We start from the raw sequence: 57,671 nt of genomic DNA on the forward strand, positions 1-57,671 counted from the left end.
AGTCTCCGTCAATACTAATGGTTTCGTAAATCTTCTCCAAATGTACTTCTTCATCAGAGGTTGCTTCTACTAAATACTTCACAAAATCATCCAATCTCCTACTGATAGTATTCTTGTAATGTTCTGAGTAAGTACAGGTGGACAAAAAAAACTTAATTTCTTCTTTTAAAATTTTCATAGGCCCCCCTTTAAACCAAATCATCTAAAAGGTTTTCAAAAGGGAATGGATAAAATTTCATCACCTCACCTTTTAAATCTTTTGGAAGTAGTTTTGTATACACAGCTGTTGTTTTAGGATCTTCATGACCGAGCATCTGCATTAGGTATTGTTCTTTTATCCCTTTTTTCAAACATTCAACTGCAAATGTATGGCGAAATGAGTGCACTGTAAAGTCCTTACTTAGTCCTATTTCATCAAACAAATTTCGTACGAGTAGCTGTACACTTCTATCTAAAATTTTTCTTTCCCTTTCTAACCCTTCATCTTGTGAGAATAGATACCCTGATAAGTCGGATCTCCATTGTTTGACTCCACTAATCTTCAAGTAATGTAATACTGCTAATTTAACTTCTTTAAACATCGGGATATATCTATCTTTATTTCCTTTTCCTTTACGTATGAAAATAAGTTCTTCCTTTATATCAAAGTCCTTTATCTTTAAGTTAGTTAGTTCACTCACTCGGCAGCCTGTTCCAAGAAGGAATAGTAGCATGGCCCTTTTACGGTACCCATATGATTTTTGAAGGGCTCCGTTAAGGACTTGTTCTATCTGCCCTTCATTTAAATATCTAGGTAAAGTAGAGCTAGTGTGTAGAGAGAATCTATACCTGAAATCTTTTTCAGTATACCCATTTTCGTATGCATACCTTAATAAGCTTCTAATAATCGCCATATATTTATTTACAGTATTCGTAGCCAACTTGTTATCTTTTCTAGGCACACTTTTTTTAAGAATATCAAGAATAACATCTTCATTTATGTCAGAAATATATAACCCGTCGTAATTCTTTACAACGAAGGAGCTTACTCTTTCTAAAAAATTTAGGTATGTGTTTACTGTAGTACTACTTCTACGATTCATCGCTTGTAATTTCTTTAGATATTCACAATACTCTCTCAAGATCTCTAAAAAAGAATGCTGATAAGAACTAGGTAGTTTCTTATCTTTGTTCTTCACTAGCTCTAATAATTCATCAACTGTAATTCCTAACTCTTTACATAGTGCGGTGTAATCAATAGTCGCTTGTCTCTTTATGGACATTTCTCTTCACCTCTACTTAACGGGCTCAGATTTAACGTATTTGATAATAGTCGCTTATTTGATCGTTGATAGTAATAGAAGGTTGACCTCCATTCTCTATGACCAATAGTTTTAGAAACTTTCTCAAATGGATGTTCTTCAAGTGCATTGGTAATGTAAGTATGTCTAAAAGCCTTTGCCGGATATAGAGATTTTCCAAAAGCTTTTAAGTTGTGTGAATAGAAAACATTATTGATATCTTCACTTGATATAGCTGAACCGTCACTATTAGAAAATAAATTCTCGGTCTTTGGATGATACTTATCGCGAATAGAAAGATAACTAACTATCACTTCCGCCACCTCTGTACTTACCTTTATCTTCCTTCTTTCTGTTTTAGCGCATGATAACGATAATGTTCGTTCCAATTCTTTAAAGTCATCTATTGTTAGATTTGCTACTTCTATGGGTCTACACCCTGTATCTACAATGATTAAAAAAATAGATAAGTCTCGTAGGACATGGTTAGATTGCTCATAGATAGTATTCATTAGCTGTATGATCTTTTCTTTAGGAACATATTGATTAGCTTGTTTCGCTCTTCCTCGTAATTGAATAGGAATGACATATTTCTTACTCACTTTACTTTTACTGTGTAAATATTTTAAAAATAATTGAATGGTTCTTAAATAACCAGTTACTGTAGCCAACTTGATCTCTTTATTATTTACTTTAGTTGTTAAAAATTTCTCATACTGATTAATTACTTCATATAAAAGTGTCTGTTTATCATCTTGAAGGAAGATATTGATGTCTTGCCCAATACTAGTAAGAAAACGATGAAACCGCATAATTCTTTTCTTATAATATTTGATTCCTTGATAGTTATGGTGGTCTAAATATGTTATAAATTCTTCTACAATGATAGGAAGTTTAACTTTTCCCTTTTTGACTCTTGGCTTTCTGATAGCAATACTTTTTACGTTTGGCTTTTGCTGTAACTGGAAGTTAATTAGATCCTTCTGATAAAGATATGAAATAAACTGTTTAATAAAGTCTATTTTGTTCTTGAGAGTTATCTCCGAAGCTTTTTTATAGTTCTGGACTCTTGTTAAGTAGTTAAAGAAATCTATACAGTGAGACTCTGATATGTCATTGAATTCTTTCCCAACGTACAAATAAAAACTCATAAGAGCATCTTTAATATAAACCCTGCGCTTACTATTAATCACAGTTATATAATCAAGGAATTCATCAACATAATTTTCGATGATTTCTAATTCATCGGAATTAATCCTTTGGTCATTGATAATTTCTGGTTTCAAAAAAGACACCTCCAAATTTTTCACCATTCACAACATTGCTATGTTAAAATTAAATTAACAATTATTGAGTGAATGTTTAAAAAAATCATTAGAAGGCAAAAAAATGCCTGGTTATAAAAATTATAACCAGACATTTCCAATTTTATTCGTAGAATCCCTTTTCTACGTTATTTTTCTTTATCTTACTACAGAGAATGAGGGAATTCAATTAGAATTTTCATTGTATTGGATACGAAATTTTAAAAAAGAAAGGGGTGTTGGTATGAAAACATTGAATTTTTTTATACTGTTGAAAAAGTTTAAAGCAAAGTCTTTTTCTTTAGCCGACCTGTTTCATCCAATACTTATTCTAAACCTATCGTACCCATAACAATGATTAAAAAAAACGTTGGACTTATCTAAGTCCAACGCAGAAATCCTTACCGAGTAAAGGTACGTTTATCTTGGTGATATAAATGAAAAAGCCAAGAACTCCTTTCGAAAAAGCTATAGATTTTATTGAGGGTAGAATTACAGAAAAAGAATATCTTTCAGAGAAGACAAGGGATAGTGCTGGACGAGAAATACTTGATAGACAGGATTTACCCCTTCTTAAAGAGGATATGAGCTTATTTAGAAAATATTTACTTACACTATCTCTTCAAGGACGATTTACGATTCTTTTAAGAAGAGAATTTTTAGGGATGCCTCAAACTAGTTTAGTCGACAAATATGGGATTAACAAAGATAAGATTCGAATTCTCAAAGGTCAACATCACCCTAGTAAAGTAAATAAAAAAGTTGCGATTAGACCTATTAACAGCAACCAAGACTTATCAAATGAACTTTTGGCTAATTTAGCAATCTTTTGGAGAGTCCCTATTTCCTGGATCCAACCGGGAACACCTGAACAGTCGTGGACAATAGATCATTTTAAATATCTCCCAGATCCTTTTTTTTCGGTAGAACAATTTCACGTATATTTAAATCAAACAGAAGAACTCGCTCTAAAAGAAAGGATTAAAATAAAACATACAAAACCAAATCATTGGGTTTATGATGTAAGAGGTGTTATTCTAAAAATTAGTGCGCATCAAAACATCTATCTTAGAGTTGCTATTTGGGAAAACGGCGGCTTCATAATTGAAATTTTTAGTATAAACAATGAATTAAACGATTTTGTAACATTAAAAGAAATATTACAGGGGTATGGTCCTCTTAAGGTGGGTTATTGCTATACTGTAATTAAAAATCGTATTAACATTGTGATCATTGCAAAAAGTCGTTCAGAAAATTTTACTATCCCTAATGAAGTTAGAGATTTTAATTAAATTATTTATGCAAAGACTTTATTAAGTCCAAACTTATTCTTTGCTTTAAAAGTGTTTAACCTCCTTAAAAAGGAGGTTTTTTTATGAGAAAAAGCACAGAGTTTTCGGAGAACAATACAGAAGATAAAAACAGAAGACGTTGCTTAGAAATAATAGACAAATGGTTGAGGGAACTTGAATCAGAAAATAGTCATACTAATAATACTGAAGGAGTCATAAATGAAAGATAAAGAAGAAGACTATCCCTTAATTCTAACAGCAAAAGAAATAAGTGAAATCCTAAAAATCTCAAAACCTACTGCATATGAAATGATGAATCAACCAACTTTTCCGTTAATAAGAATCGGACGTTGCAAAAGAGTGTTAAGAACTGATTTTTTCACATGGTTAAAAGGTTGAAATGTAAATAACCTTACTGAAATACAAACATTCCCTTCTTAGAATTTAAGGAAGGGAATGTTTGTATTTCAGTAGTATTCTTTTCAATAAAAGCACTTAATTGCGGAAGAAGGTTTGTGATCGGATAAAGCAAATTACTATCATATCAACAGAATTTACCATCTGTACCCTAGTTTATAATAACACTTGCTACCAAGTTCCCCACTTAACGTCAACACGTTTACCCATAGAAGAACATCAACAATTTAAGTGAAAAAGCCCTAATCCTCCTTATCTTTAACAAGTAATTAGGCTTTGGTCTTCCCCAATCGCGCCAATTGAAGTATATCAATTTCTATTGAATGGTATCGTTGTACTGCGCAGCAAAAGATCATTTGTAAATAATAGCTCTTGTTCAACTAAGGCAACCCGTTAGTAAAAAATCGTATTATCTCGTCATTTCATATTTATTTGCTACTTGTACTGCACGATTAAAAATGTCAGATAATAATAACACTATAAACGTCTAGTTATGCGCAACCGGAACTTCCTTAATCTAAAAGATCTTTAAACAACTTCATAATCACGCAGAAAAGCCGCTGAAAAGCGGCGTTATTTGCTTCTATTTTGTTTAGCGGATAGTAACAAAGTGTCGTTATTATCACACAAATCATTTGCTTTATTTTTGCTTTGAAATTGAAATTCCATAATACGATCATTCCATATCCTTATAACATTAACTTCTGTCAGGTACTGTAATGACTTCATTATTCTTGATGGTCTATACATATAAGTATCCGAAACAAATCGTGATATTTCAATGCTTCCTGCATGTATTTCACCTTTCAACAGCTTTTCTCCCTCGCTCTCTCCGTCTAAAAGTTTCATATAATTATCATATAAATCTTTTCTTTGAGCTAACAAAAGCGCTTCGACACTTGGATAGATATACTTATCAACAATCGACAGGGCAAAATATGGGGTTACGGTTCCGTCTTCCGGATTCACATAAATGTGATTAAAGAAATCTATATCAACAATACATCCGTGGATTTTCCCACTACCGCCAATTTTTTTAATACTATCAGATATGGATTTTAGTGCTTTATTGTAATCGCTAAATAACCCTTTGATGGCATCTGAATAATACGCCATTCTCTCAAAGTAATAATTGATGTCGTTAAGTTCTAAGTTATTAATCCTCCCGCCATTTAACAAATATATTTTTCCCTTATTCTGGTCTTCAAATATAAAACAATATACATTATTATTTTTAAGCATATGTATAGTTCCTGTTCTATTAAAAGTTACTTTAATCTCAACGCCTCGGTTAAAGTCCAAATATTGCTCTCTCGAAATAGAATAAATTCCGTCGGGATAATACTTAAAAATATCATAAACTCTTGGTAATTTAAAATGCTTTAAACCTATGCTTGTAGAAAAATACCCAATTTGATTGTCAGAATAGAAAGTTTTTTCCTCGTCACAACAGTAATCATTTCGATGAGTATGTCCATTCACATATATCCAGTTCCGATTGTAATCTTCGTTTGACCAGCTTTCTTTTGGCGTATGAGTTAAAATAATTACTTTATCATTGCCTAAAACACTTTTAACTTTATTGTAAATAAATTTAAATTGATTTGTCTGTTTAATGTCCTCATCTAAAGACATAATGGTTTGCCGATAAATTCCTTGTGTGGCGTTAAATTGTGAATTTAATCCGGTAAACCCTAATCCACCCAGTATTACAAAAGGATTTTTCAAGCAGATATGCTTCAGCTCGTCCTGATCAATGGATTTCAATTGTTTTTCTGAAATAATCATTCCGTTTGAAAGCAGCAAATCATTTTGTAAAAAGTATATGCCTAGACTTGAAAACAAGTCCCGGTATTGCTGAATAATTTCATCTAAAGTAATCAAGTTAGAATGTGCTACCCCGTGTCGATTATAATCCCATAATTCGTGATTTCCAAGCACTACTACTATTTTGCAATGACTCCAAAACCTAGATTTGATATATTCGACTAATTCTGTATAAAACAAAGTCGATATTTCAAAGTTAAAAGATATATCTCCTGCTATTAATAAGTAGTCGTTATTAGTTATATCTGTAGCAGTATCCATCATTTTTTTTACAAGCTGTCTGATATACATTATAACTTCCAATTCAGTTGCATTTGTTGGAAATACTTTTAAAAGCTTATGATTTAAGTGGATATCACTAATATAGTATATCTTGTGAGAAGTGTCGTTTAATGTGGGATCTAAAATCAAATCGATATCATGAAGAACAGAGATAGCCTCTACTACCTCATTTTCTTCAGAAATCATAAGCTCTGTTTTGCAATCATCATCTTTGACGTTGTCAGCGTAAAAAGAATCGTCATATAAGTGTTGTTCGACTAATACATCGCTATTAATATAGGCACCTTCAGTATTCAAATTGGCGAGACTGGCCTCTTTAAAATCATAATCATGCAGATTGGCATTTTTCAAATCACCATCTAAATGCTTATAAAAGTCAACAAATAAATCAAATTCTCTTACTTCATCCTCTTCTCTATAACATATTTTTTCTATCGTAATAAATCTATCTGTTTCTTTATCAAAGTATTTTCTCTTAAATTCCCTTACCTGTAATTGTCTTTCCAATCTGATAATTTGAATATCGTTGTTTATACTATCTGGCAAGCGGTTTGCTATCTCTCTTACACAAGAGCGGTCACTATACGATATCTCAGAAAGATCGTCGCATTCTCTTAATATCCGTTCAAATAATTCAAGGCAATTATTTAAAGTATACATACTCTCAGGTACATAGAGAAAAGCTTTCCAACTTGAATTTACCGCCGCATTGCACAACTCCGTCTTTTTATATCTGTTCGGTACATGTTCTAATGCCAATACATTATTATTAACAGCGGCATTACATAATTCTTTGCTTCGGTTTTTAATTGGCACATATTCCAAGGCCAATCCGTTTTGCTCAACTGCTAACATGAATAATTCTTTTGACAGAATATTCTTTGGAACAAATTTAAGCGCTAAACCATTTTGCGCAATAGCTATTCTGCAAAAACTTTCCGACTTATAATTATCGGGAACATATTCAAGGGCTTTGCCGTTTTGCTTTATTGCCTCAAGATAAAGCTTTTTTGTTCGAAACTCCTCAGGAATATAAGTGGAGTAGGCTATTATTGTTCCGTCATTTCTAACGGCTTCTATGCAAATATCAACGGTCATTATTTTTCTTGACACATATTTTATAGCTGAAGCATTTTGTTTAACAGCCTCAAGACACAAAGCTACAGAATGTAAATTTTTAGGGACAAATTGTAATATACGACCATTTTGCTTAACAGCTTCTAAGCATCTTTCAGGCGTTTTTTCTACCTTGTCAATGTACCAACCATTTTCTTTAATGGCTGTCATTATATCTCGATCACTTATGTTAATAATCTCAAATGGCTTATCGATGCTATCCACCTCCATTGAAAACACAATTGCCTAGATGTATAATACCATATTTTCTCATTTTTGTTTAATTCAAAAAATCCTCATATACCTCTTCCCCCTGTTTATTAGCTTTAGTACACTCTTTCACAAATCCCATTAAATATAAAGACCATTACTGCGCAGTATTTAGTCATATACGAAAAAGAGAAGATTACTTAATAAAGGTAATCTTCTCCGTAATTTTTCAACAGTATTGTTGTACTGTGTAGCTATTTAATTTGTTTCTTTATATAGATTAGTGATTTGTTCTTATCTCCTCTAATAATTCGTTCCAAGTCACAGAATCTATCCCGATGTCTTCAAAATAACAGAAATAATTAGATCGTATTGTAACAAGTATGGATCTCACACTATATTTTTTATCTGTATCACCACCGATAAAAGCAACCACGGAATCAATATGTTCTTCAACAGCATTCTGTCGATTCATCATTTTTTTAACTACCTCATCTTTTACTAATCTTCTTTTATCGCTGTATACCATCTCTCTAAATGAAGATGCTGGTTTAAAAAACTTAAGCTCGTACAATATCACTTCATTAGATATAGGATTTATTGCTAATACATCTATATCACCTAGGTTTTTACCATCTTTTTGCTTCAGAATGCTTTTCTTATTATTATAATTAAGAATAGTGTCTATCTCTGCTCGAACGATTTTCTTACCACTTTTAATCTCCGTAGGAACTATATATTTAGATTGCTTTAATACCTCAGTTAATTTAAATGCAAACAAACTACTCAATTTATTTTGTGCCTTTCTAATAACAGAAGATAATTTTACCCTCTCATCATACATCGTTAGAAAGTGCCCTGATATAATTAACTTTTCAAATATTGATATATTTTGGATCAAATCAATTTTGCCAAAAACAATAAAATCACCAACTTCATAAATGCTTCTTAATTCATAGTGACTGTCAACTGGATAAGAAATACGACTTGGGATTTTGTTTATTGAAAAGAGATTAATCACTTGCATAACATTATCAATATTAAACCCTTCTTTTAACAATTTTTCTTTTCTAATTATTTTTAAGGGAAGCTTATCATCAGTCTTTTCTAAAAACAGATCTTTTATATTGAAAATTTTATTCAGTTCGTCAAAACTTACTCCAAATTGCCTATTTACCTCTTTAGCTATAGATTCTTTAATTTGTGCATATGTTAGTCCTCTTTTGTTTAGATCATTAAATAAATCTTTGTCTTCGAAACGTAAATCCTCTGGTTTCTCGCCAGTTCCATCCTTCATGTATCTATTAAAGAAATCAGCCATTGTTTGATCCTCATGAAATTTAAAAGACATTTCCATCAAATCTTCAGTATGTTTCAAAATTTTATACTTCTCACAATTATCCCGTAATAAGACCAAAACTCGAGCATATACAATTGCTGTAATAAATCCATAATAACCTTGGTCCTTTTCCTCAATAGACGCTCCTAAAAACATTTCGTCATTAAACATCATAATCTCACGTTGTAATAGGATTGCCACCGAATATTCATTTTGGTAACTCCACAAATCTTCATCTTCTTTTAGGTCGAGCATTTTAATCCGACATGCTTCTTTAATTGATAAGGTTGCAGTTATTAAATCCTCTTTATGATAATACGATAACACTGTTTTTATTTCCTTTATGATTAAATGATCAAGTTCTTTAGCTTGCTCCAACAAACTCATTAAGGGGTGCTTTTCTTTAATGTCTTTAATGAGAATAGAAATTCTTTTTTTAACATTTGTCCATGTGAAGTTATCAACTGGATTTAAAAGTGATTGTAACCATTGCTCTAAACCTGATTCGCTTGCTCGCGCAAGGAAAGACCCTACCTCACACTGTTTGCAAACAAGCCCGTATTGTGAAGAATGAATCCTTTTTCCACAAAAGTAACACTGCATAACTCAAATACTCCCTCCCCTTTATATTTTTTGTTATTATTTATTATATTTAAACGCTATTTCGAAAGTAAGCCTTTAAGAAAACTACCTTTATCTGAAATGAAATACGCTTTTATAAAATCAACCACTGACATATCCCTTAAATCCCTTAACTTTAGAATACAATATTTTTGTTCCGCAGTATGTGTCAAATGGACAGAAACTTACTGAATCAAATACTTTTTATGTTGCTCTCGCTTTCGCTCATGAGTAATCTTTGCATATCTAAGTGTTGTATCTGGTGAACTATGTCCTAAGAGTTCTTGAATCGCAACTAATTCAGCACCATTATTTAAGGTTAAAGTAGCAAATGTGTGTCTTAAAACATGGGGACTTACTTTGTCTTTTAAACCTGCTTCTTGAGCGATTATATCTATATCTCTTTGAATTCCTCGTTTAGATAATCTTCTATAAGGTTTTCTCTCTGTAACCACTAAGGCTTCACAGTTATCATTTCTTCCTTTTATATACTTACCTAAATGATACATTGCTCTAATTGAAAAATAGACTTCCCTTTGTTTATCACCTTTACCAATAACTAATGTGCTCATATTTTGTAGATTAATATCAGCTTTATCTAATCCATGAACTTCAGATAATCTACAACCCGTTGCATACAATATTTCTAGAAAAGCACGCTGCCGGACTGTATCGCAGGATTCTCTTAACATTTCTAGTTCTTCGATTGATAGTGATTTTGGAAGTCGGTATTCATCTTTAGGAGCTTTTAATTTGGAAGTTGGATCACGCTTAATATATTCTTCTGAAGCTAACCAACTAAAAAAACTCTTTAAAACAGATAATTTCTTTCTAATTGTACTCATTTTTAAGGTCCCATCTTGACTTAAATACATTCTAACATCTGCTGTAGCGATGTCCTCATCCTTCTTTTTTACTATATCAGCAAACATACTTAATTCCATAAGGTAGTTTTCTAGAGTAATAGAACTTAAACCTTCGAGTTTTTTTGCCGAGATGAACAATTGTATTTTATCCTCAAGGTCAGGATGTACCTCACCTAACTCAACTCTTTGAAAATAATACTCTGATAGAACAGTAAAAAGAGACGATTACTTTTGGGGTAACCGTCTCATAATGGTTGTAAATAGCTAGTATCCTTGTACTGTGTAATATAATAAAATGTTAGTTTTTCGTAATTCTAATTTAATTATACGCGGAGAACAAAATTAAGGATGTGAGCTATTTGCAGCGATTTCTTCCCCTTCTAATACTAATTTATCTTTAGAGCTTTTTAAAATCTTGTAATACCATATTTAGAGCTAATCCTACTGTTAATCTATGTATGTTTACCTCAGTTTCCCTTTTATCACCAATATCTACAGTAAAATAGGCTTGTTCTGCATCAGTAATATTAGTTTCTAATGTTGTTAAGTTACGCTCCACATATGACTCAAATGATAACTTTTCTTCTTCATTCTCAAAATATAGAACAACTTCATCAAAATTTCTTTTTGCATACACTTCTTCCATGTCCTCATCATCCAAGAAGAACTGCTGCAGTTCATAGGCTATGCTATCCTTCAAATAATACTTGAATGAGTATTTGTGATTGATACCCCATTGATCACGGCCGACATAGCTCCACTGAGGTATCGGTGTTTTAAATCTCCCGCCGTCTAAAACTACTAATTGAAAACCTTCTAAAATGGTTTGGTTGCACATGACTTTTAAATCCTTATACATGAAGTCGGAGCTAGTCTGGGAATATACATAAAACTCCCCTGATCTTCTATAGTATTCATCATCGTCATATTCTTCTACAAGCTTAAACTCGGGTTTATAGGTATTATAGTGTGTTCCATTATTTTCAATCCATTCAGATTTGTTCCGTAATCTTATTACTATCTGATTTAATGGTGGTTGGGTTAAGCCAAGTCGTTTCTTCCATAACATTTCAATCTGTTGCATATTTGCATTTTGACTGATCGGAGTATTCTTATCTCCAATTCTTGTGTATATGTAACCCTCTTTTATATTACTGTACCTTTTGCTTTTTTTCTTTAAGTAAAAAGGTACAGAATAAGAGTTGTAAATGGTAAGAATATCAATTTCCTTACCCTCAATTTTAATGGTCTCTACACTTACCTCCGGAGTATTATCACCTGCAAAAACTGTGTTGGAGAGTAAATCTAATATTGCTACTTGCTTAACTCTGTGTTCATCACTAAGCCCAATAATCTCTCCATCATCAGAAACTCCAATAATTATATAGCAATCCTTATCGTGTACGGTATTTGCAAAACAAAGAATGTCATGTAGCAGCCTTTCATTATCTTTATGCCACTCTTGTTTAAAATCCCAATATTCACCTTCAGTGTTTCTGCTAATTAACTTATAAATTATCTCCTCAAAGTTGCCTTGCATAATTAACCCCTTTTTTAAACAGTGTACTAAAAAAGTCGTTTCCAATCATCATCGTAACGATCCATGGACATCGGCATTATTATTTCATCAGAATCCTTGTCTTTTCTTTTACGTAGTTCTTCCAGATGAACCGCCATAGACAACAAAATGATCCCTTCTCGTACATAAGCAAGTAACCTTATAGCTGCATCTTTAAATTCATCAACTGTTATCGAATAAGCCAATGGATCATCTCTATTCTCCCAAGATTCTGTTGTTATGGGATACAAAACACTGTCGTGAACTTTTAAATAACGATGCTCCAGATGGTGGCGAATTTTCGATATATGTTCAATTGCAGGTTCTATATAGTGGTGTTCTATCTTTTGCTTCCCTATGTCTTTACATAACCAGTAAAGACCGATTAATGGAAGGTTAAACGTTTCCTCACCTGTCATCCTCGACTTTAAATTAACTTTTAAGTTATATGAATTTTTTCCTTTTCTAATTTTATCCTGCCATATCGATCGGTAGGAAACATCCCTTTCCTTAATCCCAATTTCGAAATACTCATTCACAAAAAATGCAATCCGATCAATTAAGGAATATAAACTTCTATAGGAATATTTCATTTTTTCTATTGAAATACCGTAAACTGGATAATCTAATGTATTAACAAGGTGCACATCTTTATCTGAGAAATGGGCTCCTTCAGAAGACAAGGCATCATGTACCATATATCTAGCAGATACAAATTCCTGTTTTATCTGGTTAAACAAACCGTGAAACTTTGGTCCTTCATCTATTTTAGCAACAATGTTAGGTAAATGAAGAATATCAGTTGCAGAAACGGAATAAGGGAAAGCATCATTTAACGTATTAAGAAAAAAGGTATTTTCAAGACACCACTTTCGATATCCTACTTCTTCCTTAGAGTCCCCCAATGAATAGTCTTCAAATTCATACGGTTCCTTTAAAAATTCAATTGGATAAAACCGTTCTAATTTAGCAACTAAGCCCTCATAGTGTTTATAGGCATACTGTTCTATATTTTCAAAATCCAACACTGCTTTTAATAATTGATAAGACTCATTAGCAAAAACAGATTGATGCCCTTTGTCATAATCAAATGTAGCATAGTCCATTAAAAACCCAGCAAAGTTCCCAATGGCAATCGGAAAGTCTCTTCCTACACCAACCTTCAAGTAAGAAAGAGCCTTCATAAGTCTGCCGCATTTTTGTAGCAAGTTAGCATAGTTAGTGTATGCCATTAATAGATATGTAGAAAAATACTGACTTTCTTCTGAGCCTTCATTCAAATCTGCTTCCTCTTGATACGCAGTTAAATTTTCTAAAGATAATCGAAACAATAATAAACACATCTCAAAATCATTTTCGTTATTCATATCATCGGAATAACGTAATGCACCTTTGTATTTAAGATGTATATAGTTGCTGTAGGAGGTCGCACCATGATAAGCAAGAATCCCTTTCTCAAGAAGAGTGTACTCTCCAGATTTGACCCATTCCAAACAATCATGAGCTATTTTTTGTAAGGTGTCTGTATCTTTATCATCAAAAGCTCTATCGGCAAATATCCCAACAGTATGCACATTTTCATTAACCATGAATTTTACTCCTCATCATCTATATCTAAATTTTAAATATTAATAAACAACATTGATATTCTTAGTTAACTTATTTAATGCGAAGTATGAATCAAATACGAAAAACACAATCACATTGAATGCAATCGTTTCTAAGATTGTTGACGTCCAATTTCGTTATACTTGGTAATAATAGTTAAACCGCAATGATAGTCTAAAAAAACCAAAAGATTCTTTTATAACAGAAAAACGCCTTCCTCTATCTCGGTTATATTTTCAGGTGAAATACAAACCTCCCCCTGTAAGAAAACCATAAAGTTTTTATCTGGGTCCCAATAACTTGTGTTTTTGAATAAAACATACTCAATAGCCTTCAGAACATATTCTAAAGGTTCAAAATAATCAACATCCTCGAAGTTTACAAGCAGGGATAGTTTCATCGGTTTAGCACTTTTCTTCCATTTGCCAACTAATTCGGGCATTTTAATAAGATTGCTAATATCCCATATAAACTCAGGACATTCTCTAATATGCCTTACATTTGAATTATTTTCAGCATCTTCCTTTATCAAGAATCCGTTTATACATTTATCTTTGTTAAAACGATGAAAAAGCATATCATCCGTAAACTCCTGACCTTTAAATTTAATTATTGGTGGTGAATTTACCTCATAATTAATCTGAATTCCGAATTCAGCAAAGAAAGCTGATAAAATATCATTTTTAATTATAGATTCTAAATTCAATACTCCATTTTGTCGGAAACTACCATCACCTATTCCAGTTGTAAGATGAAACATAAATAATTTATCAGGATAAATTTCCTGTAATTGTAAATTAAAATGACTTAGTACATCATCGATATAGAGATTATCATAACGCCAACATTTATCTTTATTAATTATTCGGTATTTATTACTATTAATAAATGAATTTATACTCTTTTCGTCAGTTTTAAGTAAATCAGAAAGGGATTTTATTGTTGTTTCAACAGTTGAGCAGTCTAATATACGCAATTTATGTCACCTTCAACAGAATTTAATAATATCAATAATATTACTTTCGATAATAAGCTATTAAGAAATACAAATGACCAAGTGTAAATATTATTCTTTATTCCACAACTCTTTTTTCTTAATTTTAACATAGCTTCTTTATACTAAATACTTCTCTAGTTTAACTTTAATTTCCTTTTTGTTAATATAGAAAAAGCGCTCCTCTCTTATTCCAGGAGCGCTACTCTAGTTGATGTACAAATTTCACAAGCGTATTTAAAAGACAAAATTTCTTTTGAACAAATTATCTACTGACTAACTTAATTTAGTATGTATAAACCCCATACCATAACTAAAATAATTTTTTACTTTAAATAGATACTTGCATATTTTTAAGTAAATTAGCCCTCCTTGAATGGTTTTCAACATTTACTAACATATTAAAACTTGCATGGTTCTTATTTAAATAGATTGAATTTAATTCAGGCTTCAGATCGTATATTAGACCAGCCTCTATATTACTTAATAGGTTTTTGGCATCCTCAAATGGTTGTATAAATTCTAAAGGCATGTATTTTTTCTCATGATCTAAAAAGACAACTGTACCAAAATAGATATGTTTGGAAAGCCCCTCATATACAGGTGCATGAAGTTTAAGTGTAGCACGATGACCGCCAGAGAAGCGATGTGTTTTTGAGGATGTTTTTCCAACGTAAACTAATCGTTCTTCGGTGCCATCACCAACCGATATAAAATAAAGTGGATAACAAGCAGTTGGAGGTGCTTTTAGTTTATATTCAATTTCATGAATAATTTCCCTATCAACATTCCTTAATTTCTCTGCTTCTTCAATTCCTAGTTCTTCATTATACTCATCAGTATAATTCTGAAGGATTAGCAACATAATCAATTACTTCATTCCAAGTACCTTCTAAGCTTTGAGCTTCCATCTCCAATACTTTATACAGTGGTAAACACACATCTAAACCTATAAAACAACCGTATTCCGAATTTATATCCTTAAATCTGTATCTATCAAGAATAGGTAAGTAGCCTATTTTCATGTAATAATTTAAAGAGCGATGAATAGTCAATTAATTAACCTCTATTTATTTTATATTTGGAAATGGGAAAAGTGTGAAAAGAAAACCACTGTTTAAGTTTAGCATATCTTTATCTTCAACTATCCTGCTGGTTAGTTTAATTGAACTAAAAAATCTCAGTAATCTCTCCATATAAACCACACCAGAAAATGACAAATAAGGTGTATAACAGTTTCTTAACTAGTTTATGAGCAGTTGCTTAATACTTCCTGCGCAGTATAGGTCTACTACGTATACAAGAGGTACCCCTGATCAGTAAAAGTACAGTGGTAAACTACCTGTCATTTTATTTGAGTTAGTTACGTAACTTCCTTAAATACCTGTAAAAGAACATATCGACAAAAGGTTTCATGTCGACCCTAATCTTTACTATCCTCTGACTCTCTTATCTCCTCAGCTATTCGTGGGTAGTCATCACTTACATGTCTCCTTAACTTATAACCACTATGCACAATGATTTGCCTTACTCGTTCCGGTGATACACCTTCCAACTCACCTATTAGTTTTAGAGTAACGTTTCTTTCCTCAATTGCTGCTAGATGCTTTTCTTTTAAAATTCGAGTAAACCGGGGACTTAAGCGACATGGCTCAAGATGAGACTCTGTTAAAAGCCACTTTTCAAATTCCACGTATTCATTCTCTAATGATCCTTTGTCATGATATGTGTGCCATCTTATTTGATTATCAAGTTTTCTCATTACCTTAGACATGTACTGGACAGTATTTGGACTAGCACCATCACATTCTATCAGTTCCGCTAGGTCCCTGGGTAAATCACCGTATGTCTTTATTCCTCGGGTAAGTAGACTAGTTATTACTCTACTACCTCTTATATAGTATACTTTTTCAATTCTTTGTTTTAGTAATGTGTCGCACAATTCGAATGATTCACCATTAAAGACAAATACATTAGAAAGTATTTCATTTGTCATGTAGTTTCACCACCATTAAATTAAAGTGTCTTAACTTTATACCACTATGAAGAAGGCTTGTTGTTATTATACTTCTACTTACCTTTCTTAACTTTAGTAGATATGATTTTTAGATACTACTCACTTCCCACTCTTCTGGAATTATTATCTATTGTCGATGATAATGATATGAGCTTAGATGTAATATTCTCTTCAGGAGCAAATTTTAAATTATATTTTAAGGACAAACACACGAAAAAACCCAATTTCTCAATTTTAATACTGAGGGATTGTGGTAATAAATATTGTAATATCCTTAACGTTTTTAATACGTATATCCCTGACGCTCCCTCGCAATCTCCCCCTAAGGGCGTGGCCATATTTTATAAGATAAATGGTTAAAAACACTATATTAAATCTAATAAAAATAGAGGTATGAATAAATATCTGCCTTGATAAAGGAACTTATATTAGAAAAAAATTTTATTATATATAAATTATGGCCATAAATACTAATGACCCACGCTTATTCTTTGTTGTATGTATGCACAGATTACTAATGGAGGTTTGTCAATTTGAAAGGATATTATGTTAAAAGAGGTTCAACTTGGTCATACCGATTAGACATCGGAAAGGACCCGAATACAGGAAAACGTCGCCAAAAATCGAAGAGTGGTTTTCGTACTAAAAAAGAAGCACAAATTGCTTGTCATAAGGTGATGACCGAAGTGAATGAAGGTATTTATCAAGAGGTAAGCACTGAAAATTTTAGTGACTATTTTACGAGATGGTTTAATTTACATTATCGGAGAGAAGTGTCAGAAACAACATATGAAAGTCGCAAATATACAGTACTTAAACACCTTTTACCTTATTTCGAAAAGAAAGAGATATCTTCCTTTACCACCTTTGATATTGACTGCTTTTACTCGGAGAAAATAGACGAAGGTTATAGTCCACAGTTTATAAGACAAATGCACTCTTTACTTCGTCGTTCCTTTGAACAAGCAGTTAAATAGAGCCTACTTAAACAAAACCCTGTACTTAATGCAACACCACCTAAAATAAAAGGAAAAGAAGTCACTACATGGACTATTGAACAAGCAAAGCATTTTCTAGAAATTACAGAAAAAGAAAAAATGCATATCCCATACCTAATTGCAATTTTCTGTGGACTTAGACGTGGAGAAGTTCTTGGGCTTAAGTGGGAAGATATTGATTTAGGTAAAGGGAAGTTAAGGGTTCGACGTAGTCTAACAAGAATTAATGGTCGCTTAAGTTTTAAAGAACCCAAGACTTTAAAATCGAAAAGACAAATATCAATATCTCCATTTGTGATTACAAAACTAAAGGAACATAAAAACAAACAAGAAGTGTTAATGACAAGGTTTGCTCAAGTTTATCAAAACAATGATTTGATTATCTGTACAGAAGTCGGTAAACCTAAAGAGCCTCGAAATCTTTTACGTGAATTTTATAGGCTAACTGAGAAAGCAAATATCCCTAGAATTAGCTTTCATGACCTGCGCCACACCCATGCTACTCATATGTTAGAGATTGGAGAGAATCCTAAAATTGTAGCTGAGCGCTTAGGCCATACTCGAGTTGCTATTACATTAGACACTTACTCTCATGTAAACCAAGATATGCAAGATCGAGCTGCCGATAAATTTGAAAGTGCATATTTCTCTTCATAAAAAGACTTTAGTTAAGTAAAGGTGCACAAAAGGTGCACAAAGCGCTTAACCATTTAGTTTTCAAGCTCGCATGACTGATAGTAACATAAGAAAAACCCTTGCTACACAAGGGTTTCGCTTCTTAATTATTAATGACCCGTACTGGGCTCGAACCAGTGACCTCCACCCTGTCAAGGTGGAGGTACTAGTTCCCTTTAACCTTCTAACTCCCACGCCCCTAATGCCGTTGCTGTAATTGTCACTGTTACCGGTAAAGGGTCCTACCAATTGGCTATATTAAGAAGCCTTACGCTCCCATTTATTCTTCTCCTCTATTAAAGAAAGGCTATTTCTTGTCAGCACAATATACGAATGTTACTGGTGGCTTAATATAAGCTTTATGGTATGAGGCTGCATATACTATGGAACTTTTGAATTGAATGTAAAGGAGATCAAAGAAAAGATATAAACATACATCCGCAAACATAACCTTAACAGTGCGATCCATTCTTTTAACGTCATCCCATTGTTATTTCATCCCAACTGCTCTCGCTTGCTGTTGAAGATTACTATATGTCCCCCCGACATTTGCTGATAAACCTCCGTATCAGGTGCATTCATTCCACTTATGTTGATATTTTCTTTTATCTTAATCATCTAACCTCGGATAAAGTCTATTCTTCATTCATCAATTTTATAATTTCGTCTACTGCCTCTGTTCCCATTCTAATAAGAGCATCCTTAGTATTTGCTCCATTATGTGGGGTTCCGATAAAGTTTTTACACTTCAGTAGTGGATGATCTTTTGATACAGGTTCTTCGGCAAATGCATCGACAGCAGCACCGAATATTTTATTCAGCAATAATGCATCATAAAGATCTTTTTCATTAATTACTTTTCCTCTAGATGTATTAATCAGAATTCCATTTTCTTTCATAAGTGATAACTCACTTGCAGAAATTAAATTCTCTGTATCCGGAGTCAAGGGTACAGAAACACTAATTACATCACATTTTATCAATTATTTCTTAGTCATTTTAAATGTTCGCACTATAACAGCTTCAGCATTAGCGTAATCATTAATTTCAATATCTGTCCAATCTATTTTCATCTGACAAAATAAAACAAACCAGAAAATAACAAATTAGGTTTGAAAGAATTGCTTAGTAATTTTTTAGCAGGTTGTTTAATTACTTGCTGCGCAATAATAGTCTAATATGATAAAACGATCACATTTAATGCAATCGTCTCTTGAATGGTAGAACCATTAACAGTGTCCTAATCACACTCTTCTCCCTTAAAGTAGAAAATACGATCCTAAATGGACGGACACCTTTCAGTATACATTAGCGGCGATTTTCGTCGCTTCAATCACGATCTCCTCTGGTTCTTAAAGATTGCTATCAGCTAACCAGAAGTTTATGATTTCATAAAAGCAGCCTACCAAATCCATTCTATTTGTAAAACAAGAAAGAATTTGTTTATTTAGTTTTGTTTTGTATTACCTTGTTTAATTAATGGCTAACATTATCTACTAGAGTGTCTACCCAAAACGATTAAACGGCCTATGGAATATACAGCCGCTTAAATCTTTTTTATTATTTCCACTGTCTGCTTGACCTGGTTCAGTTCATTTTGATAGCGGTTTTTTTGTTCTTCTGCATCACTCCGATACTTCCATGGACGCCTGGATTTCCGGACTAATTTCCGTGTGAGGATAGTTAATTCTTTCATCAAATTCTACCCAGTCGAGATTTGCCATCATCAGCAGGTATCGTTTACCGCTAGCAGGGTCGCTGATAATGATATGGTCACGGCCAGCTGTTTCAATACGGCCTTGGTAAACCATTGCATTCCATTCGCTGTTCCCTTGGTAAGTAAAGTAGAATGTACCAACCTTGCCTTTGTTGTAGCGCAGAATATTTTCAATAAACGATTCTTCAACTCTGCCCATTAGCAGCTGCTGTCCTGTTCCCATTGGAACCACTGGCACAGAATACGCAGGACCAGAAGGCATCCCCGCCTGGAAGCCGGTAAATTGTTGCGGGGTATCGCCCCCCATCATAGTTGCTGGTTGAAAACCAGCCTGATTGCTCATTGGATAATTACTAGAGTTTCCATAATTCATGAGAAGTCCATCTCCTTTTTTTCATTTATCTATAAAACTCTGGGCAGTAGCCCGGTACACCGACATAGAAGCAATGATTCTTGTGTGCAAAATCGAACTGCGTCATAGGGGACCTTGGCATCGTGGGGGTACAAGGGTCTCGGTATGCTTGCCCCGGACTCGGATTAAAAAACCATAAATTCATTCGGGCTCGTGGATTCCGATGACCTTGCAACAAATTTCTAGCCCTCTGGAGGTCTTCTTCTGTGGGACGCTGTGTATACAAGGCTCCATTTAAAACAGGCTCGAAGTGAGGAATTCCCGTTCCCGGTATCGTTTGATAAATAGCATGACGGATATTACGTAAATTAGTGAAGTCCGGCTCACAGTCTGCCTCAACCCGATTGGCCACAACCGTTCCAACCATATCCATTCCTTCGACGCCTTCACCAATTGCCTCTGCCAGCATGAGCCTTGCTAAAGAATTCACATCATTTTCAGTATGTTTGATTCGCCTACCCATTTTCTCACCCCTTATACAGTAACTTATTGCTTGCAGCCTGTTTTCGTAGCTTGCCTTTCCGCCCAAACCTTGAAAATTGCATATAAAAAAAGTAAATGACTCATGTCATCTACCTAGATCTTGATACCAAATATAATTATTTGTCAGTTCGGTTGTGATGTAGAAAAACTAAATTCACAAAGGAAAAAACAGATTTAATCGCATAATTTCTTAAAACGGTAAATGCCTAATTGGCAACTAATAAGAAATTAACCTAGATAAATGACTAAACGACCTTTTTAATATAAAGGGCGGATAAGAATGTACCGTATATACCTAGTTTTTATCATGAATCAGGTGTACCTCAAGTAAAACATTGAACTTTTTATCATTTAACGAACCAAAACTTATCTTCGACCAACACAAGAAGTAGACCGCCTTTTTAGTTATCAGTTTGTCATTTAGGACTGCCTGAGCGGTTCATTCCGACTTCTATGTTTGCAAGATAGGTGTGGTAATAGAATTCAAATGCACCCCTTATTGCCACGGCTACAAGTACTGTTAAGGCTCATGCTAGATTTCATAAATGACATATTGGTTTCTTAATAAGCTATCTCTGCCGCTAAAGATTTTCATAAATTTCAATAAGAAACCCGTCAATATCTCTAAAATGAGCGACTTTAATTCCCCAATCCTCTTGCTCTTTAGGTTTCGTAACAAATTCAACTTTTTCTTTTAATTCGTTATAACTCTCTTCTACACTTTCTACTTTAAGAATTAATGCCACTCTATCGACCCGATGATCATCTGGAGAATAAGGAAACCCTACTGCTTCAGCCATTTGCTTTCGTTCAAATAATCCTACATTTACATTTCCTACTTTAAATTGACCATATAAAGAAAGTGCATCTCCCCAAGTGACTTCGAAACCTAATAAATCCCTGTAAAATAAAAAACTTTCTTTATAATTATCTACAAGCAAACGCACATGAGTTAAATCCAAGATGGATACCTCCTATAATTGGAATTTATAACTATTATACCATTTAATAGAATTAAAGTAGACATTCGATTGTGCGAGATTCTATTAATAATAAACGAGAGGGTGTCGCACGACTATAAAAGAAAAATCCTTGAATTTCTTTATTTGATATGAAGTCATAACTTATCCTTTCCTTTTACCAAAAAATAAAATTGTTTTGAGATATACAAAGGATTAATTGTAATTTATCAATAAGGTTTTACAGTCATCATTAGTTATTCAACAAACCTGATTCTTTACTTCAACAAGAAGAAGCGATTACCCTTTATTGAGCAATCGCTACCAGTTAGTTGAATAAAATATTAAATGAAACATAGAAGTTAAATTCAGTTACAAAGAAAAGTGTAATGGCAGTTGCCTTTCTTTTTTCGCGAAATTCAGTAATTCCAGTAACTAAAAGAATTAACGCTAAGAAAAACAATACATAAGGAATTATTGCTCCTGTTATGCCAGTTATCAAAGCATAAATTGATAAAGCAACAACAATAATTGCTAAAATAAGTCTAAGTATCTTCAACAATATGTCCTCCAAAAATAAAATTAAGTCCCTCACAAATTCCTGCTTAATCATATCAGTTAACACTATATATTGGGGTGAACTGCGATATTCCTTACTTATTGGACAATCTTGCTCCGTTACTTTAAGTACAATCCTTCACAATCTCTAATTACTTTAACATAATTATCCAATCTCAGTGCCGGTTGTTATTTAATTATATGGCCCTTTAAAGGAACAACTTATTGTCACTCAAAAGTTCCTTAATCGCTCATTCAATTCATATGTTCTTTTCCTTTTCACTATAAAAACACCCCTTTAGATAATCTAAAGGGGTAAAACAGTGCAACTTTTTTTTAACAGTACATCTTTTTTATAAACGGTACGGCTTTATTTCAAATCAACATTAGTATCAATCGCCATCTTTTTTCTCTCACCATTAAGGTAGTCTAATTATTTAATAAAATATAAAGATAGAAGTCCTCTTTATCTAGATCCTATCATTCTTTTCTTGTTGTTAATCGTGATTTATATAGGAGATAGGTAAAGTGATATCAACGGTTGTCCCTTTATCAATCTCACTTTCAATTAGTATTGTTCCTTGATGCTCTTTGATGATTTTATAACAAATCATGAGTCCTAAGCCTGTTCCTTTTTCTTTGAGAGTATAAAAAGGTTCTCCGAGGTATGGAATACGCTCTTGTGGGATCCCACACCCTTGATCGATAAAACGAATATTAACATGGTGATCATCCGCTTTATTGATTTGTACGATAATTTCTCCTCCCATTGGCATCGCTTCTATCGCGTTTTTTATGATATTGATAAATACTTGTTTCAATTGGTTCTCTTCGCATGGAATCAATGAAATGTCTGCTTCTGCCTGAATTATAATTTGTATATTGTTCATGATTGCTTCAGGAATAATCACGACGGAAACCTGTTCAATTAAAATTTTCAAATCTTGAAGTTGAATACTGGTGGCCTGCGGCTTAGCTACAGCCATAAATTGATTGGTAATGCACTCAATTCGATTCATCTCAGATACCATTACTTCCAAATACCGTTCGTTGTTCTTATCTATAGAAGATCTCAGCAAACTCAGAAATCCTTTGATAGAAGTCAAAGGGTTTCTGATCTCATGGGCAATTCCTGCTGATAATTGTCCGACTACCGCAAGCTTCTCTGATTTTATTAATAATTCTTCCGTTTTCTTCAGCTCTGTGATATCACGTCCAATGATTACAAGTCCTTTACGTTTACCATCAGGATAAAAAATTGGAACCTTTATCACATCGAAAATAATGGTTTTTCCATCAGGTAGAGGAAACATTTCTTCACTTCGAGTAATCCGGCCATTTTCCCAGGCTCTTTGATCGGATTGCTCACAAAAATTTAATGTTTCTCGAACGAACTCATTGTGGATAGCCAGTTCACGATTTGTTTTACCTTGATAAGGAATATTTTCAAACTGAAAACAAGTAAGCGTATGATCGTTCGCTTCGAGCCATCTACCCTCTCCATCTTTAAAGAGAATTACGTCAGGCATCGCATTAATTAAAGTTCGTAATCGTTTCTCACTTTCTTTCAAAGCTTCTTCCATTTTTTTGCGTTCTGAAATATCCCTTAAGATAGATACGAAAGCGGATACCTGTCCCTTAGCATTGACAATGGGCGAAACGAATTTAAAAACATCAATAAGACTCCCATCTTTATGCTGCCTAATCGTTTCAAACGATAATACATACCCGCTATTCAATATTTTCTTTAAGGTTTCGGTAAACTCTTCAACTAAATAATCAGGAATAATCGATAGCGGCCTTCCTATTACTTCGTGCTCAGTCCAACCAAATACTTTTTCAAAAGCTTCATTCACTTTTATGACGTTGCATTGTAAATCGAAAATAACAATGGAATCTACAGTATTTTTAAGAAACAAGTCCAATTGTTGTTTCGTTAATTGTAAATCTTCTTCCATTTCCTTATTTTTAGTAATATCATTTACAACTCCATAGATTCCAACGATCTCATTGTCTATAAAAATAGGGGAATTTCTTATTTTAATGTCAATTCGGTATCCTTTTTTGTGCTTAACGGCAACCTCATATTCCTGAGGTATTCCTTTCATTGCTTTTGCAAAATGACCCAATACATTTTCTTGATATTCTGGAAGAACTAGCGATAAAAGAGTAATCTTTCGAAGCTCTTCCACACTATATCCAATCATTCTCTCCAAAGACGGATTCACATCTATTAAAGTCACTTGTAAATCAAAGAAAAAGATTCCGTCAGGATTATGATCAAAAACGGCTTTATAAAACTCTGTACCTTTACTCCATTTATTTATATTAGTTTTATCTTTATGATTAGAAATAGGGATTACATTCTTGCTATTTTTGGAAGACAAAGATAAACTTATGCCGTCCATTACACCAGCCAAGGCATTTTTAGTATCAAAGGATATGTCCTTACCTCTTGTTTGGAATGGAGGGATCACGTTAACAACGGCACCGATAGGGATACCTCCATATATATACGGGGTTAGCTCAAAACGCCAAATTCCCTTACAATGTTCCATTTCCCAATGTGTCTTTGACTTTAAAGATAACGATAGTGAAAGAGCATTTACAAAGAAATGGTTCGGACTTATTAAACCTTGTTCATATAAAAATGGAGATGCTTTAATCACCTTCCAACTGCGATCTAAAACAGCTATATAGGACTTTGACTGCTGAGAAATAATTTGACTTTGGTAATATTCGAGCAACTTAAAGTGTTCTAAATTTAATTGATTTCGCAGTAGTCTAGCTGCATCTTGTGCAGATGAGGTTACGACTGACAAAAAATAAGGATCGTTGACGGCCCATAAACCTGTCATGTCAATAACGCCCAATATTTCTTGGGTAGCTGGATCACGGATAGGAGCAGCTGAGCAGGTCCACTTTTGTACCTCATGGCAAAAATGTTCTCCTGCAAATACTTGAATCGGAGAACCCGTGGCAAGGGCTGTTCCAATGGCATTCGTTCCTGCATCAATTTCTGCCCATGATGAACCAGCGACAAAATTCATATCCTCAGCCTTTAGCATTAAAGACAAATCTCCATCTATAGAAACGATATCTCCGGAATTGTTACAAAACGTAATCAAATGTCCGGTGTCCATATACATATCTTTTAATTTTTCAAATACTGGTTTTATCGTACGAAATAGGGGATCGCTTGAGATATACTCCTTCACTTGATCTTCACTCAGGTTGATGGAAGTCTTACTTTGGAGCGGACTGATTCCAAATTCCAAACAACGTTGCCACGAATCATGCATTAACGATCGGATATTTGGAGATGAGTTCGTACCAATAATGAACTTTTCCCATTCACGTTCAAGTTTTTGTTTTTCTAATTTAGGGGAAGAAGACTTATCCAAGGCAATTAAGTTATTCATGACCATAGCGACCCTCCCAATATATAATGGTACTTGAAAATAATAATTACATAATTCCCTGCCGATTTAAATATCTGTATATTCAGAATATTAATTGTAGTAGTGTACTTCGACAAAACGGTAAGAAAATCCTGCATTTTTATCGTACATTTGATCAAATTCTTCTTCTTCAATTGCAAAAGCAATATGCGTGTATGAATGAGTTATTTCATTACGAGGTATTTTCTCTCTACATTGAGAGCAAGCCACATTCCAGCTAAATCAAAGTAAGCAGTGTTTCTACACTTAACTAACAATTTAGCATCAAATACTTTTTTATAAAATTCAATAGAACTTTCTAAATCAGAAACTGAAAACAGAAAATTATTAAGCCCGTTTATCGACATTTCTCACCTCAATAAATTATTAAGCTTTACAACACTCTGACAGAAATACCTTCTTAAGGGAACCTGCCTCGTTAGTTCAATATCTAATTTGTGCTTTGTGCAAAAATGTCTATATTTAATGTCTTTAAAACTTCAATAGCTTCAATCACTGGTATTTTGGGTAACGAAAACTCTTCTGATAGCACAGCTCTAATTTCCTCTGGCGATGATAATGTTTCAACACTTGTTTCACCATTTGAATAACGTATACCGAACTTATTATTTACTAAAGAAACACTTCTTTGTTTACGGGTCTGATATAGTTGGCATCTTAAAATTGTCATAAATGGGGCGTTAGGTTTATTAGATTTTTCTATAACATCATTAAAATCACTAACTTTAGCTACTTTTCGAGAATTAAAGTGCCATGTTTTTCCGCTTTGTTTACCATTAGTGTAGCGAACATATTTGTACCTATTTCTTTGTGGCTCTTCTGGTATTATATATACTTCATCTTTACCAAAAGGAGAGATATTCTCATAATTATTCTCAAAACGTACTGGCTTAAAAAAGGGAGCAGCAGCACCACAATCCACATAAAAACGTTCATTGTCAATCCTAACTATAATCCCCATATGCTCTTCCCCAAGCATAACATGATGACAATCAAACCCTATCTCCCGCAATAAAATCATTAGGTTAGAGTTTAAAGTGTAGCAAGTTCCTCCAAAGTTGTATTCGATATAATTCTTAGTAAATAATTCAAATGAAGGTATTTCAAAATTATTGTAATTATGATTTCTAAAAAACCGTAATTTGCTGATATTCTCAAAGGGAAAAATATTTAATTGTGCATGACAAATTTGTTCTAAATAATTATATGATGGCTTCTCTAAATCTAAATTAAGACAATCCAAATATTTAGTTGTACTATCAGTTATATTGGACAATCCAATTTACCTCCCAAAAATCCTTTTTGTCAATTCTATTTCCACCTAAACTAATCTGCCCCTTTAGTTTAACATTAATTTCCTTTTTGTTGATAAAGAAAAAAGAAACCCCTGTGGAAGGAATGCTCCCGTTAGTTGAAGAAGTTCATATCCATTTATTCAAAGTAGATTTCCTCTTCTTTAAATTCGGGTCCTTCAAACCACTTAATTAGTATTGGAAAATGATTATTAATAGTATATACTGCATCAAAAGCATTTCGATCCATTATTTTAATAGTATTATTCTCAAACTCAGACTCATTTATCTTTAGACTTATGCTATAAGTGAATGGATCCTTAAATAAAATCTCAATGTTAGTAATATCTTCGTTATCCCCAATATACTCAAGCGTAATATCTAGTTCTTCCCCCATAGCATATATAGCATCTTTAGAATGCTTGTGTACGATCATGGATCCACCCCAATATTCTCCTTGAGTTTGAAAATGCCTACTTTCACTTTCCTCAGAGCAACCGAAAAGAATAAGTGATCCTATACACATCCACAAACCTAAATACGTTTGATTCACTAAAAATCTCCCTTTTTTCTTTCCAAAACCAATAAACACTTAATTTCCTCCCCTCTTATTGACCGTGCTTTTATGCAATCCTGCCCGTTACTTAAATAAACGCTGTATTAATTTTAACATTAATTTCCTTTTACAAGTGCAAAAAATGCGTACCTGCTATATTGCAGAAACGCACCAGTTAATTCAAGAAAGCCCTAATCCTTTTTTTCCTTTATTTCTCTTAGAAGTGTTATTATTTCTATATTTTGTTTAACCTGTTCATCTGAATTTAACATGATGAGTCTAATCCATCTAATGACCAAAGCAACTAAAATAATAGGTATTAAATATAAAAATGTCCCTATACCAATTCCCAATTATGTATCCCCCTAATAAATCTTTTCCAATTATTATCATGTAGGTCTTTGTTCAAGTAACCTGCTCCGTTAATTAAAGTACATTTTTTCACAATCTCTTCCTAATTTTAGCATATTACATGTACCATGTTATTAATAGGGTATTGCGAAAAAGAAAAAATCCTGCATCAATACAGGATTTTTGATCGATACTTTTATAAATGATAGAACTTCATTTCAAAGCCACACACAATAATGTCCCTTCATCCTCATTCAATCACAATACTGATCTTCCCGTTCTTTTTGGAGTGACTAATCAAGAATGGTCGCCTTTCTTCTTCCCTAATAACCTTCTGTTTAGCTGGTCCCTCTAGCCAAATAAACTGATCTAATCCCTCCATCGTGGTTTAGGTAGTTCCTTCCCTTCTTTCAAATAATCACGCATAAGCACCTGAAAACTCTCTGAAAGCTCTGCATGAAATAAAGCAGCTCTCATAATTTGATTACGATCTAATGTAGTAGTATCAAAGACGTCATCTATATACTCCTTGTAGACGTCTGGGTATCGTACAGTAGGTCTATATATCTCAATCCCCTTCTTTCTCTACGATCTTAATTAGTTCCTGACGTCCGTTCTCGGTAAGATAGATGTCTGATCGATTCAAAAGCTTCATTGCTTGCTCTTTACTCATGTAATCACTCTCCTTAATGATTGACGTCTTGTTTTACGTATTAGTGAATGATATGTACAGGGACTTGTCCAATATGAGCACTTCTTTTATTGCTGTAGGATTTGTTTTGGTTACGCATTACTTCGATAAAGAAAAGATCCCTAAGAAATCGATTATTCCGGCCTCGCTATTAATGTTTACCCTTTTAATAATGGTAAACTACATAAAGGATTTATTATAACAACAACGAAAGAGCATGCGAATTCGTATGGTCTTTCGTTGTTGTAGTTCACCCTATGGTCTTAGTTTAAATTATAGTGTACTGCCATTGTTTCTAATTAAATTCACTTAGCCTGCTCCAGCGTCCCCATAGCTTTGCATAATTACCTTATACAGCCACTGCTCTTTTTTCCTTTTTACTCTTAATCGCTTCAAGTTTTAGCTTAAAGAATAAAGTAATTAATATTGCTACTAAACTAATTCCTATCGCTAAAAGAAGGCTTCCTATTTCACTTGTCACACTTAGATCGGTGAACAGTATTTTATATAATCCACTAGCCATATAAGTTGCCGGTAGCCAGTTACTAAGTTCTTGATAAAAATCCGTTAAGAATAACTGAGGTATTAAGGTTCCGGATGTAACCAGTTGGGCAGATAAAAGAAATATATTAACAGCCATTCCCAATTGGTTAAACATTATCAAGAACAATGCAGTTAACAACATAAAGGAAAATAAACCTACTGATTGGAAAAGCCACAAATTTAATAGATTAAAATCATTAATATTCAAATTACTGATTAGAATAATAAAACCTGACACTAAGCCTACTATTATAGCACTAAGGAGATTCACAATAAGCCATGAAATATACAGCTTCCATTTGCAGCAAGGCTTTGTTTTTAGTGCCATTACTGATTGGTTCATAAACATAGCCATAACCATGGTTCCCACAAATGAAGATAATACCACCATAAGAGGTATCATTTTTTCAGCATGCGTCTCAATTGGATTGATATTCTCTACTGTAGAATTCATTCCTGATGAAAGAACTGATAAAGCCTCCTGAGCCTGTTCTAAAGGAACGTCTAAAGCTGTTAACATTTCTCCAGTACTGTTTAACAAAATCATCTTATCAATTGATGCGGTTACCCCTAGCATTATAGGAGTAACAATACTTTCTACCATTAAAGAAGTTGCGTCGTTTGTATAATACTTAATACTAGGCATTTGATTCATTCTTAAGTTAGTTGCAAATTCCTCATCTAAATAGATAATTAGAAATATCTCGTTATTCTGTAAATCCGAAATAGCGCTTTCCAACTGATCGTAATATTGAACCTGAAAATCTATTTGATTTTCTAAGTCAATTAATTCTTTCAAAGCTTCATTTTCACTTAAAAAACCAACTGTTGCTAATTCTGTTCTTTGATGAACCTCACTATAGCTAGTAAGCCAAACGATACCGAATACTAACTGAAATAAGAGCAACGCGCCAATTGCTATAATACTAGTTCTTTGTTTGATGAGATCTACAAATACTTTCATTACTTCTCTCCACCTATGTTAAGACTTTTTTTGAGAATATAACATGGTAATCCTCAACTAACCTATGGTACTCTTGAACTCTTATATCCATAGAAACTGTATTTAAAAGATTAACATTTTCTCCAGAGTTAATAGCATTCTTTCCTAACCATACACTATTACCCAAAAGCTTTAGTGAAGATAGTGAATCTCTAGTTTCTAAAGAAATACGTTTCAATTGATCATCATATCTTTCCCACTTATACAACGCATCTAAATCTAATGGTTTATTACACAGCGCTTGGCAATTACCTACCTCTTCCCCAAAGAGTCTTAAAGCATGGCATGAGCGACTAATAGCTAATAATTGAGCATTTACTACCCCGCTGAGACTTAACCCTTTACTTTGATATATCTCTTTTGTTTTCTCAGCCAGAGTTATGGGGTTGATTTCAACTTCTTTTACATTAAATGAAGTTAATAAATCTATCATGTAATCTGATTCCAAACTACCTTCTTTACTTATCAACTTTATGTTGTCTAACTCATGATCTAAGCTCTTTTCACTCCATGGTGAGTTATGATGACTAAAGTTTAGTAGTTGACCAATTCTGATATCTAATAAGTTACTATCGTCTAACCTTTTCATTTCAAACAACGTACCAAAATCATTTATGATAAACGATGTAATGTTATGTTGATTAATAAATCCACTTATCTTCTCTAATAATTCCTCAGCATGCTTTTGAAAAACAACTGGGATTTCCATGACTAATTTAATATTATTAGTTATTGTATATTCAACCCAATATTCGATATCATCTTGCTGCATAAATTTATGATAGCAACCGGGGTTCCCGATTACGATTTCATCCCACTCTAATTGCAGAACTTCACTTGCTCTAATAGAGGTATCTGAAATTTTTAATTGTTTCTTTTGCAAGTTATCCACCACACTTAGACATATGAATTAGTAACAGGTGTATTTAAGTAAGAACACCTTTTCTTTTCGCAAAACCTTGGCTTCCACATCATATTCCACATCAGATCTTCTTGGTCTAGATCATTATAGATCTGTTTGCTAGTCCTACCCTTTTCAACTTCTGTTATCCAAGTTTTATATATTTGGCAAATCTTTGAAGTGGTTATAGGATTGGGTACTTCTCTTCCTATTAATTTGATATAATTAACACCTGCATCTATTAGCTCTGGAATACTACATAAACTACAATCAGTAGCACCATCTAATACTTGCCCGTTCTCTAAATCAACTCCACTAAATGAATCAGTCACTTTATATCCTGTTCTACACCCTTGCCCTATTTCATTCTCTGTAGGACATTCTTCTAGTCGGCAGTGTCCACATACATTTCCGCCACCAAAATTCCCTGTAACAATCAATTCTAAATTCGTCTTAGAAGAAATATCGTTTATCTCATCTAATGTCATTCCTTGAGGTATCCCTACTCTTTGCACACCCATGCTTTCTAAATAACGATAGTAACCAATATTAGTAGCGGCCATGAAAGTACCTACATCAATCGGGATATTAAAGTCAGCTTGGGATATCCAGTTTAATGTACTAAAGTTTGAAACAGTGATTCTATTCACTCCAGCTTCTACAGCTAATTTAATGTGAAAAAGATAATCTCTTTTCAAAGATTCAGGTACATACTTGCTATTAGCCATAAAGTTTACTTTTACCTTATTTTCCTTACCCATTGCGGTTATCTCATTTAATTCCTCTAAGCTTTCAACTTGAGTAGGTGTGCCATTGACAAATTGGTGCCTGCTGTCAAAAGACAAATTAATCAGTTGCAAGGGCTTTAAACCTAGATGTACTTCATCAACTTTTGCTTCTAACATTTGTTTCATCATAAAAACTGACCTTACTGGTGCGATAAGCTTTAAAGAATTCATGTAGTACTCCTTATATTTTTTGAGTAGATAACGACCTAAGCTGATTCACGACCTTAATGCATGTTTTCGCTGCATATTGTATTTCTTCAATTGAGGTCTGATATCCAAAGCTAAATCTGACAGAACTTTTTATAGTTTGGTCTTCTAAACCTAGTGAAGTTAATACATGAGACTGTTTTGGAGAAGAGCTGCTACAAGCAGAACCGATAGAGATAGAAATACCATGAAGATTTAACATCATCGCTAGGGCCTCTCCTCTTATATGATTAAAAGCAAGATTCAGAGTAGAAGGATAGGACAAATCTAAATTACCGTTTACCGTCCAACTATCAAGAGAGTTGAGATTCTTCAAGAATTCATACCTCAATCGATAAAAATGTTGTGTGATCTCAGCTTCCTTTTTGTGAACTAGTGAGGCCGCTTCCCCTAAACCTACTATTCCAGCTACGTTTTCCGTCCCTGATCTAAAATCAAATTCTTGACCGCCCCCATGGATAAGTGGGAACACACTATTTTTATCAGCAATAAATAGTGCTCCTATCCCTTTAGGACCACCAAATTTATGCGCGGATAAAGAAAGACTATCTAGCTTTAACTCTTTTACTTCAACAGGTAATTTCCCTATTGCTTGGACAGCATCACAATGAAAATGAATCCCTTTCTCTTCACAAACCTCCCCTATTTCTTTTATAGGTTGTAAACTGCCTAACTCATTGTTAATCATCATAATGCTTACCATTACTGTGTTTTCTTGCAAACTATTTTTCAAATCATATACACTAACTACTCCACTTGAATTTATAGGTAATAGAGTTACTTCATAAGCATGTTCTGATTTCAAATAATCACACGCTCTTAACACTGCTGGGTGTTCTATAGAGGAAACTATTATATGTCCTTGTTTTTTTTTCTTGCTTAAGCAATAGCCTTTAATGATTGTTGAGTTGGCTTCTGATCCGCCAGAAGTAAAAATAATTTGGTTTTCCTCTGCCCCTATCAAGGCAGCAACTTTTATTCTAGATGAGGTAATAGCCAATTTTGCTGTTTTACCTAGATTATATAAAGCTGAAGGATTCCCGTAGGAATCCTTTAAAAATGGCATCATTTTAGTTAGTACTGGTCCTCTAAGTGGCGTTGTTGCATTATTATCAAGATAAGCAGTTTTACTCAACCAACTCACCTTCTTCAACTAAGTAATCTGTATTAACCTTAATGTGTTTCCATGGCTCGGATGAATAACTTAGAATATTTACACCTATATCGATACAGTGCATTTGAGAAGGTTCTAATTCTCCTAAAACTTCAGCAACATACTCTTCAGTATAAGCACTAATTTCTTCAAGTGTGCTGCCTTTAATAATCTCAGATAATATACTCGCCGTTGCAATAGAACCTGTACAGCCATAAGCCTGAAATTTAATATCGATAACTTTTTTATTCTTCACGTCTAGATACAAATGAATAGTATCACCACATATAGGATTGCCGATTTCAACGACATAATCTGGTTTTTCCAAAACACCTATATTTCTAGGGTTCATGAAGTGATCACAAATTTTATCATTATACATGTTCTAGTTCACCAGCCATTTTCTTCATTCTTTCCTCATTTTCTTCAATATACTTTTCTAGATTGATTGCACAGCAGCCAACTTCAACACCTGGCAATCTAGAAATATAGTGAAGCATTTGACCAGAACGTCCACAAGTACATGACATATCAGTATGAATATAACCAACATCCTCAGTCAAAATAAAGCCAGGATATGAAGTCGATGTTGGGTCAAAAATAGCTATTACTCCTCTTTCACCAGGCTTCACTTCTTCTAAAACATTCTTTGGATTTCTTATAGAAATATGAACCCAAGGAGGCATATGTTTTTTGTGCTGATCACACTCAATAGCAAGCATGTTAGCTTCAACTAAACCATACATATCTCGTACATTACATTGCTTAACACCTAAGTACTCTTCACAACGATTATTAAACTCTTCTCTAGAAATTTGTTGTCCAGTAAACCTCTTCCAACCACCTAGCGTAACAATAAAACTCTTATTATCAAGCTTTAATTTGATGTTATTGTCCATCAAATATTTTAATAATCTATGAATCAGAAATGGTGGGCCAACAATATGACGAGTATGCATACCTTCCCAATTGTTTAAACGCTCTACAGCTTCTTGGGGATTGAAAGAAACCTTTTTAACAAGGTTTACACTTCCATCAAATAAACCTGCAAATACGTTTAATACTTTAACCATACCCATTTCTGGCATTTCTTCAGTAGGGGGGAATAAAAACAACCCCATTCCTCTAGATGCTTGGAAAAATTCTCTATACAACTTAATAATGCCATCACTAGCATTATCCATTGTTTTCACATCTCTCCTAGATACACTAGGAATTCCACTCGTTCCTGTACTTCTCATCTCAAATTCAATATCCGTCATGTTAGAGGTTAAGAGTAAGTGAGAGTCACACTGTTTAAAAGTCCCAACTGGAATTAATGGGATTTTATTTAAATCATCAAAGCCTTTCACATCTTCAGGAGTTACTCCTTTTTTTGTACATGCATCTCTATAAAAATCATTGTTCTCATAATGATGTTTAAAGTTTTCAGCTATTACTTGGCCTTTTAATTTACATGAAGTTTTATAGGGTAACTTATATAATTCACTAGCACTACCGATCAATGTGTTAACTGGGGATAGACCGGCTTCTCTAATTGCATTTACAAATTCCATTTTCATTCCTCCGTTAGTTTACAATTTTAGATTCTTTTATTGTGTCAACAATATGTTTAATCGTCTTGACTTCCTCAAAAATCGAGTCATCAATATTAATTCCAAATTGTTCCTCCGCTGTCATTACGAGCTCTAAGAGGTCAGCAGAATCTAATCCCAGCTCATCTGTTAAATGACTATCCATCTTAATATCTTCTGGTTTTAATGGTGTATAGCTTGTTATTATTGTTCTGATTTTTTCTAAGATAAACTCGTCGCTCATTTCATTCACCCCATAATTGTTGATAGATATTCAGCATCCTTGTTAACCCCAGTTAAAAGAGCGGACCCTCGTGTGTGCATCCAAGGAAGACCTAAGAAATAAAACCCTTTCTGTTTTGTGACACCACGTTTTTGAATAGGTATTCCTTTTGAGTCAATAACACCCCTTACTTCTAACCAAGGATAACTGTAAACAAAACCTGTAGCCCAGATAATGTTATTGACTGGTAAGTTATCTCCGTCCTCAAAAATTGCTACATTATGAGATCCAGATTTTAATCTTTTTTTCATTTTAATTTTCCCTGCTTTTATGTAGGGTTTGTGCTCTTTTCCGATTACTGGATCATTCTTTTTTAATATTTTTCCAACTGGATGTCTTTCGGTTACTTTGGAGAGTCCTAAAACGTCAAACCACCAAAAAATACTTTTATTAAGGATTTTATGAGGTAAATTCTTGTTCTTATTACCTTCAGCTAAGTAAATATTAAAATCATCACAAAGCTCTGTAGCAATTTGATAGCCCGAATTCCCTGCTCCTACTATCAAAGTAGTCCCATTCACTAACTGCGATTTATTGCGGTATTCATCAGAGTGCAGTTGATTCACACCATCTGAAAAGGACTTACTAAATGTTGGTGTAAATGGCTCTTGAAAAGGACCAGTAGCTACAACTATATTTCGGGTTATAAATTCGCCATTATCAGTTTTTACTTTATAAAGGTTTTCAGCTTCTTTTGAAACCAGTGTTACTGTGGTATCTAATTGAATAGGTATTTCAAATTTTTTGGCATACTCTTTTAAATATGCTGCTACCTCATCTTTAGATGGGTAACCATCTTGTGAACCTTCAAGTGATAGACCTGGAAGGGAACTATATCTTCTGGGAGTAAAGAGTGTTAACGAATCATATCTCCGCTTCCAAGAATCACCTACATTGCGATGTTTATCTAGTAAAATAAATTTTTTTTTATTTCTTTTTAAATAGTATCCAAGAGATAACCCAGCTTGACCTGCTCCAATCACTACAACATCTAGAATGCGCATCTTAACCACTTCCTTCACCTTTCTGTACAACATTAAATAATGTATTGGTCCCGGGTGGCGTTTGTGCAGCAGAAAGAAGTTGGTTTAAAACTTCATATCTAGTGTCATTATCAAAAGGCTCCCCACACGGGCGACCTAATCTAAAAGGAACTTGTAAGCTTCTAGGAATCTTTGCCTTTTCTGCAATGCCTGGAATTAATGTTATCATCACAGTAGCAACATGACTTTCTTCTAAAGCTTGAGCATACAGCCCAAGTACATTATGACACTCACCTCAACCAGGTACTAAAATCGCTAAATCTACTTGATCATTTTTAAGTATTTCAGCAACCTCTGGAGCAGTGATTTCTTCATGCGGCTTATGATTTAAGGTCCCACCATTTAGTCCAATGTTGTATTCAGATACAGTTTTGATTACTTTTCCTTCAAGCGACTTAAGTTGCTCTAAAGGGAAAACTATAGATACATCTGCTTTTGAATGCCGAGTATCATAATAAATATGAGTTACAGCTAAGTGGTCATGTTTAGTCTCTGAAGGGATGATACGATATGTGTGATCACCTTCTAATGTTTCAACATTAAAAGGTTCATCATTTGCTAAATGTACCCCTGCACTTGTTATTAATGCCACTTTCCACTCATTTATAGGTTTATTTAATATCGTTCCGGTGTAACTCTCCCTCTGCTTTGTATTGCTCAACGTAAACTTTCTATAAGATGAAGGCAATAGCTTTGACCATTGAATGGCTACAAAAGATCTTAATCTATAATAAAGCTTCAATTAATTAATCACCTCCATCACATTTACATTCGCATATAGAAATTGTTACGCAATTCAATGATGACTTTATTTTAGTTTTAATGTTCATAAGGCAAGTCATTTAGTGGTAAAGGTAGATCTGCTCCTAGTCCAAATGAATTAAGAGCAAGCACTAGTGCTAATGTAGCAATTGTAAAAAAGTATTTTTTTCTCATGTCTATCCTCCTATCCTTTTGTTAAAATCAGTATATATCAAATATAAAAATACTTATTTTCCTATATAATACAGACTGATGTCAATAAGTCATATACATATGAGGATTTCTTTATTTTTCTGCTTGCAATATGAAAATGTGCATATTGACTTTAGGAGGAACAAAATGAATGATTTTAATATAGGTTTAGCAATAAAAAATATTAGACAAAGATATGGTTTGACCCAACGTGAACTTGCAAATGATATATGTGATCAAACTCTTATTAGTAGGATTGAAAAAGGAGTAGTTATACCATCATCCTTGTTATTAATGAAGATAAGTGAAAGATTAGGGGTAGATGTTAATTACGTAATTAATTTTGCTAAATACAATAATTTTGAATATGTAAATGAAGTCATTCATCAAGTAGAAGTGCTCTTGAAAAATAAATCTTTCCAAGAGTTAAATACTTTTATAAAAGCAGAGAAAGCCAACCCTTACTTTAAGTCGCAAGAAGGGGAACAATACTTATTATGGTTGGAGGGAATTTGTGCATATCACGTAAATGGGGACTCCAACATAGCTGTTAAGCTTTTAAAGGAAGCTTTTTCAAAAAGAGGTACCAGAAAAAAATCTCAGTCAGACTTAGATATTTCAATTATGAATAGTTTATGTGTAATCTATGGCGAGGAAAAGAAATATCCTAACGCTATAAAGATCTATGAAGAATTATACGATGAAATAGATACGCATCCTTCCTTAAACTATAAACTCAAATCTAAAATACTTTATAATTATTCAAAAATATTAATTAATATTGACTCTCTTGCAGCAAGTATTGATGTTTGTAATAAAGGAATTAAAGTGAGCAGGGGAAATGACTCGATATATTTATTAGGTAATTTTTACTATCAATTATCTTTTATTTATTCCTTATTACATAAATACGAAAACTCATTAAAATACATAGAATTAGCTATGGTTATGTTTGAAATAGAGAATCGTGATGATTTTATGAGAATTGCAAAAAAGAAGAAAGAAGAACTTCTTACCCAGTTATGACCATTATGAATTACTATTACTGCTTAATAATAAATGACACTGTTATAAATTCGATCGTTTACCAAAGAAAGGAATTATCCCTTCTATTTTACTTATGTTTATTTTATTGATTATTGGTAATTATCTCCGTACGTTAATTTAGTTGTTTGTTCAAAAGAAGCTGCCCCACTCGAGACAGCTTCTATAAAGACACCTCTATAGAGTAACACCTGACTTTTTAATTATATTCACTAAGTCTTCTCCAAATTCATTTACTTTTGTAGACGTCAAGTCGAATTTTACACTTTTTGCTCGTTTCCTTTTTACACTTCTGCTGAAAAGATACTTTTCTATTTTTCATACGATGACTTTCCTCATTTTCTCCGCCATGTATGACTTCCACACGATGAAGTAACCGATCTAAAATAGCCGTTGTAATGCCTTGATCCCCAATCAAATTCCCCCATTCATCTGGACTTTTATTAGAGGTCAGGATTATCGAACTTCGTTCGTATAAATGGTTAATTAAATGAAAGAATAGGTTCGCTTCTCTCTGACCCATGCCCATGTACATCAAATCATCGATAATCACCAAGTCAGCGCTTCTCATCCGTTTGAGTTGTACTTTTGATTTATTTAGATATTCTTCCGTCTTTAAGAGCTGTACAAGTTCTCCCATTGTAGCGAAGTAGACATTGAAACCTCTGTTAACAGCCTCGAGTCCCAGTCCAATCGTGATGTATGTTTTTCCGATACCAGGAGGACCTAGTAGAATTAAATTGTACTGTTGCTCCAGCCAGCTTAGCTCTCTAGACTGGCTTTTTGCTTGCATCTTACCTTGTAGCAGGAAAGGGTAGGGTGTCCTGCCTGCTAGAAGGTTAGATGCAAAAGGGTTTACTATTCAGGGGGCAAACGGAAAAATACCCCAAAATAAAAAAGCAGCCGAATGGCTGCTTTCCTTTGGTTTATTTTCTTTTAAATTTACTAACTCTGCTTTAGTTCTCTTAGAGACTCTAAGTATTTTTTTAGTGTTTCATTATTACTTTCAAAATAAAGCTCCTCATTACCTTCTTCGACTATTAAAACTGTATTTGTGTCTGTAGGAAACCAAAGTTGAAAGACATCTACGCGTTCTTTATAAATAAATTCAGCTTTATAACTGGTTCTCGTATATCAAGGGTTCCAACATGTCCTTTTGCCGTTTCAAAAGCTTCTTTAATGACTTTAATATCATCGTCTTCAACGGATACAGCGTTCTCTTCATTTTTCAAATCAATAATTCTTACTTCTGTAAGGTTATTACTAAGAGACAGCGATTCTTCATAACCACAAGCTACTAATAAAACAAAAGTTAAAAATATAATAATATTAATTTTTTTCATTTTCAGAAAACCCCTCTAGTTTATTTTTGTTTATAGTATATAATGAAAAAGGAAAATATTACAATTCATCTATACTAAAAGTTAAATCTACTGGAAATGTTCAAGTCGGTGTAATGAAAGATATTGAAGGTGATGTTCCAGAAACCACTAATGAGTTAAAAATACTTGAAGCTTATAAAGGACCTTTTAATTCAGGCGATAGTGTGACTGTAGCTGAAGCATTCTTTTTACAAGATGACCAGTATGTTCAAATTGAGGGTTATACTCCTTTGGTAGAAGAACGTGAATATATCCTCTTTATCGAAGAAGGACTTAAAGATGAAAGTGGCAATCTAGTTTATGGTATTTCGAGCTTAGATTTCGGAAAGTATAGCCAAGAAGGGGAAGTAGCAAGTGTAGATTTTACAACGTTCAATAACGTAAATGAACTATCAAAATATGATTTTATTAAAGAAGATCCCCATCATAACGATCTATATAACGAAAGCAAAAAAGATGTGTTAAGAAAATATTATTAAGAGTAAACGCTTAATTCATATAAGTATTTAAATGAACTACAAATCTATAAATACAATAGATATACCCTATAGCTAAGGAGCTCCTGTACTCCTTAGCTTTTTATATGGGAAATTTCGATTTCTCTTTGTTTATTGATTTTACCAAATCGCTTTTAAAAACTTTCAGTCTTAATGTTCTTTGGTTTCACTCTTTACCATTCGACTCAGCTTTTGCTCGATATCTTTTAGTTGTTTACTTTTCTTTAGAGAAGTACTTATAAACCAAGCTATTAAAAATAAGATAGAAATAGGAAATAATATTGCTATGATTTGATAAATTAAAGATTCCACACCAATTCCTCCTTCCGTATTTAATGAATGAACCCACATACAAATTTTACCACTTAAGAGAGGTAGGATGAAATGGTACCCTACTCCCTTTTCTTTACCTCTCTTTTTATCTTATAAATCGTATTACGAGAAACACCTGTCTCCCGATGAATATCCATAACAGAATGACCAATAGATAACATTTTAACGATTTGGTCATAAACCAATTTATCTGCTCCTTTCGCCCCTTCATGATAACGAACTTTACGACCTGTATATCTCCCTTGTTCTTTTGCTATCTCAATCCCTTCACGCTGCGCTGTGCGAATACGATTTCGTTCTTCTTCAACCATCCAACTTAGCAGCGTTAAGACTAAATTAGAAATTAACTCTCCAACACCTGGTATTTGTCCTTCATTCCTCGTATCAAGAATAGGCATATTGCGAACCACAATATCCGCTCCTTCTTCTCGAATCTCTTCCCATTCTTTCTTTATTTCTTTCGCATTACGTCCCAACCGAGAAAGATCATGAACCACCAACACATCTTTCTCTCGAATTTTGCTTTTCATCTTCTGAAAACCTTCACGATTAAAATCTTTTCCTGATTTCGTATCCTGATAGATGATTTCACAACCAAATTCCTCTAATTCTTTAATCTGTCGAGCTATATTTTGACCCTCAGAACTTACTCTGGCATACCCTATATACGTCATTTCTCTCCCTCATTTCAAATATGAAGTTGTTGAACAACCCAAAATGAACACTCCGACCCATTGTGTCACTTTAGATGTTATTTTGCACTCGTTTTAATCGCTATTTTGCGTTAGGAATAAAAAAAGTTGATCCTTTAAGAACCGACTTTTTCATTTTGTTCGCCCATGCTGAGCGAACAAAAAAAGCATCCCTTGTTGAAGGAATGCTCCCGTTAGCACTTAAGAAACAGTTGTACTTTCTCCAAGAAAACTAACCGTTAGAAGAAGGAAAGCTGTTTTTACAGATAATCTTTAGAATTATATTGTGAATAATTGCTGCCAGTTAATATTTTTGTAACCTATTCTTTCATAAAAAGCGTGTGCTTCTTTTCTCTGTCCACCTGAACGTAATCTGATTTCTTTATACCCACTTTCTTTGGCCCACTCTTCACTTCTTCGCATTAATCTCTCGCCTACTCCTTGTCTTCTTTTATTATTATCAACCACTAATCCCCCAATTTCAGCATATTCAAGTTCAATCAAGTGTTTCCCAAAAACGTAAACCCATCCAGATAGAGTCTCTAAGCCCTCATTAGTCTCAAAAACAAACACAGCATTATCATTATCTTTTATAATCGCTCTAAGCGCTGGGAAATATCTTGCTCGGTAACTGTATAACCTAATTGCAAGCAAATGCGTGTTATCTCCGATAAATCACTTGTATTTGCACTTCTAATAGTCATAGATTCCACCACCCCTTCGTTTTAGTCTTATTGCACTAAAGCACTCCGTTAGTTCAATAAATAATTATAATTTCTATTCTAAAAGGTTAAGGATAATTTTTCATTTACCTTTTCGTTTAAAGCATATCCAATATCAATGCCTATAACTTTATTATCAAAGTGTAGAAAGGATAATTGTAAATCATTATGATGATCAACATATCCTATTAAATAGATGGTTTGTTCTTTGTCTTCATAAATATAATAGTTCTCACCATAGGTTGCTATAACTTCATCAATAGACGAACCTCTTTTTATTCCCATTGCAGTTGAAGATGTATTGTTTTCTTCGAGAATGCTAACTTGTAAAATTTCATTTGTTTCTCTATCAACACTCACAATAATATCTTTATTCCAATATTGGTCGTAGTTTCTTTGTGTGGCATAGTGTTCATTACCTGGATGTTCCTCAAAATTTCCGTGTTTTATTATTAAAGATTTATCGTTGATGGACATACCTACTTTAATATCGTCAATACTTTCATTAGATAAATCCGTAGATTCAACTATCCTCATAGCATTCTCCCTAGTTTCTGAAGTACAAGCTGACATTAGAAATATAATTAAAGTAAAACAAAACAATATCCATATCCGTTTAGCTTCCAATTTTTATAGACCTCACTTTAAGGTTACTTCATTCAAGTGTTCTGTGGTTAATGCAATGAACGATTAAATTTATCAAACAATCACTATCTATTTATTAAAGTAGCTCTTTGTTTAATTAGGTAAAATTGATTGTAGCTCTGTTAAATCATCAATTATTATATCAGCTTGAGAAAGTTCATCTTCTTGAGCAAAATCAAAATTACATCCAATTGAAACTAAACTATTATCTTTTGCTGCATTTATGTCTGAAATCCTATCTCCAACTACCACTCCATTAGTGATATTGTATTTCTTTAAAATCTTTTGCACTAGATCTGATTTATTCAAAGAGTTAATTTCTTGTATACTAAATGATTCCGTAACCCATTTATCCAGCTCGTAATAATTTACGATTGTTTCCAGATAGTCTGTTAATCCATTGCTAGCTATGAATATGGAGAAATCATTATCTTTCAAGTAACTTAATACTTCGATTGCTTTCGGATATAAAGAACCTTTCCCACTTTTTATATGCTCAATCAATCTTTCTAGAAAATAAGCATTAACTTGTTCCCTTTCTTCACCACTATGATTAGGCAATAAAGTTTCCCATACCTTAGGTAAGGTACCCCCATAATTTGACGATATCTTTCAATTGGAGTATCAGTATTCCATTTATTTTTAAGGCGTAAGTCATTGAAAGTATCTTCTAGAGATAATTCTAATATTTTGTTGGTTTGAAATAATGTTCCATCCATATCGAAAATAGCTGTTTTCAAAATAAAGCTCCCCTTGTTAATAGATGTTGATTTTAAATAATATTTGCTATATTATTCAGTGTATAACAAACGAGAATAAAAGAGAATAAAAAATAGCATTACGGTTAAATTAATACAAAAAAGAGATAAAAGGAGAATTGGTGTGCTGATTGAAGAAAGAAGAGATAAAATCCTTCAGTTACTTTATAAACACAAGAGTGTAATGGTTAACGAATTAGCTCAGTCTTTAAACACTTCTGTACATACTATAAGGAACGATTTAAGTTACTTAGAAAAAGAAAATTTACTAAGGAGAACACATGGAGGGGCGATCTTAAATGAGAAGTCTATAAGACGGACATTTCAGTCCTCCGTGCGTTACGGTGAGAGTGATGATTCTCAGCATGCTATAGCAAAAGAAGCTGCTCAACATATAGAAGAGGGAACTACGGTATACATTGGGGGCTCTACTACTCATTATCTTATGTTGCAATATATTAATACTTCCATGAATTTTACAGTCGTAACAAATTCACTCAAAATTGCCATCGAGCTTTCTACTGTTTCTAATATAGACTGCTATATTGTAGGGGGAAAAGTTCCTTATTCAGCAAATACAAATGGGAGTTTGACATTAGAGCTAATGAGACAGTTTAATTTTGATACTTCCTTTATTAACACAGGTATAGATGCTTTTAGTGGCCTCACAACTTCTAATCCAGAAGTTGCTTTAATTCAAAAAGCTATAATTAAACAATCTAAGAGAGTTATATTTTTAGGGAATCACTATAGAGTTGGCATCACATCCTTCTTTAATGTTTGCTCCTTAGAAAAAGTACATACAATTATCTTTGATTCTAATGTTCCTGAAGCTGAAAAAGATAACTATAAGGAAAATCATAAATATATAGAGATAATACAAACCTAGAAAAAATCGTAAAAGGAGAATACCCATGAAGTTAGAAAATAAGATCTTCATAAGAGAATTTGATCAAGAGTCTGGTGATATCTATGAATTAACAAACCTTCTAAATATTGCTTATAAACAATTAGCTGACTTGGGGTTTCAGTATGTTGCTTCTTATCAAGGTCCAGAAACGACAAGGGAAAGAATTTTAGGGGCTAAATGTTTTGTCTGTTATAAAAATAACAAATTAGTGGGAACCATCACATTATATAAACCGGGTATAAAAAAAGGTTGTGATTGGTATGAAGAAAAACCTGTAGGGGTGATTGGACAATTTGGCGTATTACCAGCATATCAAGGAGAAGGGATCGGAACCACCTTATTAGATCATATAGAAAGCCAAGCTAGAAAAATGGATATAAAAGAGATTTCCCTAGATACGGCTGAGGGTGCTACTCACCTTGTAAATTTCTACTGTAAAAGTGGTTTTACATTGGTAGCATATACAGATTGGGAGATGACTAATTACCGAAGTGCAGTCTTCTCAAAAAAGATACACTAAGATAGCTTTATTATTTCTCTAATCATTAATGCTACATAGTAATTGTCTACTACGTATTAAGAAATGACGTTTTCCTTTTTCCCAAAAACTGCACCGTTAGTAGAAAAGCGACTGCTACTTGTTCAGCAATCGCACCCGTTTGTTCAATAAAGAATTATTTGTCTTTTTTTGATCTGCTTTTATTTTTGCAACATCGTAAATCCATAGTAAAGCAAGGAAGATTGCAAACAAATAAGTTATAGTTGTATTACTTAGATCATGAAGAAAATTAACTACTAAAACGATAATCAAATATATTTCTGCAAACAAAAACCTATTATATTTCTTAAACATACAACACTCCATTAAAGCAATCTGTAGTGACTTTCTTCACCTAAAATTAAGTAATAAATTTTTAAACACAGGCCATTAATTTAAACAAAAATTTCCTTTCTAGTGTCACAAAAAAAGCACGTCTATTCTTTAAGGAACGCACCCTTTAGTTGAAGTATACATTTTCACAAACACTCATAAGGCTTATATACCTCCTAAAAAGATTAATCGTCCTTATTAGCTTTAAATAAGTAATTTTTTTCTGAACTAAGAAACTATTCTTTCTCGACTGTTAGTTTCATCAATAAATTTAAAAAATGGCAACAACATTCCTACAACTGAAACAATACTAATCATTAAACCAATTAAAAGATATAAAGGTCTTACACCGAACATTTCACTTATTACACCACCAATAAGCACTCCCAATGGCATGGCCCCTCTTATAATTAACAACCGTACTGAAAATACTTTTCCCATAAGGTGATTTGGTACAGTTTTTTGGCAAATGGTTGTATTATGTACACTAAAAATAGCCATTACGATTCCTCCAATAACTTCTGTTGTTATCGCTAAAGGGATACTATGGTTTAAACAAAGTGCTATGAATGTTAGTCCTCCTATAAAAAGGGAACCAAGCATGAGAAATCTACGACTTTTATATTTTATCTTCGTCACTAATATAGCACCTACTATATATCCAATAGGAAAGCCAGCCATAAAATACCCATATTCTGCATAGGACCCTCCTAATTCTTCTGTTATGTATGGTAGAGTTGTAACCATGGTTACTCCCACTCCAAATTGAACAAAAGCTAAAAAGACCCCTAACCACACAATAATTTTTTGACTGAAGAAAAAAGATATTCCTTCTGAAAAATCAGCTAACCATGTTTTTCGAACTTCTAAATGATTTCTCTGTTCTTGAATAAAAAGTAATGTAAAGCCACTTATCATTAGTAAAGAACTCACAAGAATGAGGGTAAAATGAACACCCGTATATTCGATTACTATTCCAGCTACTAATGGAGATAAAAACGTCATTAGACGGACAGTTCCATCAATGTATGCATTCGCTGTCTGTAATTGCTCTTTTTTTACAATAGTCGGCGTTATTGCATGATTAGCAGGCACATAGAAAGGAGTGACTAAACCAACCACGCACTGAGCAACATAAATATGCCAAACCTCAAGGTTGCCCGATAATAACGCAGCTAATGGAATGATAAATACGAATCCCCTTGTCCATTGTGAAAGGACCATAATCCACTTTCTACTCCAGCGGTCAATATAGGGTCCAATAAATAGTTGAAGAATCAGTGATGGTAAGAAATACAAAAGCCACATACTCCCTAATGCCAGAGTAGAACCTGTAAGTTGGTAAATTAAAATTGAGTTACAAAACGTACCAAAGGCCCCGCCAAGTTCAGATACTCCATTTCCTAACCATGTTGAAACAAACGAACGATTTTTAAATATAGATGTATTCATAAACCCACCCTAATCATTGTTTTATGTACTGATCTAGTTCCTTAAAAAGCAGATCTATAACATTTGTTTTCAATGAATATTTAGCTTCATTCATTTCAACTATTTTAGCTGCGCGTAAAAGTTTAAGATGGTGATGAATAGTCGTTTTACCCATGTTTAACTGTTCTGTGAGTTCCTGTAACGAACGGTCCTTCTCCGATAATAATTTTACTATTCTAAGTCTAATCTCATCTCCTAATGCCTTATGCTTTTGCACAAGGAAGTTACTCGGCATGTATTTATCATTTGGTGAAAGACTCTCATTGGCTACTGGGTAGTAAAATACTTTTGTATCTTCAATATCCGCTTCGATATTCCAAGGACGATAGACATACTGTGGAATGAGCAAAACCTTATGAACACTTGGTTCAGGAAGATAATTGACGCCACCCGTTGCCCACTGAACAAGTTCTTCAGAAGACATTTTTTCTTTCATTTGATTTTTGGATTCATAATCGGTTCGTAAAATTTGATTCGTCAGCTCTAAATCAGGTCTTATCACTGTTTCATACCATAATGTCATAACCTCTAGTAGATGAGCTTTCAGTTCATCTACATCAGTTAAACTAATAAATTCTATGTACTGAGGAAAAAAGGGATTTTCACTCGTTATCCTTTTCAATTCTAAGATCGCACTCTCTTCTCCAACAGCAGCTCTTTCCCTTAAATGCTGAAACCGATCCCCAATAAAAGGCAGACAAATGAATTTAAATGTAGAGCCCTGTAGCATTTCGATATTAGAACAGAAGTCATCTAAGTTATCAGTATCAGAATGATGAAGTAATTGTAATAGTGCCTTCCATGTATTGTTCTTTTCCACAAACTCTAAATGATTTAACAAATTTTTAGATAATGATTCTTTAAGTTCTTCCCAATAAGTTTCAGGTTTTTCTAACGTATTCATTAGTCGCGAGTTCGTTACTGCTGCTATGCCAAGAGCACATTCCCATAATGGAGAGAAAGTAAATTGAACATCATACGTTTCCCTTTTTCTACCTGTTGTGTGTAATACCTCCACAAGATCACCTCGAATTATACTTGTTGGCTCCATTATACATAGGCATAATCTCGTATTCAATATTATCCGAATAATAAATTCAATATAATTTGAATAAAACCTTTCTTTTCCTTAGTTAAAGCTAATAAAAAAACGCATTTTGATTTTTAAAATTCAAAATACGTTTCTCTTTATTATTTTTAAATGAACAGGAGTAGCCTCACATTTGACTGCTCCCACTGTTCAAGTATCGCACCCTTTAGTTAAACAAGGAATATGTAGTACAATTCCAATGTTTTGCACCAGCATTTCTTTTGCCTTTCCAACCCATTTTCTTCAATTCCTTGGCGATTAACATATTAAAAAAACCATGACCAATTAAGACTATTGATTTATGTTCATTGGCGTAACCAATCAGTTGTTGTGAAGCCTTCTTTGCCCTCAATTTCGCCTGACTTAAAGACTCGCATTTGTTAGAATAGCCACTAAACCATAGTAGTCTCAAAAATACTGCCCAGTTATTTGGCTTTAATTTTACATTAAATAATATTGTTGGCTTAGCTGGTAACTCTGTTTCTCTAAATAAAGGGTCGGAAATCGTTTTTGTATTTGGATTTAATAAGTTTGCTGAGACAATAGATCTTTTTAAATGACTTGTAACTACAACCTTTGCAGTTGCTACTTTTTCAATTGTCACTTCAGGGTATGCTGATTCTTCAAACACTCCGTTAAGGTCATATTTTTCAACCCACTTCTTAAAATCTGCAAAAGTTATTTTATCATTTTCCGTCAATTGTGATTTACCATGTCTAATTAATGAAATCTCCATAACGAACTCCTTGATTAACTGTGATTTCTAAACCAATAACTTGTTAATTTCCATAAAAAAGTTATAAGTCCTTCTTCTTCCACAAACCTGCTCCTTTACTTCAATAAGAAGAAGCGACTACCCTTTATTGAGCAATCGCACGTTACTTAAATAATTTAAATTTCCCCCCTCACAAAAGGAGAAATCACAGAATAGATTGACCAAACAAACACTATCCAAAAAGTAAGAGAAGTAATCCGGTCGTTCAAGAGTAGATTTTTATTAGATAATACATAAGTTCTAAATAACGTATATAAACAAAACAATATAAAAGAAAGACCCAAGATAATACTACCCACATCACCTAAATAAGAAATACCAACACTTTCATATATTATACTTAATACATTTTCTGTAAGAATAAAACCAATAAACAAAAATAATACTATTTCAACAAATGTAATAACATATCCTTTCCATAGAGCCAAAAAAACACTCCCTTTTTCTTCTTGATTTATCATATTCCTTGTTCAAGCATCGCACCCATTACTTTAAGTACATTATTTCACAAAGCCTTTAATCATTATAAAATCTAACTATGCTTGTATTGAGAATTAAAAAAGTCCCCAATTTCTGCACTAGCTACTTTTATAACTATATTAGTTTACCAACTAACTCCATAAGATTTTTGAAATTGTTCAGTCAATTGAGGGTGGTCTGTAAGGCTAAATACATCTAATACTGTCCTATTGTTTTGATAAACTCTAACGATATACTCTTCACCGTCAGCTGTAGCTACATAAAATTTCCGCAAATGTGAAGAAGCCTCTGTCCCAAGATATTCAAATGTTAAATCATTACTTGGATTAATAGCTTCTATGATATTTGCTTCAAGAGTGCTTTTTTGTTGAGCGTTTGCGAAAGTAATCATCCCAGCAAAAAATATAAAGGAAAAAACAATAAAACCAATCATACCTTTAGCAATACTAACTTCATTACCTGTAACAACTTTGGATTTTCTATTAACCTCAGTTTGCATAACAACACCTCCTACGTTATATTAACAACTAAATTCCAATTATTCCAATTTATTTGTTAAAATTAACATAATATACTTAATTTGGTGCGTTGACCTTTTTGAATCAACGCTACCCGTTAGCACAATAAGGAGTAGCACACTACAAAATGCTTAATTGTTAAAGAAGAATTGCAATAATTCCTCTTTATCTATTCATTAATGTCATAAACTAAAATATCAAATAATTCATCATTTGTGTAAAGTAAAAATGCCCACTCTCCTTTTTCTGGTAATGCTATATTAGAAGGCATGTGTGCATCTGCACCGTTATTTTCTCCAACAGCTTGTCTTGTCCAATAAGAATCTCCACCTGGTCCGTTATACAAAACTTGATGAGCGGTATGTGTTTCTTTGTGAAAACCAACAACAGTTAACTCCACGTTCTCAACACCCCATAGATGCCACATCCATTTTTGTCCATTTAAAGTTGGCATATCTGCACCAATAACACCAGATTTGTTTTCATTTCCTATAATTCTTCTATCTCCAAATTCAACAGCTTTCCTTTTCCAATCAATTTTAATGAAATCACTTTCTTGAACAAAAGAAGGTATATTTTCTGGTAAGAGAATATTTGTTTCTATTGTTTCCTCCGAACTACAAGCAACTACAACAAACAGCATACTGACTAACATTAAAAACAATGATATTTCCCTCAATAATTTCATCTCCTAAAGTTAATTTTTTGTTAACCTAATAATGTAAAAAATAGCATGAAAACCTTTCTCCTTGTTCAAGTATCCTGCTCCGTTACTTGAATAACCATTGTTTTGATTTTAACATTAATTTCCTATTCCGTGTTCAAAAAAATGCGTTCCTGCTTTATTGCAGAAACGCACCCGTTAGTTTAAGTACATTTCCTCACAAAGTCAGCGCTAAATAGATGTTAGTTTGCTGCACAGTATCGTTGTACTGCGTGCAAAAGACATTGATAAATAAAAGAATAGATGCAATTACTAGGTGATCCAGCAATTATAACGACAATACTAGATTGTATTTAGCAAGTGGGGGACTGACCCCATTACCTCGTTTTCTTATTTCTATCGTATTCATCATATTCTACAACTATATATAATATATTTTGTTAATCGTGAAAAAAACGTAAATAATGAGGCTACTTCTCAAGAAGATGAAGGTACTAACCCTGGAATATCACGATTATAATGGCCCAAGGGGAGTGTATATTATATGCCTGTTGTAAGACAATCACATGTCGTTTACACCGTTCAACCAGGCGATACGTTATATGCAATCGCTGCACGCTTTGGCAGTACAGTCCTAGAAATTCAAAGAGCGAACCTACAGGATCCTCGTTTCCTCGATCCAAATGTCATTTTTCCAGGTTGGACACTTGTTATTCCTGTCCCTACCGTACGTCCCTTTGACACCACCTACCTTCCGGCCCCTGGAGATACACTTTTTCGGATTAGTCAGCGATTTTCAACACATTTCGATCTTATCGCCGGAGTTAATAGACTCCAGGATCCGAACCTTATTTTTGTTGGGGAGCTACTCTGGGTTCCAGCCTTTGTGTACGAAATTGAAGTAGGAGATACTCTATTTGGCATTTCCAGACACTTTCAAATTCCAATAGCAAATATTTTAGCAGCAAACGAAGGGCGTCCTGGATTTTCACTTGATTTAATTTTTGTAGGTTTTCGCTTACTCCTTCCACTTCCGTCATCAAGAAATATCGTAGTCACTCATCCTTTTCCAGGGGACATTATTCCAAGCAGAGAGCTTGTGGAAGGCTTCGCCCGTGTATTTGAAGCCAATGTATTGATGCAGATTCGGGATGATAACGGGGTGATCGTCTCAGAAGAACGCTTTACAACAGCACTTGAAGGTCCACCTGCATACGGTTATTTTTCTGGAACCGTCCTCACCGATCAACCACCTACCTCACCTAGCGGACAATTATGGATATACTCTCGCAGTCCAGTCGACGGCAGTATTATAGATCTTGTACAAGTAAGAGTTTTCTTTATGTAATCCATGGGGACGGTTCCCCCTATGAGTTTATTAAACAATCTTTAGAATAAGAGTATTAAAACTTATTGTGATAAATTCACTCTATTAAGAATGGATAATCTTTTACAAAGTGACCTAAAAATGAAGATAATTATTGCGCAGTATACGTCTACTACGCATAAGAAATGATGGCTTACTTCTTCAACTAACCTGCCTTGTTACTTTAAGTTATCATTTTGAATACTAAACTGCACACATTTCAAGAGTTATATTGCACTTTAAGTAAATATAAAACAGTCCCATTCCTCCACATTATTGCTGAGAAATCGGACTGTCTATATTTATTTTAGTGCAAAACCGCGCTGAAAATAAGTGCATCTGCAGCTTTACTTTTTTTCTTTTGAATAACATGGTTGTACTGTGTAGCAAAAAATTCATTTATAAATGACAGTTCAAGAGACGCTTTATAAAAAGGTTTTCTGTTACTTAACCTGTTTTTTACCCTTTTAGAATATTTTGATTTACTAATTATCCACCATTTGAGCCTTTTAACAATGCTGATTTTATTGCTTGTTCGATTTCTTGATAACCTGTACAGCGACAAATATTCGACTCTAAATGGTCTTTAATTACCGTATCGTCTGCATCAGGATACTTTTGGATTAAAGAATTACAATTCATAATAAACCCAGGTGTACAATAACCGCACTGAAAGGCAAACTTCTCGATAAACTCTGTCTGAATAGCGGCATTTTTTAGTCCTTCAACTGTCGTTACACTTTTATCAGAAGCCTCCACTGCCAGCGTTAAACATGACTTCATCGAATCGCCATCTATATCAACAGTACAGGAACCACAATCCCCATTTAAACAACCAGGCTTTGCTCCTGTTAATCCAAACTCTTCACGTAAAACGTACAATAATGTCTCAGCATTTCGAATATAAACGTTACGCTCTTCACCATTGATATGTAAGGTTATTTCTGTTTTATACATGTCCTACCCCTTCCAACTCATCCAGTACATCAAGCAATGTATTTTTCAATACGAACAATCGATATTCCGCAGAACCATTAACATCATCTAATATTGGTACAAAAATCTGTTGAAGAGCTTGCTCGACTCTTTCTTCTTTTGATAATTGCTTGTTATTTAAACTTTTTTCAATCATTGGATCGTAAATAGGGAAATCACTTAGTCCACTAAATGCTACTTTAATGTAACCTTCTTTCTTTAATGCAGCCGTCGTTATTAAAGGGTATCCGACATCCCATTGCCTGCGCTTTTTTACACAAACAAAAGGACAATCGATTTCACTTTGTTCAGTCGTCACTTGAACAAGAAATTCTCCTTTTTCTAAATTTAACTTTTGATGAAATACTCCTTGAAGAGGAACCTGTTTTAAACCATTAGGACTGGCTATGACAACTTCACTATTCGTTAACAACAACGGTAACACTGTTTCTCGATAGATAATGTTTGCACAAATATTACCGCCTAACGTAATTTTGTTACGTGCTGTATGATCTGCAATTTCGACAATTGCCTTATTTAGAAAGGGAAAAAACTGCATTTCGTGAATTTTATTTAATGATTGTGCTGCACCTAAAGTTACTTTTTTTTCATCTTTTTTTAAAATCATACATTCTGGGATTCCTTTGATATCAATTACTGCATCCGTCTGGATTTGATTTATTCTTCCTAAGGTGATCACTTCTGTCCCACCAGAAAAATAGATCGGTTCCTTCCCTTGCTCAACCAACGACTGAAACAATTGAGTAGCTTCATTAATGGAGGTTGGTTTGTAGTATTCAAAATCAAAAGAGATCATTTATTCCATTCCCTTCTTTTCCTTCCAAATTAACTCAGGAGTAATGGGCAGTTGGTTCAAGTCGACATTTGCAGCGACAGATAAACTATTCGCTAATGCAGCAGGCATACCAATTAAACCATGTTCACCCACACCACGCGCTCCATAGGGTCCATCCACATAAGGGGTTTCGAGAAAATGTACGACATAATTAGGGTGATCGCCATAACGAAATGGTACATATGTACGTAATCTTGAGTTAAGGACTTTTCCATCATTACTAAAAGAAAATGTCTCACTGCTCCCAAAATTCAACCCCATACTCATTGCGCCCATCACTTGGCCATGGGCTCCCTTATGGTTCAATACCTTTCCAATATCTAATACTGAATAAGCATTTATAATTTTATATGTAAAATCTCTTGTATCAAATTCTACTTCAACTCCTTGAGCACCAACTGAGTATTCTGGTCCTGGTTTCCCTACCCCAGTTTCATGGTCAAGGTTTGTTAAATGCCGTAATGTATAATTACCTCTACCAATAATTTGGCCACCGATTGAATAACCATTTGGATACTTATAGCCAAGACATACGTCTTTGACGTTAATATATGTGTCAGGTTCATCACGGACATAGACCATTTCATTTCCAACTTCTAAGTCATCGGGTGAACAGATTAAAACACGTGATGCAATATCTTTTAATTGAGAAATGGCATCATCGGCAGCTTTCAACAAAGCCCTCCCTGCCATAAACGTTCCTCGACTGGCAACTGTTTTCCAATGTTCAGGTGTTGTTTGTGTATCTATTTCCATTTTGACATGAATTTTATTGATATCCATTTTGAGTTTTTCGGCTAAAAGTTGCGCGAGAATTGTTTTTGTACCAGTTCCAATTTCAACAACACCAGAAAGAATGTTAATACTTCCATCAGCATTAAAGGTTAGTATCACTCCGGAGCTTGCTTCAGAATCAATAGTGGATGTCTTCCAAATACAACTGAGCCCTTTAGCTCTTACTTTTCGTTCATTCACTTGAATAAGTTGACCTTCTTTCCAATTCATTAGTTGTTTTAATTGCTCAATGCATTCAGGTAAATTACCAACCGTACTTTCATTTAGGCGAATTTGCGTCGGTGTCGTATGTCCTGGTAAAAATGCATTTTTCTCACGTAATTCTAACGGATCTATTTTGAGTTTTTTAGCGAGTATATCCATCGCACGTTCAAAAGCAAATAAAAGCTCAGAATGACTAAACCCACGATAAGCAGTCGCATACGGGTGATTGGTATAAACACAAATTGAATCACACCATATATTTTCAATATGGTATGGTCCTGTACAAGTAACAGCTGCGGCTCGACTAATTGTTGCTCCTTTGTCTGAATAAGCTCCACTATCAAACATATACATGATTTCAGCTGCTGTTAAATATCCCTCCTTTGTTGCCCCAAGCTTGACTGTGGCATCAAGGCCAATATGAACCGGTGAGGTAATCATATCTTCTTCTCTTGTATTTAGGATTTTCACAGGTCGCCCACCAACAGCAAGAGTTGCCATATAAGCAATCAACTCTAACTGTACCGCTACTTTTCCACCATAACCGCCACCAACCAACGGTGTATTCACGATTACCTTTCCTTCTGCTAAACCGAAGTAACTGCTTAATAATTTTTTGATCATATATGGTGACTGTGTTGCTGAAGAAAATACAACGACACCATCTGGTCTTATTTCCGCAGTTACACAACGGGTTTCCATAGCCATGTGATCAGAAGGCCCGAATGAAAAGTTTGCTTCAACTGTGGTCTCACTTTCCTTCCACCCTTTTTCGATGTTTCCCTTCCGAATTTTTGTTCGATCAGCTATATTCGTATTCGGTTCAGGGTATACATGTTCGATTCGCTCATAACTTGCTAAATTTTCATGGACGAGTGGGGCATTAGGTAGGAGCGCTTCTTTTACCGAGTTCACTACAGGTAACACTTTATATGTCACTTCGATTAATTCTGCTGCTTTTTTTGCTTGAACGGGATCATCGGCTATGACTGCTGCGACAGGTTCTCCATGATATCGCACCTTATCAAATGCAATCGGGGGACGATCATTAATTTCTTCTCCAGTGAGAGGAAAAGGTTGTCCAAGTAAAATTGCTCGAACGCCAGGGATTTGCCTTGCTTTTGTTGTATCAATGGCTTTAATTTTTGCATGAGCATGAGAACTCACGACTAATTTTATATGTAACATTTCTTTCTTAGAATAATCATCCGTATATTTAGCTGCTCCTGTCACCTTCTCAAACGCTTCTTTTCGATAAATGCTTTTCCCAATGCTCCAACTCATGAATCAAGCCCCCTCTAACCATATTTTCAGAACTTTTTTCTAATAATTTCTTTGTAAACCTACAAACAAATAGCCATAAAAAAAGAATAAGTTATTTCCTATTATTGGTTTATATATATCTGTTCATTCGTCCATAAGCCAAATCATTTAAGTATAGAAAGAAGGTCCTTTAATTCAAATAAACAGCATATGCAATATAACTTCACCTAAAATTAAAGTTTGCGACTTAATGTATAAATTTTCTTATTTAACAAAATCTACTACTGTCAATTTTTTATAAGGAGTTACAAACATGCCTAATAACAACGATGTTATTTCACCTGAAATGCTAGCCTTAATTATTACAGCAACGATTATTGGAACACTAGTCCGCTTCCTATCAATTATTCTTGATTATAGGCAGTACCCAAACTATCCAAACGGTTACTTAATTCACGTTGTCACTGGTGGATTTGCTGCTGCAATAGGTGCATTCATCATCCCGACATTAATGACCAAAAACTTTACAGCAGTTACGTTTCTTGCTTTAGCTGCGCAGCACTTCCGAGATGTTCGTAAAATAGAAAGGGAGAGTCTGTTAGACCTTGAAGGTGATGAATTTACAAGACGTGGTGATGCTTACATTGATGGAATTGCTAAAATCTTTGAAGCAAGAAATTATATTACATTGCTCGTTTCCTTTTCTACCGCACTAACCATTCAGCTTTTTCAAGAATTACTTGATGTGGCTACATGGATTGAAATTGTTTCCGGTTCCATTGTTGGTCTGATAGTATTTTATTTACTAAAACGATTTACTGCACGTCAAAAAGTCAGAGATATTGCGACTGTAGAGGAAGGAAAAATTGAAATAAAAGGTTCTGATTTATACGTGAATGATATGTTTGTCTACAATTTAGCAGGTAGAGAGGAAGCCAAAGAATGGTTTTTAGATGATGGAATCGCTGCAGTTATCCGTCCAAACAAAGAGCACTTTCAAATTCCTCTATTTAATGGTGGACAACGTCAAGCAATACTATTTGAAGCAACAAGAAGAATTGGACAGAAAAAGTTATACAGCGTAGAAAACCCTGGTGCTGGAGTCATTATTATTGTTTTGGTACCTATCATCAAAAATTTTGAATTGTTAAAAGAAACGGTTTTACTTACTCCTCTATTAGAGACGGTAAAAAAGAACCCTGAATTATTAAATTTCCATAAAGGGGGTCAAAGCTAATGGGTGATAACGGTGGGCAAATCAAAGGAATACTTGCCATGGTGACAACTGACAAAAATCGTTATTTAGGCGGGGCTCCTCTTTCTTTATTAGCTAAAGATCAGGAAGAATTAATCGATATTTCAAATAACCTTGCTGAAGTATTTTTAGCAGATATCTTAGAACTTAAAAGCGGGGATCATATAATCATAAAAAAATAGCACTTTAACCTCAACCAACGATCACTTATTAAGTGGTCGTTTTTTCTTTAGCCCCTATTTAAAAATTACCCTTTTATAAAGTTCTATCCTTTTTTTTCTCTCATAATTATCTTTACAAATAAAAATTAGAATCCGTTATGTTAATAGAACTTTAAGGGAGGACCATATGAGTGAACTATTCAACATTTTACAATCTGTTCGAACATCTGAACAAAAGATGGTGTTGGCTACAATAATTGACGTAGAAGGTTCTGCATACCGTAAAGAAGGGACGATGATGCTTGTTTTTGAAGACAATCTACAAATCGGTTTATTAAGTGGTGGTTGTTTAGAAAATGATATTCTATTAAGAGCTGCAGAAGTTTTTAAAGATCAACAATCCCGTACCCTTTTTTATGATATGAAATCAGATGATGATACTAGTTGGGGACTCAATAATGGATGTAATGGAAAGATAACAATTTCATTAGAATATGTTGATGCTAAACTCAAGAAACACTTAGAGCTCTTAGATAAATATATAAACCAGGGAGTACCTGTTCTTCATATTAAGAAATTATCTCATTCAAA

The 57,671-nt window shown here is 33.7% G+C and carries 56 protein-coding genes and 3 pseudogenes (2 of these 59 only partly in view); 13 read left to right on the top strand and 46 right to left on the bottom strand.

The features are described 5' to 3' along the window. The 3 genes in view from RYX56_RS06360 to RYX56_RS06370 are tightly spaced (at most 10 nt apart) and all read right to left on the bottom strand, a layout consistent with a single transcriptional unit that may run on beyond the window. Positions 1 to 178, bottom strand: partial view of a tyrosine-type recombinase/integrase gene (locus tag RYX56_RS06360; RefSeq protein ID WP_317121215.1) — the 5' end (the start) only. 791 nt of this gene lie to the left of the window's left edge; the window shows 178 of its 969 coding nt (coding positions 1-178); the start codon lies at positions 176 to 178; its stop codon lies off the left edge, out of view. Between the two features lie 10 nt (positions 179 to 188). Next, positions 189 to 1,262: a tyrosine-type recombinase/integrase gene (locus RYX56_RS06365; protein WP_317121216.1), complete on the bottom strand. Its 1,074-nt coding sequence runs from the start codon at positions 1,260 to 1,262 to the stop codon at positions 189 to 191. Then, on the bottom strand, positions 1,253 to 2,566 hold the full coding sequence (locus tag RYX56_RS06370) for a tyrosine-type recombinase/integrase (RefSeq protein ID WP_317121217.1): 1,314 nt from the start codon (positions 2,564 to 2,566) through the stop codon (positions 1,253 to 1,255). Before RYX56_RS06370 ends, RYX56_RS06365 begins: the two co-directional genes overlap by 10 nt. A 455-nt stretch (positions 2,567 to 3,021) precedes the next feature. Between RYX56_RS06370 and RYX56_RS06375 the strand changes: the two genes are divergently transcribed. From RYX56_RS06375 to RYX56_RS06385, 3 genes are all read left to right on the top strand, one after another. After that, positions 3,022 to 3,876, top strand: coding sequence for a hypothetical protein (locus RYX56_RS06375; protein ID WP_317121218.1), 855 nt, complete (start codon positions 3,022 to 3,024; stop codon positions 3,874 to 3,876). 83 nt (positions 3,877 to 3,959) lie between these two features. After that, positions 3,960 to 4,106 (top strand): hypothetical protein, encoded by a 147-nt coding sequence (locus RYX56_RS06380; RefSeq protein ID WP_317121219.1) that lies wholly within the window; start codon positions 3,960 to 3,962, stop codon positions 4,104 to 4,106. Beyond that, positions 4,096 to 4,275, top strand: coding sequence for a helix-turn-helix domain-containing protein (locus RYX56_RS06385; protein WP_317121220.1), 180 nt, complete (start codon positions 4,096 to 4,098; stop codon positions 4,273 to 4,275). The genes RYX56_RS06380 and RYX56_RS06385 overlap by 11 nt, the downstream gene beginning before the upstream one ends. Before the next feature lie 591 nt (positions 4,276 to 4,866). On the opposite strand, the gene RYX56_RS06390 is transcribed toward RYX56_RS06385, so the two are convergent. From RYX56_RS06390 to RYX56_RS06425, 8 genes are all read right to left on the bottom strand, one after another. After that, on the bottom strand, positions 4,867 to 7,689 hold the full coding sequence (locus RYX56_RS06390; RefSeq protein WP_317121221.1) for a DUF4116 domain-containing protein: 2,823 nt from the start codon (positions 7,687 to 7,689) through the stop codon (positions 4,867 to 4,869). A 319-nt stretch (positions 7,690 to 8,008) separates the two neighbouring features. Continuing rightward, positions 8,009 to 9,670 (bottom strand): hypothetical protein, encoded by a 1,662-nt coding sequence (locus RYX56_RS06395; RefSeq protein WP_317121222.1) that lies wholly within the window; start codon positions 9,668 to 9,670, stop codon positions 8,009 to 8,011. Between the two features lie 203 nt (positions 9,671 to 9,873). After that, positions 9,874 to 10,692: a site-specific tyrosine recombinase/integron integrase gene (xerA, locus tag RYX56_RS06400; RefSeq protein WP_317121223.1), complete on the bottom strand. Its 819-nt coding sequence runs from the start codon at positions 10,690 to 10,692 to the stop codon at positions 9,874 to 9,876. 259 nt (positions 10,693 to 10,951) lie between these two features. Continuing rightward, positions 10,952 to 12,094 carry an AlbA family DNA-binding domain-containing protein gene (locus RYX56_RS06405; protein ID WP_317121224.1) on the bottom strand — a complete coding sequence of 381 codons (1,143 nt, stop codon included), beginning with the start codon at positions 12,092 to 12,094 and terminating at the stop codon, positions 10,952 to 10,954. 26 nt (positions 12,095 to 12,120) lie between these two features. Beyond that, on the bottom strand, positions 12,121 to 13,701 hold the full coding sequence (locus tag RYX56_RS06410) for an LA2681 family HEPN domain-containing protein (protein WP_317121225.1): 1,581 nt from the start codon (positions 13,699 to 13,701) through the stop codon (positions 12,121 to 12,123). 215 nt (positions 13,702 to 13,916) lie between these two features. Then, positions 13,917 to 14,696, bottom strand: a complete 780-nt coding sequence (locus RYX56_RS06415; protein WP_317121226.1) for a hypothetical protein — start codon at positions 14,694 to 14,696, stop codon at positions 13,917 to 13,919. Positions 14,697 to 15,045: 349 nt separating this feature from the next. Beyond that, positions 15,046 to 15,579: a hypothetical protein gene (locus tag RYX56_RS06420; RefSeq protein WP_317121227.1), complete on the bottom strand. Its 534-nt coding sequence runs from the start codon at positions 15,577 to 15,579 to the stop codon at positions 15,046 to 15,048. A 558-nt stretch (positions 15,580 to 16,137) separates the two neighbouring features. Continuing rightward, positions 16,138 to 16,710 carry a hypothetical protein gene (locus RYX56_RS06425; protein WP_317121228.1) on the bottom strand — a complete coding sequence of 191 codons (573 nt, stop codon included), beginning with the start codon at positions 16,708 to 16,710 and terminating at the stop codon, positions 16,138 to 16,140. 554 nt (positions 16,711 to 17,264) lie between these two features. Here RYX56_RS06425 and RYX56_RS06430 point away from each other — a divergent pair. After that, a complete protein-coding gene (locus RYX56_RS06430) occupies positions 17,265 to 17,708 on the top strand; it encodes a site-specific integrase family protein (RefSeq protein ID WP_317121229.1) in 444 nt (147 codons plus the stop codon). A 75-nt stretch (positions 17,709 to 17,783) separates the two neighbouring features. After that, positions 17,784 to 18,386: a site-specific integrase gene (locus RYX56_RS06435; protein WP_317121320.1), complete on the top strand. Its 603-nt coding sequence runs from the start codon at positions 17,784 to 17,786 to the stop codon at positions 18,384 to 18,386. 653 nt (positions 18,387 to 19,039) lie between these two features. Here the strand turns inward: RYX56_RS06435 and RYX56_RS06440 are convergent. The 20 genes and pseudogenes from RYX56_RS06440 to RYX56_RS06535 form a co-directional block, all read right to left on the bottom strand. Then, positions 19,040 to 19,387: an NAD(P)-dependent oxidoreductase gene (locus RYX56_RS06440; RefSeq protein WP_317121230.1), complete on the bottom strand. Its 348-nt coding sequence runs from the start codon at positions 19,385 to 19,387 to the stop codon at positions 19,040 to 19,042. 642 nt (positions 19,388 to 20,029) lie between these two features. Then, positions 20,030 to 20,494, bottom strand: a complete 465-nt coding sequence (gerQ, locus tag RYX56_RS06445) for a spore coat protein GerQ (protein WP_317121231.1) — start codon at positions 20,492 to 20,494, stop codon at positions 20,030 to 20,032. A 25-nt stretch (positions 20,495 to 20,519) separates the two neighbouring features. Further along, positions 20,520 to 20,996, bottom strand: coding sequence for a cell wall hydrolase (locus RYX56_RS06450; protein WP_317121232.1), 477 nt, complete (start codon positions 20,994 to 20,996; stop codon positions 20,520 to 20,522). Between the two features lie 601 nt (positions 20,997 to 21,597). Further along, positions 21,598 to 21,978, bottom strand: a complete 381-nt coding sequence (locus tag RYX56_RS06455) for a VOC family protein (RefSeq protein WP_317121233.1) — start codon at positions 21,976 to 21,978, stop codon at positions 21,598 to 21,600. A gap of 325 nt (positions 21,979 to 22,303) precedes the next feature. Then, a complete protein-coding gene (locus RYX56_RS06460) occupies positions 22,304 to 22,534 on the bottom strand; it encodes a DUF3953 domain-containing protein (RefSeq protein WP_317121234.1) in 231 nt (76 codons plus the stop codon). Positions 22,535 to 23,030: 496 nt separating this feature from the next. Beyond that, on the bottom strand, positions 23,031 to 25,955 hold the full coding sequence (locus RYX56_RS06465; RefSeq protein WP_317121235.1) for a PAS domain S-box protein: 2,925 nt from the start codon (positions 25,953 to 25,955) through the stop codon (positions 23,031 to 23,033). A 147-nt stretch (positions 25,956 to 26,102) separates the two neighbouring features. Continuing rightward, positions 26,103 to 26,341, bottom strand: a pseudogene (locus RYX56_RS06470) (VOC family protein); the annotation flags it as partial. An 83-nt stretch (positions 26,342 to 26,424) separates the two neighbouring features. Next, the gene (locus RYX56_RS06475; RefSeq protein ID WP_317121236.1) at positions 26,425 to 27,270 is read right to left on the bottom strand and encodes an arylamine N-acetyltransferase; all 846 of its coding nucleotides are present in this window, start codon (positions 27,268 to 27,270) and stop codon (positions 26,425 to 26,427) included. Between the two features lie 155 nt (positions 27,271 to 27,425). Continuing rightward, positions 27,426 to 27,878 carry a hypothetical protein gene (locus tag RYX56_RS06480; RefSeq protein WP_317121237.1) on the bottom strand — a complete coding sequence of 151 codons (453 nt, stop codon included), beginning with the start codon at positions 27,876 to 27,878 and terminating at the stop codon, positions 27,426 to 27,428. Positions 27,879 to 28,033: 155 nt separating this feature from the next. After that, positions 28,034 to 28,195 carry a hypothetical protein gene (locus RYX56_RS06485; RefSeq protein ID WP_317121238.1) on the bottom strand — a complete coding sequence of 54 codons (162 nt, stop codon included), beginning with the start codon at positions 28,193 to 28,195 and terminating at the stop codon, positions 28,034 to 28,036. A gap of 1,038 nt (positions 28,196 to 29,233) precedes the next feature. Further along, positions 29,234 to 30,391, bottom strand: coding sequence for an ABC transporter permease (locus tag RYX56_RS06490; protein WP_317121239.1), 1,158 nt, complete (start codon positions 30,389 to 30,391; stop codon positions 29,234 to 29,236). Between the two features lie 13 nt (positions 30,392 to 30,404). Continuing rightward, positions 30,405 to 31,313 (bottom strand): hypothetical protein, encoded by a 909-nt coding sequence (locus RYX56_RS06495; protein ID WP_317121240.1) that lies wholly within the window; start codon positions 31,311 to 31,313, stop codon positions 30,405 to 30,407. A gap of 14 nt (positions 31,314 to 31,327) precedes the next feature. After that, positions 31,328 to 32,290 carry a peptidase U32 family protein gene (locus tag RYX56_RS06500; RefSeq protein ID WP_317121241.1) on the bottom strand — a complete coding sequence of 321 codons (963 nt, stop codon included), beginning with the start codon at positions 32,288 to 32,290 and terminating at the stop codon, positions 31,328 to 31,330. A gap of 10 nt (positions 32,291 to 32,300) precedes the next feature. Beyond that, positions 32,301 to 33,461, bottom strand: coding sequence for a cysteine desulfurase family protein (locus RYX56_RS06505; protein WP_317121242.1), 1,161 nt, complete (start codon positions 33,459 to 33,461; stop codon positions 32,301 to 32,303). After that, the gene (locus RYX56_RS06510; protein WP_317121243.1) at positions 33,454 to 33,861 is read right to left on the bottom strand and encodes an iron-sulfur cluster assembly scaffold protein; all 408 of its coding nucleotides are present in this window, start codon (positions 33,859 to 33,861) and stop codon (positions 33,454 to 33,456) included. Before RYX56_RS06510 ends, RYX56_RS06505 begins: the two co-directional genes overlap by 8 nt. Next, positions 33,854 to 35,035, bottom strand: coding sequence for a LuxE/PaaK family acyltransferase (locus tag RYX56_RS06515; RefSeq protein ID WP_317121244.1), 1,182 nt, complete (start codon positions 35,033 to 35,035; stop codon positions 33,854 to 33,856). The genes RYX56_RS06510 and RYX56_RS06515 overlap by 8 nt, the downstream gene beginning before the upstream one ends. Before the next feature lie 13 nt (positions 35,036 to 35,048). Then, positions 35,049 to 35,297, bottom strand: coding sequence for an acyl carrier protein (locus RYX56_RS06520; protein WP_317121245.1), 249 nt, complete (start codon positions 35,295 to 35,297; stop codon positions 35,049 to 35,051). A gap of 5 nt (positions 35,298 to 35,302) precedes the next feature. After that, entirely contained in the window at positions 35,303 to 36,340 is a 1,038-nt protein-coding gene (locus tag RYX56_RS06525) for a flavin-containing monooxygenase (protein WP_317121246.1), read from the bottom strand. A gap of 1 nt (position 36,341) precedes the next feature. Next, complete coding sequence (locus tag RYX56_RS06530) at positions 36,342 to 36,548, bottom strand: hypothetical protein (protein ID WP_317121247.1); 207 nt, start codon at positions 36,546 to 36,548, stop codon at positions 36,342 to 36,344. Between the two features lie 66 nt (positions 36,549 to 36,614). Beyond that, the gene (locus RYX56_RS06535; RefSeq protein ID WP_317121248.1) at positions 36,615 to 37,121 is read right to left on the bottom strand and encodes a glycine/sarcosine/betaine reductase selenoprotein B family protein; all 507 of its coding nucleotides are present in this window, start codon (positions 37,119 to 37,121) and stop codon (positions 36,615 to 36,617) included. Between the two features lie 359 nt (positions 37,122 to 37,480). Between RYX56_RS06535 and RYX56_RS06540 the strand changes: the two genes are divergently transcribed. Beyond that, positions 37,481 to 38,359, top strand: a complete 879-nt coding sequence (locus tag RYX56_RS06540; RefSeq protein WP_317121249.1) for a helix-turn-helix domain-containing protein — start codon at positions 37,481 to 37,483, stop codon at positions 38,357 to 38,359. A 302-nt stretch (positions 38,360 to 38,661) separates the two neighbouring features. Here the strand turns inward: RYX56_RS06540 and RYX56_RS06545 are convergent. Next, positions 38,662 to 39,158, bottom strand: a pseudogene (locus RYX56_RS06545) (ATP-binding protein); the annotation flags it as partial. 304 nt (positions 39,159 to 39,462) lie between these two features. Then, positions 39,463 to 39,720, bottom strand: coding sequence for a hypothetical protein (locus RYX56_RS06550; protein ID WP_317121250.1), 258 nt, complete (start codon positions 39,718 to 39,720; stop codon positions 39,463 to 39,465). Positions 39,721 to 39,833: 113 nt separating this feature from the next. Between RYX56_RS06550 and RYX56_RS06555 the strand changes: the two genes are divergently transcribed. Then, entirely contained in the window at positions 39,834 to 40,238 is a 405-nt protein-coding gene (locus RYX56_RS06555) for a hypothetical protein (protein ID WP_317121251.1), read from the top strand. 168 nt (positions 40,239 to 40,406) lie between these two features. Here the strand turns inward: RYX56_RS06555 and RYX56_RS06560 are convergent, their stop codons facing one another. From RYX56_RS06560 to RYX56_RS06580, 5 genes and pseudogenes are all read right to left on the bottom strand, one after another. After that, on the bottom strand, positions 40,407 to 40,568 hold the full coding sequence (locus RYX56_RS06560; protein ID WP_317121252.1) for a hypothetical protein: 162 nt from the start codon (positions 40,566 to 40,568) through the stop codon (positions 40,407 to 40,409). 80 nt (positions 40,569 to 40,648) lie between these two features. Beyond that, positions 40,649 to 41,263, bottom strand: coding sequence for a recombinase family protein (locus tag RYX56_RS06565; protein WP_317121253.1), 615 nt, complete (start codon positions 41,261 to 41,263; stop codon positions 40,649 to 40,651). A 297-nt stretch (positions 41,264 to 41,560) separates the two neighbouring features. Then, a complete protein-coding gene (locus RYX56_RS06570) occupies positions 41,561 to 41,935 on the bottom strand; it encodes a GNAT family N-acetyltransferase (RefSeq protein ID WP_317121254.1) in 375 nt (124 codons plus the stop codon). Between the two features lie 128 nt (positions 41,936 to 42,063). Continuing rightward, positions 42,064 to 42,540 (bottom strand): hypothetical protein, encoded by a 477-nt coding sequence (locus RYX56_RS06575; RefSeq protein WP_317121255.1) that lies wholly within the window; start codon positions 42,538 to 42,540, stop codon positions 42,064 to 42,066. A gap of 201 nt (positions 42,541 to 42,741) precedes the next feature. After that, a pseudogene (locus RYX56_RS06580) lies at positions 42,742 to 43,391 on the bottom strand (HAD family hydrolase). A 139-nt stretch (positions 43,392 to 43,530) separates the two neighbouring features. Between RYX56_RS06580 and RYX56_RS06585 the strand changes: the two are divergent. After that, positions 43,531 to 44,295, top strand: a complete 765-nt coding sequence (locus tag RYX56_RS06585; protein WP_317121256.1) for a DeoR/GlpR family DNA-binding transcription regulator — start codon at positions 43,531 to 43,533, stop codon at positions 44,293 to 44,295. Positions 44,296 to 44,320: 25 nt separating this feature from the next. Continuing rightward, positions 44,321 to 44,836, top strand: coding sequence for a GNAT family N-acetyltransferase (locus RYX56_RS06590; RefSeq protein WP_317121257.1), 516 nt, complete (start codon positions 44,321 to 44,323; stop codon positions 44,834 to 44,836). 579 nt (positions 44,837 to 45,415) lie between these two features. Here the strand turns inward: RYX56_RS06590 and RYX56_RS06595 are convergent. The 5 genes from RYX56_RS06595 to RYX56_RS06615 all read right to left on the bottom strand — a co-directional run bounded on the left by RYX56_RS06595 (position 45,416) and on the right by RYX56_RS06615 (position 50,220). Then, on the bottom strand, positions 45,416 to 46,639 hold the full coding sequence (locus RYX56_RS06595; protein WP_317121258.1) for an MFS transporter: 1,224 nt from the start codon (positions 46,637 to 46,639) through the stop codon (positions 45,416 to 45,418). A gap of 13 nt (positions 46,640 to 46,652) precedes the next feature. Continuing rightward, positions 46,653 to 47,696, bottom strand: a complete 1,044-nt coding sequence (locus RYX56_RS06600) for an ArsR/SmtB family transcription factor (RefSeq protein WP_317121259.1) — start codon at positions 47,694 to 47,696, stop codon at positions 46,653 to 46,655. A 238-nt stretch (positions 47,697 to 47,934) separates the two neighbouring features. Continuing rightward, complete coding sequence (locus RYX56_RS06605; protein ID WP_317121260.1) at positions 47,935 to 48,504, bottom strand: histidine phosphatase family protein; 570 nt, start codon at positions 48,502 to 48,504, stop codon at positions 47,935 to 47,937. Positions 48,505 to 49,147: 643 nt separating this feature from the next. Continuing rightward, the gene (locus RYX56_RS06610; RefSeq protein ID WP_317121261.1) at positions 49,148 to 49,522 is read right to left on the bottom strand and encodes a hypothetical protein; all 375 of its coding nucleotides are present in this window, start codon (positions 49,520 to 49,522) and stop codon (positions 49,148 to 49,150) included. Positions 49,523 to 49,710: 188 nt separating this feature from the next. After that, positions 49,711 to 50,220: a DUF4871 domain-containing protein gene (locus RYX56_RS06615; RefSeq protein WP_439108460.1), complete on the bottom strand. Its 510-nt coding sequence runs from the start codon at positions 50,218 to 50,220 to the stop codon at positions 49,711 to 49,713. Between the two features lie 529 nt (positions 50,221 to 50,749). Here RYX56_RS06615 and RYX56_RS06620 point away from each other — a divergent pair. Then, positions 50,750 to 51,553: a LysM peptidoglycan-binding domain-containing protein gene (locus tag RYX56_RS06620; protein ID WP_317121263.1), complete on the top strand. Its 804-nt coding sequence runs from the start codon at positions 50,750 to 50,752 to the stop codon at positions 51,551 to 51,553. A gap of 507 nt (positions 51,554 to 52,060) precedes the next feature. On the opposite strand, the gene RYX56_RS06625 is transcribed toward RYX56_RS06620, so the two are convergent. The 3 genes from RYX56_RS06625 to RYX56_RS06635 are packed head-to-tail and all read right to left on the bottom strand — an operon-like array spanning position 52,061 to position 55,685. Beyond that, positions 52,061 to 52,528 (bottom strand): (2Fe-2S)-binding protein, encoded by a 468-nt coding sequence (locus tag RYX56_RS06625; protein ID WP_317121264.1) that lies wholly within the window; start codon positions 52,526 to 52,528, stop codon positions 52,061 to 52,063. Beyond that, positions 52,521 to 53,363 carry an FAD binding domain-containing protein gene (locus tag RYX56_RS06630; protein WP_317121265.1) on the bottom strand — a complete coding sequence of 281 codons (843 nt, stop codon included), beginning with the start codon at positions 53,361 to 53,363 and terminating at the stop codon, positions 52,521 to 52,523. The genes RYX56_RS06625 and RYX56_RS06630 overlap by 8 nt, the downstream gene beginning before the upstream one ends. Further along, the gene (locus tag RYX56_RS06635) at positions 53,364 to 55,685 is read right to left on the bottom strand and encodes a xanthine dehydrogenase family protein molybdopterin-binding subunit (protein ID WP_317121266.1); all 2,322 of its coding nucleotides are present in this window, start codon (positions 55,683 to 55,685) and stop codon (positions 53,364 to 53,366) included. A gap of 292 nt (positions 55,686 to 55,977) precedes the next feature. Here RYX56_RS06635 and RYX56_RS06640 point away from each other — a divergent pair, with 292 nt between their 5' ends. The 3 genes from RYX56_RS06640 to RYX56_RS06650 form a co-directional block, all read left to right on the top strand. Continuing rightward, on the top strand, positions 55,978 to 56,901 hold the full coding sequence (locus tag RYX56_RS06640) for a YIEGIA domain-containing protein (protein WP_317121267.1): 924 nt from the start codon (positions 55,978 to 55,980) through the stop codon (positions 56,899 to 56,901). Continuing rightward, positions 56,901 to 57,101, top strand: a complete 201-nt coding sequence (locus RYX56_RS06645; protein WP_317121268.1) for a capping complex subunit for YIEGIA — start codon at positions 56,901 to 56,903, stop codon at positions 57,099 to 57,101. The genes RYX56_RS06640 and RYX56_RS06645 overlap by 1 nt, the downstream gene beginning before the upstream one ends. A gap of 166 nt (positions 57,102 to 57,267) precedes the next feature. Further along, positions 57,268 to 57,671, top strand: partial view of an XdhC family protein gene (locus RYX56_RS06650; RefSeq protein WP_317121269.1) — the 5' portion only. It continues 667 nt past the right edge of the window; only the first 404 of its 1,071 coding nucleotides appear in the window; it begins with the start codon at positions 57,268 to 57,270; the stop codon falls past the right edge of the window.

It is taken from the genome of Alkalihalophilus lindianensis (assembly GCF_032843265.1).
Lineage (GTDB): Bacteria > Bacillota > Bacilli > Bacillales > Bacillaceae_D > Alkalihalophilus > Alkalihalophilus lindianensis.

What these genes read in the sequence shown, in the direction of transcription:
- RYX56_RS06575 (WP_317121255.1), bottom strand. Translation starts at nt 42,540, where the DNA reads ATGAGGATAGTTGAATCTACGGATTTATCTAATGAAAGTATTGACGAT.
- RYX56_RS06420 (WP_317121227.1), bottom strand. Translation starts at nt 15,579, where the DNA reads ATGTTGCTAATCCTTCAGAATTATACTGATGAGTATAATGAAGAACTA.
- RYX56_RS06530 (WP_317121247.1), bottom strand. Translation starts at nt 36,548, where the DNA reads ATGATAACATTAATTCCAGGCATTGCAGAAAAGGCAAAGATTCCTAGA.
- RYX56_RS06410 (WP_317121225.1), bottom strand. Translation starts at nt 13,701, where the DNA reads ATGGTTAATGAAAATGTGCATACTGTTGGGATATTTGCCGATAGAGCT.
- RYX56_RS06635 (WP_317121266.1), bottom strand. Translation starts at nt 55,685, where the DNA reads ATGAGTTGGAGCATTGGGAAAAGCATTTATCGAAAAGAAGCGTTTGAG.
- RYX56_RS06375 (WP_317121218.1), top strand. Translation starts at nt 3,022, where the DNA reads ATGAAAAAGCCAAGAACTCCTTTCGAAAAAGCTATAGATTTTATTGAG.
- RYX56_RS06450 (WP_317121232.1), bottom strand. Translation starts at nt 20,996, where the DNA reads ATGGGTAGGCGAATCAAACATACTGAAAATGATGTGAATTCTTTAGCA.
- RYX56_RS06625 (WP_317121264.1), bottom strand. Translation starts at nt 52,528, where the DNA reads ATGTATAAAACAGAAATAACCTTACATATCAATGGTGAAGAGCGTAAC.
- RYX56_RS06620 (WP_317121263.1), top strand. Translation starts at nt 50,750, where the DNA reads ATGCCTGTTGTAAGACAATCACATGTCGTTTACACCGTTCAACCAGGC.
- RYX56_RS06605 (WP_317121260.1), bottom strand. Translation starts at nt 48,504, where the DNA reads ATGGAGATTTCATTAATTAGACATGGTAAATCACAATTGACGGAAAAT.
- RYX56_RS06555 (WP_317121251.1), top strand. Translation starts at nt 39,834, where the DNA reads ATGAAAGATATTGAAGGTGATGTTCCAGAAACCACTAATGAGTTAAAA.
- RYX56_RS06640 (WP_317121267.1), top strand. Translation starts at nt 55,978, where the DNA reads ATGCCTAATAACAACGATGTTATTTCACCTGAAATGCTAGCCTTAATT.
- gerQ (WP_317121231.1), bottom strand. Translation starts at nt 20,494, where the DNA reads ATGAATTATGGAAACTCTAGTAATTATCCAATGAGCAATCAGGCTGGT.
- RYX56_RS06365 (WP_317121216.1), bottom strand. Translation starts at nt 1,262, where the DNA reads ATGTCCATAAAGAGACAAGCGACTATTGATTACACCGCACTATGTAAA.
- RYX56_RS06515 (WP_317121244.1), bottom strand. Translation starts at nt 35,035, where the DNA reads ATGGAATTTGTAAATGCAATTAGAGAAGCCGGTCTATCCCCAGTTAAC.
- RYX56_RS06465 (WP_317121235.1), bottom strand. Translation starts at nt 25,955, where the DNA reads ATGAATAACTTAATTGCCTTGGATAAGTCTTCTTCCCCTAAATTAGAA.
- RYX56_RS06595 (WP_317121258.1), bottom strand. Translation starts at nt 46,639, where the DNA reads ATGAATACATCTATATTTAAAAATCGTTCGTTTGTTTCAACATGGTTA.
- RYX56_RS06385 (WP_317121220.1), top strand. Translation starts at nt 4,096, where the DNA reads ATGAAAGATAAAGAAGAAGACTATCCCTTAATTCTAACAGCAAAAGAA.
- RYX56_RS06540 (WP_317121249.1), top strand. Translation starts at nt 37,481, where the DNA reads ATGAATGATTTTAATATAGGTTTAGCAATAAAAAATATTAGACAAAGA.
- RYX56_RS06630 (WP_317121265.1), bottom strand. Translation starts at nt 53,363, where the DNA reads ATGATCTCTTTTGATTTTGAATACTACAAACCAACCTCCATTAATGAA.
- RYX56_RS06425 (WP_317121228.1), bottom strand. Translation starts at nt 16,710, where the DNA reads ATGACAAATGAAATACTTTCTAATGTATTTGTCTTTAATGGTGAATCA.
- RYX56_RS06525 (WP_317121246.1), bottom strand. Translation starts at nt 36,340, where the DNA reads ATGCGCATTCTAGATGTTGTAGTGATTGGAGCAGGTCAAGCTGGGTTA.
- RYX56_RS06610 (WP_317121261.1), bottom strand. Translation starts at nt 49,522, where the DNA reads ATGCAAACTGAGGTTAATAGAAAATCCAAAGTTGTTACAGGTAATGAA.
- RYX56_RS06590 (WP_317121257.1), top strand. Translation starts at nt 44,321, where the DNA reads ATGAAGTTAGAAAATAAGATCTTCATAAGAGAATTTGATCAAGAGTCT.
- RYX56_RS06380 (WP_317121219.1), top strand. Translation starts at nt 3,960, where the DNA reads ATGAGAAAAAGCACAGAGTTTTCGGAGAACAATACAGAAGATAAAAAC.
- RYX56_RS06395 (WP_317121222.1), bottom strand. Translation starts at nt 9,670, where the DNA reads ATGCAGTGTTACTTTTGTGGAAAAAGGATTCATTCTTCACAATACGGG.
- RYX56_RS06405 (WP_317121224.1), bottom strand. Translation starts at nt 12,094, where the DNA reads ATGCAAGGCAACTTTGAGGAGATAATTTATAAGTTAATTAGCAGAAAC.
- RYX56_RS06550 (WP_317121250.1), bottom strand. Translation starts at nt 39,720, where the DNA reads ATGAAAAAAATTAATATTATTATATTTTTAACTTTTGTTTTATTAGTA.
- RYX56_RS06390 (WP_317121221.1), bottom strand. Translation starts at nt 7,689, where the DNA reads ATGACAGCCATTAAAGAAAATGGTTGGTACATTGACAAGGTAGAAAAA.
- RYX56_RS06565 (WP_317121253.1), bottom strand. Translation starts at nt 41,263, where the DNA reads ATGACGTATATAGGGTATGCCAGAGTAAGTTCTGAGGGTCAAAATATA.
- RYX56_RS06510 (WP_317121243.1), bottom strand. Translation starts at nt 33,861, where the DNA reads ATGTATAATGATAAAATTTGTGATCACTTCATGAACCCTAGAAATATA.
- RYX56_RS06500 (WP_317121241.1), bottom strand. Translation starts at nt 32,290, where the DNA reads ATGAATTCTTTAAAGCTTATCGCACCAGTAAGGTCAGTTTTTATGATG.
- RYX56_RS06645 (WP_317121268.1), top strand. Translation starts at nt 56,901, where the DNA reads ATGGGTGATAACGGTGGGCAAATCAAAGGAATACTTGCCATGGTGACA.
- RYX56_RS06490 (WP_317121239.1), bottom strand. Translation starts at nt 30,391, where the DNA reads ATGAAAGTATTTGTAGATCTCATCAAACAAAGAACTAGTATTATAGCA.
- RYX56_RS06520 (WP_317121245.1), bottom strand. Translation starts at nt 35,297, where the DNA reads ATGAGCGACGAGTTTATCTTAGAAAAAATCAGAACAATAATAACAAGC.